The organism is Serratia sp. 2723, from assembly GCF_050434425.1.
Lineage (GTDB): Bacteria > Pseudomonadota > Gammaproteobacteria > Enterobacterales > Enterobacteriaceae > Chania.
Genome location: NZ_JBNDIN010000012.1, coordinates 1 through 57039 on the forward strand (window position 1 = coordinate 1; position 57039 = coordinate 57039).

Annotated in this window: 57 protein-coding genes and 1 pseudogene (1 of these 58 only partly in view); 24 read left to right on the forward strand and 34 right to left on the reverse strand. The window is 54.8% G+C overall.

What is annotated here, in order from left to right; translation table 11 throughout:
• Positions 1–167 precede the first annotated feature (167 nt).
• Positions 168–1400, reverse strand: a complete 1233-nt coding sequence (pepT, locus tag ABIE29_RS17220) for a peptidase T (RefSeq protein WP_429619889.1) — start codon at positions 1398–1400, stop codon at positions 168–170.
• Between the two features lie 333 nt (positions 1401–1733).
• Between pepT and potA the strand changes: the two genes are divergently transcribed.
• The 4 genes from potA (at position 1734) to potD (ending at position 5622) form a co-directional block, all read left to right on the forward strand.
• Positions 1734–2840 carry a spermidine/putrescine ABC transporter ATP-binding protein PotA gene (potA, locus tag ABIE29_RS17225; protein ID WP_429619890.1) on the forward strand — a complete coding sequence of 369 codons (1107 nt, stop codon included), beginning with the start codon at positions 1734–1736 and terminating at the stop codon, positions 2838–2840.
• Positions 2824–3684, forward strand: coding sequence for a spermidine/putrescine ABC transporter permease PotB (gene potB, locus ABIE29_RS17230; protein WP_429619891.1), 861 nt, complete (start codon positions 2824–2826; stop codon positions 3682–3684). Before potA ends, potB begins: the two co-directional genes overlap by 17 nt.
• Positions 3681–4457, forward strand: coding sequence for a spermidine/putrescine ABC transporter permease PotC (potC, locus tag ABIE29_RS17235; RefSeq protein WP_429619892.1), 777 nt, complete (start codon positions 3681–3683; stop codon positions 4455–4457). Before potB ends, potC begins: the two co-directional genes overlap by 4 nt.
• Positions 4458–4575: 118 nt before the next feature.
• Positions 4576–5622: a spermidine/putrescine ABC transporter substrate-binding protein PotD gene (gene potD, locus ABIE29_RS17240; RefSeq protein WP_429619893.1), complete on the forward strand. Its 1047-nt coding sequence runs from the start codon at positions 4576–4578 to the stop codon at positions 5620–5622.
• Between the two features lie 60 nt (positions 5623–5682).
• Here the strand turns inward: potD and cobB are convergent, their stop codons facing one another.
• From cobB to lolC, 5 genes are read right to left on the reverse strand one after another with little or no spacing between them, the layout of a single operon-like run.
• Positions 5683–6522, reverse strand: coding sequence for a Sir2 family NAD+-dependent deacetylase (gene cobB, locus ABIE29_RS17245; protein ID WP_429619894.1), 840 nt, complete (start codon positions 6520–6522; stop codon positions 5683–5685).
• Between the two features lie 9 nt (positions 6523–6531).
• Positions 6532–7449 carry an N-acetylglucosamine kinase gene (gene nagK / locus ABIE29_RS17250; RefSeq protein WP_429619895.1) on the reverse strand — a complete coding sequence of 306 codons (918 nt, stop codon included), beginning with the start codon at positions 7447–7449 and terminating at the stop codon, positions 6532–6534.
• Positions 7450–7501: 52 nt separating this feature from the next.
• Positions 7502–8749 carry a lipoprotein-releasing ABC transporter permease subunit LolE gene (gene lolE, locus ABIE29_RS17255; RefSeq protein ID WP_429619896.1) on the reverse strand — a complete coding sequence of 416 codons (1248 nt, stop codon included), beginning with the start codon at positions 8747–8749 and terminating at the stop codon, positions 7502–7504.
• Positions 8749–9453 carry a lipoprotein-releasing ABC transporter ATP-binding protein LolD gene (gene lolD, locus ABIE29_RS17260; protein WP_429619897.1) on the reverse strand — a complete coding sequence of 235 codons (705 nt, stop codon included), beginning with the start codon at positions 9451–9453 and terminating at the stop codon, positions 8749–8751. The genes lolE and lolD overlap by 1 nt, the downstream gene beginning before the upstream one ends.
• Positions 9446–10648 (reverse strand): lipoprotein-releasing ABC transporter permease subunit LolC, encoded by a 1203-nt coding sequence (gene lolC, locus ABIE29_RS17265; RefSeq protein ID WP_429619898.1) that lies wholly within the window; start codon positions 10646–10648, stop codon positions 9446–9448. Before lolC ends, lolD begins: the two co-directional genes overlap by 8 nt.
• A 243-nt stretch (positions 10649–10891) precedes the next feature.
• On the opposite strand from lolC, the gene ABIE29_RS17270 reads away from it, so the two are divergent.
• Both ABIE29_RS17270 and mfd read left to right on the forward strand, forming a co-directional pair.
• Positions 10892–11872, forward strand: coding sequence for a threo-3-hydroxy-L-aspartate ammonia-lyase (locus ABIE29_RS17270; RefSeq protein ID WP_429619899.1), 981 nt, complete (start codon positions 10892–10894; stop codon positions 11870–11872).
• Positions 11873–12220: 348 nt separating this feature from the next.
• Positions 12221–15697, forward strand: coding sequence for a transcription-repair coupling factor (gene mfd / locus ABIE29_RS17275; protein ID WP_429619900.1), 3477 nt, complete (start codon positions 12221–12223; stop codon positions 15695–15697).
• A gap of 112 nt (positions 15698–15809) precedes the next feature.
• On the opposite strand, the gene ABIE29_RS17280 is transcribed toward mfd, so the two are convergent.
• The 9 genes from ABIE29_RS17280 to ABIE29_RS17320 form a co-directional block, all read right to left on the reverse strand.
• The gene (locus tag ABIE29_RS17280; RefSeq protein ID WP_173409428.1) at positions 15810–16346 is read right to left on the reverse strand and encodes a glycine zipper 2TM domain-containing protein; all 537 of its coding nucleotides are present in this window, start codon (positions 16344–16346) and stop codon (positions 15810–15812) included.
• Positions 16347–16639: 293 nt separating this feature from the next.
• The gene (locus ABIE29_RS17285) at positions 16640–17944 is read right to left on the reverse strand and encodes an NAD(P)/FAD-dependent oxidoreductase (RefSeq protein WP_429619901.1); all 1305 of its coding nucleotides are present in this window, start codon (positions 17942–17944) and stop codon (positions 16640–16642) included.
• Positions 17945–18276: 332 nt separating this feature from the next.
• Entirely contained in the window at positions 18277–18819 is a 543-nt protein-coding gene (gene ycfP, locus ABIE29_RS17290) for an alpha/beta hydrolase YcfP (RefSeq protein WP_429619902.1), read from the reverse strand.
• Between the two features lie 76 nt (positions 18820–18895).
• The gene (nagZ, locus tag ABIE29_RS17295; RefSeq protein WP_429619903.1) at positions 18896–19915 is read right to left on the reverse strand and encodes a beta-N-acetylhexosaminidase; all 1020 of its coding nucleotides are present in this window, start codon (positions 19913–19915) and stop codon (positions 18896–18898) included.
• A 37-nt stretch (positions 19916–19952) separates the two neighbouring features.
• Positions 19953–20816: a phosphotransferase gene (locus ABIE29_RS17300; RefSeq protein ID WP_429619904.1), complete on the reverse strand. Its 864-nt coding sequence runs from the start codon at positions 20814–20816 to the stop codon at positions 19953–19955.
• Complete coding sequence (gene lpoB / locus ABIE29_RS17305; RefSeq protein WP_429619905.1) at positions 20797–21384, reverse strand: penicillin-binding protein activator LpoB; 588 nt, start codon at positions 21382–21384, stop codon at positions 20797–20799. Before lpoB ends, ABIE29_RS17300 begins: the two co-directional genes overlap by 20 nt.
• A gap of 25 nt (positions 21385–21409) precedes the next feature.
• Positions 21410–21799 (reverse strand): YcfL family protein, encoded by a 390-nt coding sequence (locus tag ABIE29_RS17310; protein WP_021178294.1) that lies wholly within the window; start codon positions 21797–21799, stop codon positions 21410–21412.
• 12 nt (positions 21800–21811) lie between these two features.
• Complete coding sequence (hinT, locus tag ABIE29_RS17315; RefSeq protein ID WP_025123822.1) at positions 21812–22162, reverse strand: purine nucleoside phosphoramidase; 351 nt, start codon at positions 22160–22162, stop codon at positions 21812–21814.
• A 131-nt stretch (positions 22163–22293) separates the two neighbouring features.
• The gene (locus ABIE29_RS17320) at positions 22294–22602 is read right to left on the reverse strand and encodes a winged helix-turn-helix transcriptional regulator (RefSeq protein WP_429620011.1); all 309 of its coding nucleotides are present in this window, start codon (positions 22600–22602) and stop codon (positions 22294–22296) included.
• Between the two features lie 167 nt (positions 22603–22769).
• On the opposite strand from ABIE29_RS17320, the gene ABIE29_RS17325 reads away from it, so the two are divergent.
• The gene (locus tag ABIE29_RS17325; RefSeq protein ID WP_429619906.1) at positions 22770–23525 is read left to right on the forward strand and encodes an SDR family oxidoreductase; all 756 of its coding nucleotides are present in this window, start codon (positions 22770–22772) and stop codon (positions 23523–23525) included.
• 163 nt (positions 23526–23688) lie between these two features.
• Positions 23689–23841, forward strand: coding sequence for a Hok/Gef family protein (locus ABIE29_RS17330; RefSeq protein ID WP_429619907.1), 153 nt, complete (start codon positions 23689–23691; stop codon positions 23839–23841).
• A 138-nt stretch (positions 23842–23979) separates the two neighbouring features.
• Here ABIE29_RS17330 and ptsG read toward each other — a convergent pair whose 3' ends face one another.
• The 14 genes from ptsG to yceD form a co-directional block, all read right to left on the reverse strand.
• Complete coding sequence (gene ptsG / locus ABIE29_RS17335; protein WP_429619908.1) at positions 23980–25413, reverse strand: PTS glucose transporter subunit IIBC; 1434 nt, start codon at positions 25411–25413, stop codon at positions 23980–23982.
• Positions 25414–25752: 339 nt separating this feature from the next.
• Entirely contained in the window at positions 25753–26529 is a 777-nt protein-coding gene (locus ABIE29_RS17340; RefSeq protein ID WP_429619909.1) for a metal-dependent hydrolase, read from the reverse strand.
• A gap of 14 nt (positions 26530–26543) precedes the next feature.
• The gene (gene holB / locus ABIE29_RS17345) at positions 26544–27551 is read right to left on the reverse strand and encodes a DNA polymerase III subunit delta' (RefSeq protein ID WP_429619910.1); all 1008 of its coding nucleotides are present in this window, start codon (positions 27549–27551) and stop codon (positions 26544–26546) included.
• Entirely contained in the window at positions 27551–28189 is a 639-nt protein-coding gene (gene tmk / locus ABIE29_RS17350; RefSeq protein ID WP_429619911.1) for a dTMP kinase, read from the reverse strand. Before tmk ends, holB begins: the two co-directional genes overlap by 1 nt.
• Positions 28179–29204, reverse strand: a complete 1026-nt coding sequence (mltG, locus tag ABIE29_RS17355) for an endolytic transglycosylase MltG (protein WP_429619912.1) — start codon at positions 29202–29204, stop codon at positions 28179–28181. The genes tmk and mltG overlap by 11 nt, the downstream gene beginning before the upstream one ends.
• A 13-nt stretch (positions 29205–29217) precedes the next feature.
• Positions 29218–30015, reverse strand: coding sequence for an aminodeoxychorismate lyase (pabC, locus tag ABIE29_RS17360; protein WP_429619913.1), 798 nt, complete (start codon positions 30013–30015; stop codon positions 29218–29220).
• A 124-nt stretch (positions 30016–30139) separates the two neighbouring features.
• Positions 30140–31381 (reverse strand): beta-ketoacyl-ACP synthase II, encoded by a 1242-nt coding sequence (gene fabF, locus ABIE29_RS17365; protein ID WP_429619914.1) that lies wholly within the window; start codon positions 31379–31381, stop codon positions 30140–30142.
• Positions 31382–31462: 81 nt separating this feature from the next.
• Complete coding sequence (gene acpP / locus ABIE29_RS17370; RefSeq protein ID WP_004719003.1) at positions 31463–31699, reverse strand: acyl carrier protein; 237 nt, start codon at positions 31697–31699, stop codon at positions 31463–31465.
• A 154-nt stretch (positions 31700–31853) separates the two neighbouring features.
• Positions 31854–32588, reverse strand: coding sequence for a 3-oxoacyl-ACP reductase FabG (fabG, locus tag ABIE29_RS17375; protein WP_429619915.1), 735 nt, complete (start codon positions 32586–32588; stop codon positions 31854–31856).
• A gap of 12 nt (positions 32589–32600) precedes the next feature.
• Positions 32601–33530 carry an ACP S-malonyltransferase gene (fabD, locus tag ABIE29_RS17380; protein ID WP_429619916.1) on the reverse strand — a complete coding sequence of 310 codons (930 nt, stop codon included), beginning with the start codon at positions 33528–33530 and terminating at the stop codon, positions 32601–32603.
• 18 nt (positions 33531–33548) lie between these two features.
• Positions 33549–34502: a beta-ketoacyl-ACP synthase III gene (locus ABIE29_RS17385; RefSeq protein WP_429619917.1), complete on the reverse strand. Its 954-nt coding sequence runs from the start codon at positions 34500–34502 to the stop codon at positions 33549–33551.
• A 6-nt stretch (positions 34503–34508) separates the two neighbouring features.
• Complete coding sequence (gene plsX / locus ABIE29_RS17390) at positions 34509–35543, reverse strand: phosphate acyltransferase PlsX (protein WP_429619918.1); 1035 nt, start codon at positions 35541–35543, stop codon at positions 34509–34511.
• A 12-nt stretch (positions 35544–35555) separates the two neighbouring features.
• Positions 35556–35723, reverse strand: coding sequence for a 50S ribosomal protein L32 (gene rpmF, locus ABIE29_RS17395; RefSeq protein ID WP_004943042.1), 168 nt, complete (start codon positions 35721–35723; stop codon positions 35556–35558).
• Positions 35724–35739: 16 nt separating this feature from the next.
• Entirely contained in the window at positions 35740–36261 is a 522-nt protein-coding gene (gene yceD / locus ABIE29_RS17400; protein WP_025123531.1) for a 23S rRNA accumulation protein YceD, read from the reverse strand.
• 141 nt (positions 36262–36402) lie between these two features.
• Between yceD and ABIE29_RS17405 the strand changes: the two genes are divergently transcribed.
• A complete protein-coding gene (locus ABIE29_RS17405; protein ID WP_429619919.1) occupies positions 36403–36984 on the forward strand; it encodes a Maf family protein in 582 nt (193 codons plus the stop codon).
• Positions 36985–37063: 79 nt separating this feature from the next.
• Here ABIE29_RS17405 and rluC read toward each other — a convergent pair whose 3' ends face one another.
• Entirely contained in the window at positions 37064–38032 is a 969-nt protein-coding gene (gene rluC / locus ABIE29_RS17410) for a 23S rRNA pseudouridine(955/2504/2580) synthase RluC (RefSeq protein WP_429619920.1), read from the reverse strand.
• A gap of 553 nt (positions 38033–38585) precedes the next feature.
• Here rluC and rne point away from each other — a divergent pair.
• The 7 genes from rne to ABIE29_RS17445 all read left to right on the forward strand — a co-directional run bounded on the left by rne (position 38586) and on the right by ABIE29_RS17445 (position 46525).
• Positions 38586–41894: a ribonuclease E gene (rne, locus tag ABIE29_RS17415; protein ID WP_429619921.1), complete on the forward strand. Its 3309-nt coding sequence runs from the start codon at positions 38586–38588 to the stop codon at positions 41892–41894.
• A gap of 250 nt (positions 41895–42144) precedes the next feature.
• Positions 42145–43194, forward strand: coding sequence for a dihydroorotase (pyrC, locus tag ABIE29_RS17420; RefSeq protein WP_429619922.1), 1050 nt, complete (start codon positions 42145–42147; stop codon positions 43192–43194).
• A gap of 74 nt (positions 43195–43268) precedes the next feature.
• The gene (gene dinI, locus ABIE29_RS17425; RefSeq protein WP_021178315.1) at positions 43269–43508 is read left to right on the forward strand and encodes a DNA damage-inducible protein I; all 240 of its coding nucleotides are present in this window, start codon (positions 43269–43271) and stop codon (positions 43506–43508) included.
• A 135-nt stretch (positions 43509–43643) separates the two neighbouring features.
• Positions 43644–43934 carry a hypothetical protein gene (locus ABIE29_RS17430; protein ID WP_429620012.1) on the forward strand — a complete coding sequence of 97 codons (291 nt, stop codon included), beginning with the start codon at positions 43644–43646 and terminating at the stop codon, positions 43932–43934.
• A 225-nt stretch (positions 43935–44159) separates the two neighbouring features.
• Positions 44160–44414 carry a biofilm formation regulator BssS gene (gene bssS, locus ABIE29_RS17435; protein WP_024485935.1) on the forward strand — a complete coding sequence of 85 codons (255 nt, stop codon included), beginning with the start codon at positions 44160–44162 and terminating at the stop codon, positions 44412–44414.
• 145 nt (positions 44415–44559) lie between these two features.
• Complete coding sequence (solA, locus tag ABIE29_RS17440; protein ID WP_429619923.1) at positions 44560–45672, forward strand: N-methyl-L-tryptophan oxidase; 1113 nt, start codon at positions 44560–44562, stop codon at positions 45670–45672.
• Positions 45673–45886: 214 nt separating this feature from the next.
• The gene (locus ABIE29_RS17445) at positions 45887–46525 is read left to right on the forward strand and encodes a response regulator transcription factor (RefSeq protein ID WP_429619924.1); all 639 of its coding nucleotides are present in this window, start codon (positions 45887–45889) and stop codon (positions 46523–46525) included.
• 3 nt (positions 46526–46528) lie between these two features.
• Here the strand turns inward: ABIE29_RS17445 and ABIE29_RS17450 are convergent, their stop codons facing one another.
• Positions 46529–47587 carry an AI-2E family transporter gene (locus tag ABIE29_RS17450; RefSeq protein ID WP_429619925.1) on the reverse strand — a complete coding sequence of 353 codons (1059 nt, stop codon included), beginning with the start codon at positions 47585–47587 and terminating at the stop codon, positions 46529–46531.
• 428 nt (positions 47588–48015) lie between these two features.
• Between ABIE29_RS17450 and ABIE29_RS17455 the strand changes: the two genes are divergently transcribed.
• Both ABIE29_RS17455 and ABIE29_RS17460 read left to right on the forward strand, forming a co-directional pair.
• Positions 48016–48570, forward strand: a complete 555-nt coding sequence (locus tag ABIE29_RS17455) for a cytochrome b (protein WP_429619926.1) — start codon at positions 48016–48018, stop codon at positions 48568–48570.
• Positions 48571–48596: 26 nt separating this feature from the next.
• Positions 48597–49175, forward strand: coding sequence for a YceI family protein (locus ABIE29_RS17460; RefSeq protein ID WP_429619927.1), 579 nt, complete (start codon positions 48597–48599; stop codon positions 49173–49175).
• A 71-nt stretch (positions 49176–49246) separates the two neighbouring features.
• Here ABIE29_RS17460 and ABIE29_RS17465 read toward each other — a convergent pair whose 3' ends face one another.
• Positions 49247–50299, reverse strand: coding sequence for a rhodanese-related sulfurtransferase (locus tag ABIE29_RS17465; RefSeq protein ID WP_024528532.1), 1053 nt, complete (start codon positions 50297–50299; stop codon positions 49247–49249).
• Positions 50300–50507: 208 nt separating this feature from the next.
• Between ABIE29_RS17465 and ABIE29_RS17470 the strand changes: the two genes are divergently transcribed.
• Entirely contained in the window at positions 50508–51605 is a 1098-nt protein-coding gene (locus tag ABIE29_RS17470) for an NADH:flavin oxidoreductase/NADH oxidase (RefSeq protein ID WP_429619928.1), read from the forward strand.
• A 19-nt stretch (positions 51606–51624) separates the two neighbouring features.
• On the opposite strand, the gene ABIE29_RS17475 is transcribed toward ABIE29_RS17470, so the two are convergent.
• The gene (locus tag ABIE29_RS17475) at positions 51625–51786 is read right to left on the reverse strand and encodes a histidine kinase (RefSeq protein WP_429619929.1); all 162 of its coding nucleotides are present in this window, start codon (positions 51784–51786) and stop codon (positions 51625–51627) included.
• A gap of 325 nt (positions 51787–52111) precedes the next feature.
• Between ABIE29_RS17475 and ABIE29_RS17480 the strand changes: the two genes are divergently transcribed.
• The 5 genes and pseudogenes from ABIE29_RS17480 to ABIE29_RS17500 all read left to right on the forward strand — a co-directional run bounded on the left by ABIE29_RS17480 (position 52112) and on the right by ABIE29_RS17500 (position 56774).
• Complete coding sequence (locus ABIE29_RS17480; protein WP_429619930.1) at positions 52112–53032, forward strand: Kdo(2)-lipid IV(A) acyltransferase; 921 nt, start codon at positions 52112–52114, stop codon at positions 53030–53032.
• Positions 53033–53091: 59 nt separating this feature from the next.
• Positions 53092–53376, forward strand: a complete 285-nt coding sequence (locus tag ABIE29_RS17485) for a YciI family protein (protein WP_429619931.1) — start codon at positions 53092–53094, stop codon at positions 53374–53376.
• A gap of 41 nt (positions 53377–53417) precedes the next feature.
• Positions 53418–53604: pseudogene (locus tag ABIE29_RS17490) on the forward strand (multidrug transporter subunit MdtG); the annotation flags it as partial.
• Positions 53605–54081: 477 nt separating this feature from the next.
• Complete coding sequence (locus ABIE29_RS17495) at positions 54082–55635, forward strand: peptide MFS transporter (RefSeq protein WP_429619932.1); 1554 nt, start codon at positions 54082–54084, stop codon at positions 55633–55635.
• Between the two features lie 338 nt (positions 55636–55973).
• Positions 55974–56774 (forward strand): AraC family transcriptional regulator, encoded by an 801-nt coding sequence (locus ABIE29_RS17500; protein WP_429619933.1) that lies wholly within the window; start codon positions 55974–55976, stop codon positions 56772–56774.
• Here ABIE29_RS17500 and leuA read toward each other — a convergent pair.
• On the reverse strand, positions 56746–57039 hold the 3' end of the coding sequence (gene leuA, locus ABIE29_RS17505) for a 2-isopropylmalate synthase (protein WP_429619934.1). Its footprint extends 1374 nt past the window's final position; 294 of the gene's 1668 nt are visible here — the last part of the coding sequence; its start codon lies off the right edge, out of view; the stop codon is at positions 56746–56748. The two genes, ABIE29_RS17500 and leuA, sit on opposite strands and share 29 nt — an antisense overlap.

Sequence of the window (57039 nt, forward strand, 5' to 3'; positions counted from 1 at the left end):
CCTCGCCCTTTGGGAGAAGGAGCTGGTATGGCGCTGTAGTCTGGTACAGTAATTAATCTGTAACGCCGTTGAGGTCTAGGCTTAGTGCCAAAGCCCAGTGGTAGCACATTCGGTCCCCTCGCCCTTTGGGAGAGGGTTAGGGTGAGGGGCCTTTGTTAACGCAAAAACTACCGTTTAGCACGCTCGGCGCTCAGAGTGGCAATGCGCATAATCACCGCCACCGCCTGCTCCATCCCTTCCAGCGTAATAAACTCATGCTTGCCATGGAAGTTATAGCCGCCGGTAAACAGGTTTGGACAAGGCAGCCCCTTGAATGACAACTGTGCGCCATCGGTGCCACCGCGGATCGGCTTCATCACCGGCTCGATATCGCAGTCCCGCATCGCCTGCTGTGCCAGTTCGATCACATGGGGATGCTCGGCCACCTGCTCCCGCATGTTGTAGTAATTATCCTCGATCGCCACCTCAATATAGCAATCCCGTGGTAACCCACGGCCAACCTTTTGCGCGACTTCAATCATCTTGCGCTTGCGTGCCTCAAAGCCTTCACGCTCAAAATCCCGCAAGATGTAGTGCATCTCGGCACGTTCGACATTCCCCTTGATGCTGTTGAGATGGTAAAAGCCCTGATAACCCTCGGTATGCTCCGGTGTTTCCTCGGCCGGTAACTCCTGTTGGAAACGGGTTGCCAGCGTCAGCGCGTTCACCATCACCCCTTTGGCACTGCCAGGATGTACGTTATTACCGACGATTTTGACCGTCACCGCCGCCGCATTGAAGTTTTCACACTCTAATTCGCCCACCCCGCCACCATCGACGGTATAGGCCCACTCGGCATCGAACGCGGCAACGTCAAAGAAATGCGCCCCTTTTCCCACTTCTTCATCCGGCGTGAACGCCACGCGGATATCGCCATGAGGAATTTTTTGCTGCTTTAGCCGCACCATCGCGGTCAAGATCTCGGCAATCCCGGCTTTATCATCGGCCCCCAACAGCGTTTTGCCATCGGTGGTGATCAGCGTTTGCCCCAGCATCTGATGCAAGATCGGGAACATCACCGGCGATAACACTTCATCTCCGATGCCCAAGGCAATGTCGCCGCCGCGATAGTTTTCCACTACCTGCGGTGTCACATGCTTACCCGAAAAATCGGGTGAGGTATCAAGGTGAGAAATAAAGCCAATGGCCGGCACTGGCCAGCTCACATTGCCAGGCAACGTACCCATCACGCAGCCATGTTCGCTTAGCGATACCCCTTCAAACCCCAGCCCAATCATTTCCTGTTGCAACGCACGCGCCAGCTTCAGTTGCCCTTCGGTACTAGGCACATGTTTGACGTTCGCTTTAGCCTGTGTGTCAAATGAGACGTAGTTAAAAAAGCGATCTAGTAGTTTATCCATGGTTCCGCCCTCAGAATATCGCGTTTCATTATGCGGAACCGATCCGGATCAAATATTGAGACAGGTCATTAATAATCAGATTTAACGCAAATCATTAAAACATGTGATGGTTTAATGGGGTAACTACCAACGATAATTTCGGCCAATCAGCATGACTTATGGGCTGTTTGGCTTTCAATTAGCGGATTCAGCGTCTATCATGCGCGCTCTTAAATTTTTGATCGGCGCCGCTGGCTTTGAGCTTCAGTACCTGACGGGTCACTCCCGTAAGCTCGCGCAGTCTTTTCCAGCGGCGGTTCTATCTGCACCACTGTACGGGATAGAGACACTAAAATGACTGAACAATCCTCTCTGGTTACACTGAACGCCCTGAGTAAAAGCTTTGACGGTAAAGAGATCATCCGCGATCTCAACCTTGAGATTAACGATGGCGAATTCCTGACCCTGCTTGGCCCTTCTGGCTGCGGGAAAACCACCGTGTTGCGGCTGATTGCCGGGTTGGAAAATGCCGACCACGGGCAGATCGTGCTCGACGGGCAAGATATCACCGCCATTCCGGCCGAGCATCGGCACGTTAACACCGTGTTTCAAAGCTATGCCCTGTTCCCCCATATGACCGTGTTTGAAAATGTCGCCTTTGGCCTGCGCATGCAGAAAACCCCAGAGGCGGAGTTAACGCCACGCGTGGAGGAAGCCCTGCGCATGGTGCAATTGGACGAGTTCGCTCAGCGCCGCCCGCATCAGTTGTCTGGTGGGCAACAGCAACGGGTCGCGATTGCCCGGGCAGTGGTGAATAAACCTAAACTGTTACTGCTCGACGAGTCGCTTTCGGCGCTGGATTACAAGCTGCGCAAGCAGATGCAGAACGAGTTGAAGGCGCTACAGCGCCAGTTGGGTATCACCTTTGTGTTTGTCACGCACGATCAGGAAGAGGCGCTGACCATGTCCGATCGGATTGTGGTGATGCGCGACGGGCGAATTGAACAGGACGGTACCCCACGGGAAATCTACGAAGAGCCCAAAAACCTGTTTGTAGCCAGCTTTATCGGTGAGATCAATATCTTTGATGCAGTGGTACTCCATCGCATCGATCCGCAGCGGGTGCGCGCTCGTGTAGAAGGCCGTGAGTGTGATATCTACGCCGAACTCCCGGTCGAGCCAGGGCAATCCCTGAAGGTTCTGCTGCGCCCGGAAGATCTGCGCGTCGAAGAGGTGAACGACAGCGAGCAGATTGATGGCCTGATCGGCTACGTGCGCGAACGCAACTATAAAGGCATGACGCTAGAATCGGTGGTTGAACTGGAAAACGGTAAGATGGTGATGGTCAGCGAGTTCTTCAATGAAGACGATCCTGACTTTGACCACTCGTTAAACCAGAAGATGGCGATAACCTGGGTTGCAAGCTGGGAGGTAGTGCTGGCCGATGAAGAAATCGCGTAATTTGCTGCAAAACCTGGTGATCAGCGGTACCGTTGGCTGGCTGGTGCTGTTTGTTTTTCTGCCTAACCTGATGATCATCGGCACCAGTTTCCTCACCCGTGACGACGCCAATCTGGTGCAGATGGTGTTCACTCTGGATAATTACACCCGGCTGTTTGACCCCCTGTATGGCCAAGTGATGCTGCACTCGCTGAACATGGCGGCGATCGCCACCTTGTGCTGCCTGCTGCTGGGTTATCCTTTTGCCTTTATTCTGGCCCGCCTGCCTCAAAGAGTGCGCCCGCTGCTGCTGTTCCTGCTGATTGTGCCCTTCTGGACCAACTCGCTGATCCGTATCTATGGCCTGAAGCTGTTTCTCAGCACTCGCGGCTATCTGAACGAGTTCCTGCTGTGGGCCGGGATCATCGATACGCCGTTACGCATTATGTATACCTCTGGCGCAGTGGTGCTGGGGCTGGTCTACATCTTGCTGCCGTTTATGGTGATGCCGCTCTACTCCAGCCTGGAAAAGCTGGATAAATCCTGTCTGGAAGCGGCCCGCGATCTCGGTGCCAGCAAGCTGCAAACCTTTATCCGCATCATCATTCCGCTGACTATGCCAGGCATTATCGCTGGTTGCCTATTGGTACTACTGCCCGCTATGGGGCTGTTCTACGTGGCCGACCTGATGGGTGGAGCCAAAAACCTGCTGATCGGTAACGTCATCAAGAGCCAGTTCCTCAATATCCGTGACTGGCCGTTTGGTGCCGCCACCAGCATTTGCCTGACGCTGGTGATGGGGCTGATGCTGTGGATCTATTACCGGGCCGCCAAGCTACTGAACAAAAAGGGGGAGCTGGAATGATCGGACGCCTGTTGCGCGGTGGCTTTATGAGCCTGATTTATGCCTATCTCTATATTCCCATCGTGATCCTGATCGTTAACTCATTCAACACCTCGCGGTTTGGCATCAACTGGCGAGGTTTTACCACCCATTGGTACAGCATGTTGATGAACAACGACAGCCTGTTGCAGGCCGCTGGGCACTCTTTGACCATGGCGGTGCTTTCCGCCAGCTTTGCGACCATGATCGGCTCGTTGGCGGCGGTGGCGTTGTACCGCTACCGTTTTCGCGGAAAACCCTTCGTCGGTGGCATGTTGTTTGTGGTGATGATGTCGCCGGATATCGTCATGGCCATCTCGCTGCTGGTACTGTTTATGCTACTGGGGGTCTCGTTGGGCTTCTGGTCACTGTTATTTTCGCATATCACCTTCTGCCTGCCCTTTGTGGTGGTCACCGTCTATGCGCGCCTTAAGGGCTTTGACGTCAAGATGCTGGAGGCAGCACGCGATCTGGGTGCCAGCGAAATGGTGATCCTGCGCAAAATCATCCTGCCGCTGGCGATGCCCGCCGTTGCCGCCAGTTGGCTGCTGAGCTTCACGCTGTCGATGGATGATGTCGTGGTTTCATCGTTCGTGACCGGGCCAAGCTACGAGATTTTGCCATTGAAGATCTATTCGATGGTGAAGGTTGGCGTTTCGCCTGAGGTCAACGCTCTGGCGACCATTCTGCTGGTGTTATCGCTAGCGCTGGTGCTGACCAGCCAACTGCTGTTGCGCGATCGGCAAAATCACTGATTTGCCAACGGGATAAGCGTCTTTACCCCACTGGGCACGCCACCTATAATGGCCGCTCTCTGGGGTAAGGCGCATCGCGCAATACTGTAAAAACACGCACTGCTAAAGGATCCGTACCATGAAAAAGTGGTCACATCTGCTCGCAGCCGGGATGATGGCACTGAGCCTTGGCTCGGCAAACGCCGCGGACGACGGCAAAACGCTCTATTTCTACAACTGGACCGAGTATGTCCCGCCGGGGCTGCTGGAACAGTTCACCAAAGAAACCGGTATCAAGGTGATTTATTCCACCTATGAATCCAACGAAAGCATGTACGCCAAGCTGAAAACCTACCGGGATGGCGCGTACGATCTGGTGGTGCCCTCCACCTATTTCATCGCCAAGATGAGCAAGGAAGGGATGCTGCAAAAAATCGACAAAAGCAAACTCAGCCACTTTAGCGATCTCGATCCTAACCTGTTGCACAAGCCGTTCGATCCCAACAACGATTACTCCATTCCCTATATCTGGGGCGCAACCGCCATTGGCGTCAATACGGATGCCATTGATGCCAGCACCGTAACCGCCTGGGCCGATCTGTGGAAGCCGGAATACAAAGGCCGAGTGCTGCTCACCGATGATGCGCGCGAAGTGTTCCAGGTAGCACTGCGCAAGCTGGGTTATTCGGGCAATACCACCGATCCTAAACAGATCGAGGCGGCCTATAACGAGCTGAAGAAGCTGATGCCAAACGTGCTGGCGTTTAACTCCGATAACCCGGGTAATCCGTATATGGAAGGCGAAGTCGATCTGGGCATGGTGTGGAATGGTTCGGCTTATGTGGCACGCCAGGCCGGTACCCCGCTGGAGATCGTCTGGCCGAAAGAAGGCGGTATTTTCTGGATGGATAGCCTGGCCATTCCGGCTAACGCCAAAAATGTTGAGGGAGCGTTGAAGCTGATCGACTTCCTGCTACGCCCGGAGATCGCGGTACAGGTGGCGGAAACCATCGGCTACCCTACCCCCAATCTGGCTGCGAGAAAGCTGTTGCCGAAAGAGATCGCCAACGACAAGTCGCTGTATCCGGATGATGCGGTGATTGAGAACGGTGAGTGGCAAAACGATGTGGGCGATACCAGCACGCTGTATGAGACCTACTTCCAGCAGCTAAAAGCTGGACGCTGACCTAGATTAAGGTGTGGAGAACATATTGAATTTCCCCACACCTTTTAACCCGACGCTCGATTAAGGCTTATCCGCCCGCTCGACCTTACCCATCACGAACTTGTGCACAAAACGTGGCACCACTTCGCTGGCCGGGCCGTAATGCTTCTCTTCGAACTGGCTTTCTACCAGGCTCGGCTCCAGGTTCAGTTCCATGGTATAAGCTCCGCCCAACCGAGCCTCGTGAACAAAGCCTGCCGCCGGGTAAACATTGCCGGAGGTACCAATGGCGATAAAGAAATCGGCCTTGGCCAACGCGGCGTAAATCTCATCCATCCCCAACGGCATTTCACCAAACCACACCACGTGAGGCCGCAAAGGTGCAGGGAACTGGCAGCAGTGGCAACGCTCATCCACGCTCAGGTCGCCCAACCATTCCACCACCTGTCCAGAACTGGTGCAGCGCACTTTCAGCAGTTCGCCGTGCATATGCAGCACTTGTTTGCTACCGGCCCGCTCGTGCAGGTTATCGATATTCTGCGTGACCAGCAGGAAATTCTCCTCCCCCAGCCACTCCTCCAAATCGGCCAGCGCACGATGAGCCGCATTAGGACCGATATCCGACTGCTGTAGCTGCCGGCGGCGCGCATTATAAAACTCCTGCACCAAGGCAGGATCGCGCTGGTACCCCTCCAGGGTGGCGACATCTTCCACCTTGTGCTCTTCCCACAGCCCATCGGCAGCGCGGAAAGTACGGATGCCGGACTCGGCAGAGATCCCAGCCCCCGTCAGCACCACGACAAACGGCTTTTTCAGCTCTGCCGCCGCCATGGTATCGCGTTGGAATATCCGCGAGCGAAAACGCTGATGCCGTACATGCTTGCTCTTGCGAAACTGACACAACCGATGGCGAGTGTGCATGAACTCTCCTTATTTATGACTTTCCACCAAATTGAGGAACGCTGCCCCACGAACACCGCCAGCATCGCCATAGCGCGCCTTCTCGATGCGTGGCAGTTTGGCTACCCGTAACAAATGGGCGGGCAAACGCTGGGGCAACGCCTGATAAATTGCGGCAAAATTCGATAAGCCGCCGCCAATCACCACCAGGTGGGGGTCGATGATGGTCAGCAGGTTGCCCAGACAAATGGCCAGGACATCCAGAAAACGTTCTACGTGCGCCACGGCCTGTGGCTCACCGGCCTGATAATGCGCAATGATTTGCTGCGCTGGCAACTGTTGTTGATAAAAATGCGCGTACATCCACTCAAATCCGCGGCCCGAGATGTAATTCTCGATGCAACCGTCATGGCCGCAGCCACAGGGAACGCGAGGAATATCACGCCCGAGCACCTCCAGCGCATCCACAGGCAAGCGGAAATGGCCAAACTCTCCGGTGATAAAGTTACGCCCAGAGACCACTTTACCATTAACGATCAATCCACCGCCAACTCCGGTACCCAGGATGATGCCCAGCACCGTCGGGTAATGGCGAAACTCTTCGTCCCAAGCTTCCGAGAGCGTGAAGCAGTTGGCGTCGTTATCGACCTTGACCTCGCGGCCAATCAGCGCGCTCAGATCGCGCGGTAGCGGCTGCCCCATCGCGGCCGGGACGTTGGCAGTAAACAAGGTGCCATCTTCATTTGGCAGCCCGGGAATACCTATGCCCACCAGCCCTTGCGTACCACAGACGGCATCGGCCTCATGGGTGAGATCGCGTAATACCGCCAGCAGTTGCCGGTAGTCGTCACGCGGCGTCGGCACCCGCTTTTGCCAGATACGTTGCAGATTGACGTCGAACACCCCAAGTTCAATCTTGGTGCCGCCCATGTCGAAACCGTAGTACATAACTCGCCCTCAGGGTAAAAAAATGGGGCCCGCTACTGGCCCCAGGTTTTTATTACTGCCCGCTCAATACGCGGGCCGGATCGATGCGGCTGGCACGTCTGGCCGGATACCAACTGGCCAGCAGGCTAAGCACGATTGCCGTACCCAGTACGATCGCCACGTCAAGCCAGTGCAGCTCGGACGGCAGGAAGTCGATAAAGTAGATGTCGCCAGACAGGAAAGAGTGGCCCATCAGCTTTTCGATGCCCTTGATAATATTGGTCAACTGTAGCGAGGCGATCACCCCAACCACCACGCCGCTGAGGCTACCCACCAGCCCGGCCAGCAGGCCATACCAGACAAAGATGGCGCGGATAAAGCCGTCTTTGGCCCCAAGCGTACGCAGCACGGCAATGTCGCCGCTCTTGTCCTTCACCGCCATCACCAGGGTGGAAACGATGTTGAAACAGGCTACGCCGATCACCAGCACCATCGCCAGATACATGATGGCGCGGATCATCTGAATGTCGCGATACATAAAGCCGTAGGTGCCAATCCAGCTCTTGATATAGACGGTGGCCTCGGCGACTTCTCCGGCATCACGCACCAGCTTGTTGGCAGCGAACACGTCGTTGACCTTGATGGCAATACCAGTGACACTGTCACTCATATCCAGATATTGCTGAGCATCCAGCAACGGCACCATGGCCAGGCTGTGATCGAGCTGGCCGCTGAGTTGCAGAATGCCGGTGACATGCAGGCGGATCCGCTTAGGCTGCAACAGTTTCATCTCAGGATCGCTGTTGGGGATCATCACCGTGACGTAAGAGCCCTGCTTCACGCCCAGCGCTTCAGCCACGCCCTTGCCCAGGATCACCTGCTGCTCGCCGCTTTTGAAATTGGCCCAGGCATCGCCCTGCACATATTTTGGCAGCGCGCTAAGCTGGTTCTCCTGGGCAGGATCGACCCCTTTCACCTGCACGGCGCGTAACTGGGCACCATTTTCCATCAGCCCGGTAAAGTTGATATAGGGCGCTGCCGCCAGAATGCCCGGCACCTTTTCGACCCGTTGCAGGATCTCCGGCCAGCCGGTGAACGGTTGTTTGACCGGTTCGATCTCGCCGTGCGGCACCACCGCCAGAATACGGTTCTGCAGCTCACGTTCGAAGCCGTTCATCGCGCTCAGCCCGACGATCAGCACCGCCACACCCAGCGCGATGCCGATGGTGGAGATCACCGAGATCAACGAAACCATGCCGCCGCGCCGCCGGCCACGGCTGAAGCGCAGCGCCATCAGCAATGAAAGTGGCGAAACGCTCATTACTCGGCCCCCATCAGGGTCAGTTGCGCCTGTAGATGGCCGTCTGCCATTTCCAACTGGCGGCTCAGACGTTTAGCGAGTTGCAGATCGTGGGTGACCACCAAAAATGCGGTGCCCTGGCGTACGTTCAATTCGCCCAGCAGATCGAAGATGCTGTCTGCGGTGCGTTTATCCAGGTTGCCGGTAGGCTCATCCGCCAACACCAGCGAAGGGTTATTCACCAACGCACGGGCAATCGCCACGCGCTGACGTTCACCGCCGGAAAGCTCGGACGGGCGATGTTTGCTACGTTTTTCCAAGCCCACGGCCGCCAGCATCTCCAGCGCTTTTTCCTTCGCCAACGCCGGTTTCATGCCGCCGATCAACAGCGGCATTGCAGCGTTCTCCAGCGCGGTGAAATCGGGCAGCAGATGATGGAACTGATAGATAAAGCCGAGCTGGCGGTTGCGCAGTTCGGCTTTGGCGGTGGAAGAAAGCTTGTTCAACGACTGCCCTTTGTAGATCACCTCACCGGAGGTGGGCGAATCCAGCCCCCCCAGCAGGTGCAGCAAAGTACTTTTACCGGAACCCGAGCTGCCGACGATCGCCATCATCTCGCCCGGTTGCATGGCAAAACTGACATTGCGCAGCACGTCGGTATGCAGGTTGCCTTCCTGATAGGTTTTACACAGGTGCTCACACTGCAATAAAGGATGGTTACTCATAACGTAAAGCCTCAGCGGGTTGTACGGCGGCAGCGCGCCATGAAGGGTAAAGCGTGGATAACAGCGAGACCGCCATCGCCACTACGGCAATGATCGTCACCTGGATAGGGTCAACCGCCACCGGCAGAGAAGCCCCGTCGATCAACGCGCCAAGGATCGGCATCAGGTTATTGAGATTGGTGGCTAACAGTACGCCTAACAACGTTCCCAGCAACGAGCCAATAATCCCGGCGCTGGCCCCCTGCACCATAAACACCAGCATGACCTGCCGCCGCGTCAGGCCCAGGGTTTGCAGAATGGCCACTTCGCCCTGCTTCTCCATCACCAACAGGCCCAGCGAGGTAATGATATTGAATGCCGCCACCGCCACGATCAGGCTAAGCAGCAGCCCCATCATGTTTTTCTCCATGCGCACCGCCTGGAACAGCTCGCCCTTACGATCGCGCCAGTCTTTCCACTGGGTACCTTCCGGCAGCGTTTGCTGGCTAAGGGTGTCCACCGCCAACGGCTGTTGCAGGAACAGACGCCAGCCGGTGATATTGCCCGCCGGGTAGCGCATCAAGCGTGAAGCATCTTGCTGGTTCGCCAGCAACTGATAGCCATCCACTTCGCTATTGGCGTGGAAGGTGCCAATCACGGTGAACAGACGTTGGCTCGGGATGCGCCCCATCGGGGTGAACTGGCTGGCGCTCGGCACCATCAGACGTAGCTGATCGCCACGCTTGACGCCCAACTGCCCGGCAAGCTGTTCGCCGATAATCAGGTTGTACTCGCCCGGTTGCAGCTGTTGCTGTTGAACGTTGACCAGATAAGGCGTCAGCGGATCGGGCTGTTGTGGGTCAACCCCCAACATGACGCCAACGGCCACGCTACGAGCGCTTTGCAGCACTACATCGCCGGTAGTCAGTGGGGAGACTCGGGTGACACCATGCAGGTTTTGCACGGCAGAGGCTGGCAGTTGCTCAGGGTTGATAGAACCCTGTTTGCTGGTGATCAGCCCCTGCGGCATGAGCCCCAGGATGTTGTTTTCGAGATCTTTCTCGAAGCCATTCATCACTGAAAGCACCGTCACCAACGCCATCACCCCCAGCGTAATGCCAATGGTGGATAGCCAGGAAACAAACCGCCCAAAGCGGTCTGAGGCTCGCCCGCGCATGTAACGCAGGCCAATAAATAACGCGACAGGTTGATACATGAAATCCGTTTTGTTGCCGTAGCTTAAGCAAAGTGATCAAGGATAATAAAGGCTCTACCTGGTTTATGGAACCACCCGGCCAGTTTTATTCATCATGTTTGCACGGGTTTACAGAAAATGCCGGATTTTGACCTTCCTGATGGCACGGTTGTTTCCGCTGACAGCCCTTAACCGTTTGACAATCCGTATACAACAGGCAAATTAATAGGCTGAACGAATCAATGCCAACCATATGAGGTAGCCATGACCGTTACGCCCCACTGCATCTCCGCCGTCGATATTGCCAAAGCGGCCGAAATCCTGCAAAACCACGCGATCCGCACGCCGGTAATGACTTCCCGCCAGGCGGATGACATCGCCGGTGCCCAACTATTTTTCAAGTGCGAGAACTTCCAGCGCATTGGGGCCTTTAAATTCCGCGGGGCCTATAACGCCATCAGCCAGTTGACCCCGGCCCAGCGTCAGGCCGGAGTGATAGCCTTCTCATCCGGTAACCATGCGCAGGCCATGGCGTTGGCGGCCCGTGAGCTTGGGGTGAATGTCACCATCGTGATGCCAGATGACGCCCCCGCCGCCAAGCTGGCGGCAACCCGCGGCTACGGAGCTAACGTGGTTCTCTACCAGCGGCAAACCGAAGACCGGGAAGCCATCACCCAACGGTTAGCGGCGCAACAGGGCTTAACGGTGATCCCACCTTACGATTATCCGCAGGTAATGGCAGGCCAAGGCACCGCAGCCAAAGAGCTGATCGAAGAAGTTGGCCCGTTGGATATTCTGCTGGTTTGTACCGGTGGCGGCGGGCTGCTCTCTGGATGCGCTATTGCGGCACACCACTGGTCGCCCGGTTGCCGGGTATTTGGCGTCGAACCCGAAGCGGGCAACGATGTGCAACAGGCATTCCGCAGCGGTGAAAAAGTGTGGATCCCTGTGCCAAAAACCATTGCCGACGGCGCACAGACCCAGCAGGTAGGCAATCTCACCTTCCCGATCATTCAACACTATGTGGAAGATATTCTGACGGTGACCGACCAACAGCTATGCCGGCAAATGCGTTTCTTTATGGAGCGGATGAAGATGGTGGTCGAACCGACCGGTTGCCTGGCAGCCGCTGCGGCGATGAACCAGCTCATCGAGCTGCGGGGCAAAAAAGTCGGGGTGATCGTCAGCGGTGGCAACGTGGACGTCGATAAACTCGGCCAGTATCTCGCCATGGCGCAGAATTGATTAAATTACCGCCAACAGGACGCTTGCCCGCGCTTTTACCTGTGTCAGTTTATACGCCGCTGGGCTAGTATAACCAAGGTAAAAGGTGATGGGCTTGAACCACTTGATGACCCCCTCACCCTAACCCTCTCCCAAAGGGAGAGGGAACCGAATGTGCCACAGCCATACTCCGTACCTAACCGCAACACCGTTCCAGCTCCCTCTCCTTGGGTAGAGGGTTGGGGTGAGGGGGAACGGGTTAGCTTTAGCCAGACGCCAGGTAAACAGGATTTTGTGGTATTCACGCGTCAAACACCACGGTGAACACCACAAAAACTGTTATTCAATTCATTGATTAAAGATAACTGAATGAGCATTTCTGATAATAGCCGCAGCTCCGCATCCTCCTACCGTTACTCTCTTCCTGACCGCGCGGGTGATTTACGCCAGTTGGGGCAGCTCACCGGTTCTGCCTGTGCCGTTGAATGCGCAGAAATCGCCGAGCGCCATCCCGGCCCGGTGATGCTCATCGCCCCGGATATGCAAAATGCGTTGCGGTTGCGTGACGAAATCCAGCAGTTTACCGATCAGATGGTGACCACCCTTTCCGACTGGGAAACGCTGCCGTACGACAGCTTCTCGCCCCATCAGGAAATCATCTCGGCGCGGCTTTCCAGCCTGTATCATCTGCCGACCATGGCACGCGGCATCATCATTTTGCCGGTGAATACGTTGATGCAACGCGTCTGCCCGCATGAGTTCCTGCATGGCCATGCGTTGGTGATGAAAAAGGGCCAACGGCTGTCGCGGGATCTGCTGCGGGCACAGTTGGAACAGGCCGGTTACCGCAGCGTCGATCAGGTGATGGAACATGGCGAATTTGCTACACGCGGTGCGCTGCTGGATCTGTATCCCATGGGCAGCGAAGAGCCTTATCGTATCGACTTTTTCGACGACGAGATCGACAGCCTGCGCACCTTTGACGTGGATAACCAACGCACGTTGAGCGAAGTGGAAGCCATCAATCTGCTGCCTGCGCACGAGTTCCCGACCGATAAGGCCGCCATTGAGCTGTTCCGCAGCCAGTGGCGTGAACAGTTTGAAGTGCGTCGCGACGCCGAACATATTTATCAGCAAGTGAGTAAAGGCACCTGGCCTGCCGGTATCGAATACTGGCAACCGCTGTTCTTTAGCCAGCCGCTGCCTTCCTTGTTCAGTTATCTGCCAGCCAATACGCTGCTCGTCAACACCGGCAACCTGGAAGGCGCTGCCGAGCGTTTCTGGCTTGATGTCAATCAACGCTATGAGAACCGGCGGATCGATCCGATGCGGCCGCTGCTGGCCCCGGATACCCTATGGCTGCGGGTCGATGCACTGTTTGCCGAGCTGAAAGCCTGGCCGCGGATAGCGTTGAAAACCGAGGAGTTACCCGCCAAAGCCGGTTGCACCAACCTGGGCTATCAAACCCTGCCGGATCTGGCCGTCCAGGCCCAGCAGAAGGCTCCACTGGATAATCTGCGACGCTTTATTGAAAGCTTCACCGGTGGCGTGGTCTTCTCGGTAGAAAGTGAAGGCCGCCGCGAGACCCTGCAAGATCTGCTTGGCCGCATCAAGCTGAGTACCAGCCTGATCCATCATCTGGATGAGGTCGAAGTATCGGGCCGCTACATGATGGTCGGAGCCTCTGAGCGTGGCTTCCTGGATACACTGCGTGACCGGGCGTTGATTTGTGAAAGCGATCTGCTCGGTGAGCGCGTCAGCCGCCGTCGGCAGGATAATCGCCGCACCATCAATACCGATACCCTGATCCGCAACCTGGCAGAACTGCACCCAGGGCAGCCGGTGGTGCATCTGGAACACGGCGTTGGCCGCTACGTTGGCCTGACGACGCTGGAAGCCGGGGGTATCAAAGCGGAATATCTGATCCTCTCCTACGCCGGTGAGGACAAGCTGTACGTACCGGTCTCTTCCCTGCACCTGATCAGCCGCTATGCCGGTGGAGCCGACGAAAACGCCCCGCTGCACCGTCTTGGCGGGGATGTCTGGTCGAGAGCCAGGCAGAAAGCCGCCGAACGCGTGCGTGACGTGGCCGCCGAGCTGTTGGACATCTACGCCCAACGAGCCGCCAAGAGCGGCTTTGCGTTCAAACATAATCGTGACCAGTATCAGCTGTTCTGCCAGACCTTCCCGTTTGAGACCACGCCGGATCAGGAACAGGCCATCAACGCGGTGCTGAGCGATATGTGCCAGCCGCTGGCGATGGATCGTCTGGTGTGCGGCGACGTTGGCTTCGGTAAAACCGAAGTGGCGATGCGTGCTGCGTTCCTGGCCGTCGAAAACGGTAAACAGGTCGCGGTACTGGTGCCGACGACCCTGCTGGCGCAGCAGCACTTTGATAACTTCCGCGATCGCTTTGCCACCTGGCCAATCCGCATCGAAATGATGTCGCGTTTTCGCAGCGCCAAAGAGCAACAGCAGATCCTGGAAGAGGCAGCCGAAGGCAAAGTCGATATCCTCATCGGTACCCATAAGCTATTGCAGAGCGATCTGCGCTGGAAAGATCTGGGGCTGTTGGTTGTCGATGAAGAACACCGCTTCGGTGTGCGCCACAAAGAGCGCATCAAGGCAATGCGGGCCGACGTGGATATCCTGACGCTGACCGCCACGCCAATCCCGCGCACCCTGAATATGGCCATGAGCGGCATGCGCGATCTGTCGATCATTGCTACCCCTCCGGCCCGCCGTCTGGCGGTGAAAACCTTTGTCCGTGAGTACGACAGCCTGGTAGTGCGCGAGGCCATCCTGCGTGAGGTACTGCGCGGCGGCCAAGTGTATTACCTGTACAACGACGTAGAGAATATCGATAAGGCCGCTGAACGCCTGGCAGAGCTGGTGCCGGAAGCGCGGATTGCCATTGGCCACGGCCAGATGCGGGAGCGCGATCTGGAGCGGGTGATGAACGATTTCCACCACCAGCGTTTCAACGTGCTGGTCTGTACCACCATTATCGAAACCGGTATCGATATCCCCAGCGCCAATACCATCATTATCGAACGGGCCGACCGCTTTGGCTTGGCACAGTTGCATCAGCTGCGTGGCCGCGTCGGGCGTTCTCACCATCAAGCCTATGCTTATCTGTTAACGCCAAACCCGAAGGTCATGAGCACCGACGCACACAAGCGGTTGGAGGCGATTGCCACGCTGGAAGATTTGGGGGCCGGGTTCGCACTCGCGACCCACGATTTGGAAATCCGTGGTGCTGGCGAGCTGCTGGGGGAAGACCAGAGCGGCCAGATGACCACCGTGGGCTTCTCGCTGTATATGGAACTGTTGGAAAGCGCCGTCGACGCCCTGAAGAACGGGCGTGAGCCTTCGCTGGAAGATCTCACCAGCAATCAGACGGAAGTCGAACTGCGTATGCCAGCGCTGCTGCCCGATGACTTTATCCCGGACGTGAATACCCGTTTATCTTTCTACAAACGCATTGCCAGTGCTAAAAATGAGGGTGAACTGGAGGAGCTGAAGGTTGAGCTGATCGATCGCTTTGGCCTGCTGCCGGATGCGGCGCGTAACCTGCTGCAAAGCGCGGCGATGCGTCAACAGGCGCAGATACTGGGGATCAAGCGTATCGAAGGCAACGAGCGCGGGGGCTTTATCGAGTTTGGTGAGAAGAACCAGGTCGATCCGGGCTATCTGATTGGCTTGCTGCAAAGCAAACCGCAGGTTTACCGCCTGGATGGGCCGACCAAGCTGAAGTTTATGTTGGATCTTAGCGACCGCGCCGAACGCCTGAAGTTTATCGGCGAGCTGCTGGCAGCGTGCAGAGAGCATACTTTGGCGATTTGAGACCACACCGTTCCAGCTCTCTTTTAAGGGGAGAGCAATTCCCTAATGACGACACCAGAACGGCTCCCTCTCCCTGTGGGAGAGGGTTGGGCTGAGGGGTAAACTGCGAAGATCAGACCTTGGTCAGTATCAACTGACCGCTTTTATCCAGCGGGATCTGGGTGCCTGGATCGTGATCCATGCGGATTTTGCCCTGCTGGTCGCCAATCTTGTAAGTCACGTCATAGCCCAGCATTTTCTGCGATTTGTCATACACCGTTTTGCAGCGCTGCTGCGTGCTGGTGGTAGTGTCGTTGTCTTGCAAGGCACCCTGCACCTGGTGACCGGCATACCCACCACCCAGTGCACCTACCACGGTCGCCACATCACGACCCCGGCCACCGCCAAACTGGTGACCAATCACGCCCCCGGCAACCGCCCCCAACACGGAGCCAGCGATGCGGTTTTCATCCTGAACCGGTGCACGATGGGTCACCGTGACGTTCCGACACTCCTGGCGAGGAGTTTTGATGGTTTCTTTGATCGGTGTTGCGGCGAGAACCTGCGCATATTGTGGGCCGGGAGTAAATACGTCCAGACCGGCTACGGCAGCAATTCCCAGAGCGGCTGCTATACCAATCCCAACACCGGCTAACATTGATTTGTTCACAGGAAATCCTCCTGAATGTGTTACCACGCATTATGCTCCGGGCAAGCTCGCCGTGATCACAGGCGATCCCCCGGTTTACGGCGTGCGTGACGCGCCGTCTGTAAACTCCCTAAAGTCTGCACAAGGACGTTCACCCTCGCAATAAGACTCAATGAGCAAAATGCACTGAAAGTGGGCCAAAACCAATGAATTGAGAAAAATCCTAGCTATACCTACCCCTTTCTCACGGCAATAAAAAACCCACGCGGCAAGCCGGCGTGGGTTTTCATCAACCGCACGAGCGGGTTAACACATCAGTGCATCTTCAAGCGCGGACGGATCACGCGGTTGATCCCACCCACCAACATCATCAGGCCGGTTTTGGTATAGCCATGCAGCGCTACCTGGTGCATACGGTACAGCGAAATGTACACCACGCGGGCGATACGCCCTTCGACCATCATTGAACCACGCATCAGGTTACCCATCAGGCTACCTACGGTGCTGAAGCGGGAAAGCGAGACCAGGGAACCATGATCCTTATAAACATAAGGCTTCATCGGCTTATCGTGCATCATCGCCAGAATGTTGCCATAGCAACGTGATGCCATCTGGTGGGCAGACTGTGCCCGTGGCGGCACAAAACCGCCGCCTTCACGCGGGCAGGACGCGCAGTCACCGATGGCAAAGATGTTGGCATCGCGGGTAGTTTGCAGCGTTGGCTCAACCACCAGTTGATTGATACGGTTGGTTTCCAGCCCGGCAATCTCTTTCATAAAGTCTGGGGCCTTGATGCCCGCTGCCCACACCATCAGATCGGCATTGATAAACTCGCCGCCTTTGGTGTTCAGGCCATGCTCATCGGCACTGGTCACCATGGTATTGGTTAATACGCGTACGCCAAGCTTGTTCAGCTCCTGGTGCGCCGCTGCGGAAATACGCGGCGGCAGCGCTGGCAGAATACGCTCACCGGCTTCAACCAGGGTGACCTTCAAGGCACTGTTATCCAGCCCTTCAAAGCCGTAACTGTGCAGCTGTTTGACCGCATTATGCAGTTCTGCCGACAGCTCAACGCCAGTAGCCCCACCGCCCACGATGGCGATATTCACGCTCTCTTTCTCTTGCGGATTGGCAGAGAACTTGAGGAACAGGTTCAACATCTCGTTATGGAAACGGTGCGCCTGATTCGGGTTATCCAGGAAGATACAGTTGTCTCTCACCCCTGGGGTGCCAAAATCGTTCGAGGTGCTGCCGAGCGCCATCACCAGAATGTCGTAACTCAACTCACGGGCAGGAACCAGTTGGCAGCCCTGCTCATCGCAGATCTGCGTTAACTGCAGCGTTTTCTTTTCACGGTCAATGTTGACCAATGAACCCAATTGGAAGTTGAAGAAGTGATTCCGCGCATGTGCCAGGTAGTTCAACGCATCCACACCGTCATCCAGGGAGCCGGTAGCCACTTCATGCAGCAACGGCTTCCACAGATGGCTGTGGTTGCGATCCACCAGCGTGATCTCCGCTTTGTGCTTACGACCCAGTTTATGGCCCAGGCTGGTTGCCAGCTCAAGACCACCGGCACCACCGCCGACAATAACGATTTTTTTCTTTGGCGTTGTCAAAATGACCCCCTGAATGTGAACCAATTGTTGCCTAAGGGTAAACAAATAATATCCTTAGAATACATAGGGTTCACTTAAGTTAAACCTGCAATCTGGGGCCAGAATAACACGAGAGGTTATTTGGTCATACCAAAATTGATGTACGTCAAAGTTTTTTGGTTAAAGGCTGGACGCAGGGATTTTTTGAGGATTGTGATTCAAATAGTTAGCGTGAGATCACAGTTTTACATTTTGCTGCCCACCGGCGAAAACGGGCACGATAAAAACAAAAAAGCCGCAATTGCTGCCCTTGGGGAACAGCGTTCACGGCTCAATAATGCGTTATAAAACTGTTACGCCAGCGTCTTGAATGCCTTGATGCGCTGAAGGTGTGGCGAGATGTTTTTAAACTTGTGACTCTGCTGTTCATCCCAGACGATTTCATAATACTTGTGCAGCAACTCGGCACTACGCTGGCTGTCCAACACTTCGTCCTGGCGAGAAAGCACCACCAGGCAGCGATCGCGGTTCTTCTCACGGAAATCTTCCACGCATTTGGTGGCGATATCACGATACTCTTCCGGCCGGTCGATCTTGCCGTGCATATGTTCTTCCGGGTACAGGTTCGGGTTGAAGATCACCTGACGGATGCCGCACAAAAAACCGATACGTTCAGCCCAAAAGCCCCCAAGCCCCACACCGCAGATCAGCGGATGATCATCCCCTTCCTGCTGAACTGCCTTATCCACCTCTTTCAATAAATGCTGCATATCATGGCGCGGATGCAAAGTGCTGTAGCTGATAAAGCGCACGTCCGGATCGATGAACTGTAACTGCATAATCTTTTCATGATTGCCGGGACTGGTGGAATCGAAGCCATGCAAATAAATAATCATGTGGTTCCTCGCAACAAGCTGGGGGCCGCTGGCAGCCCCCATTATTAACGCCGCCTTCTTGCGGCGCCCTGGCCGTTCACCCCGCTGAGCGTTGCTTATGCTCTTCCCAGCGTTCATGCAGTTGACTCAGCGCATGATGCGCCTTTTGCCAACGGTCGGAATCGCGCAGTTCCTGACGGGTGAACTGACCACGATGATATAACCGCTGCAGTTTCTCTACTTTGACCGGGGACAGGTTATCTAACACGCTGACCGCCCCTGCCCGGTTATTACAAACCAGGATCATATCGCAACCGGCATCCAGAGCCGCCTGACCACGCTCGGCATAGCTGCCCATGATCGCCGCCCCTTCCATCGACAGATCGTCAGAGAAGATCACGCCCTCAAAGCCCAGCTCCTGCCGCAAGATTTGCTGCAGCCAATAAGGCGAGCCGCTAGCCGGGCGCGGGTCTGCTTCAGTATAGATGACATGGGCCGGCATGATGGCATCCAGCAATCCGCGTTGGATCAGCTCACGGAAGATTGTCATATCATGTTCGCGGATTTGGTCCAGTGGCCGTGGATCGCGCGGAGTTTCTTTATGCGAGTCCGCCGTGACCGCACCATGCCCTGGGAAATGCTTGCCGGTGGTTTTCATTCCGGCGCTGTGCATCCCCTGGATAAAGCATTCGGCCATCACTAACGCCTGCTGCGGATCGCTATGGAAAGAACGTTCGCCAATCGCCGCGCTGGCGTGGCCGATGTCCAATACCGGAGCAAAGCTGATATCGATATCCTGGGCAATCATTTCCGAGGCCATCAGCCACCCGGCTTCCTGAGCCAGACGCCCGCCTTCCTGCGCATCGTTAAGCGCCGCAAAGGACTGCGCCGCCGGTAAGCGGGTAAAACCTTCGCGGAAGCGCTGCACGCGCCCACCTTCCTGATCCACTGCCACCACCAGCCGTGAATGCGAAGCTGCACGGATCTGGCGAACCAGCTCACGCAACTGCTGAGGATCGGCAAAGTTGCGGGTAAACAGGATCAAGCCCCCTACCAGCGGGTGTTTTAAAATTTCGCGTTCTTCTGCGTCCAGCTCATAGCCGACGACATCTAGCATTACTGGGCCCACGGCCACCTCACATCAGTATTCATGATTAATTTGACGATGATAAACAAAAACGCCGGTATAACGCTGCGCCCCAACGCAAAAATTCCGCATCCCGACACTGCTGCCAGCGCACTTCACACCACATCAGCATCAGGTAATCCACCCACGGCAACCAACGCTGAACCTGTAAGGCCAACTGCGGCAAATCGGCATATCCGTGGGGTTGGTATTGCTCTAAAAAGCGTTGTTGCACAGCCGGGGAAAATTGATTGAAGCGAAACATCGCGGCCAGCTCCAGGGCGATATCGCCATCGGCGGCATACTCCCAGTCGATCAGCCTGAGCTGCCCGGCCTGTCGCAGCAGATTACCGGCATGAATATCCATGTGCAGCGGTGCCAACTGCAACGGTCGCGGCATGATGCCGTTGATGAAATAGCGCTGCCAACGCAGCCAGGCGGGCGTGATCCGCCGGCGATCGATCTGCTGCCAATAGCGGGTAAATTGCTGTTGCAGATCCAGCCGGTAACCACTCAACCCACGGTTATGCAACCGGGCGGTCAGCTTTGCCAGCTCGCCGTTGGCCACTAAGGAAGCAAACGCCGTTTCGTCAACGCTCTCCCCGGCAAGCCATTCGACGATCAGCCAGTCTGAGGTCTGTAACCACACCTTTGGACCCATGCCCATTCCAGAGCGCTTCAGCACTTGCCCTTCCCGCCGACGGTTAACGCCGAGCAGGCGTTTTTCCGGCGTCTGCGGACGGGCCAGCAGTTGCACATCGCCACTGTCGATCCGCCAGCTCTCGCCGCTTAATCCCTGTACCAGGCTAAAATGACAACCGGCGGTATTTACCGCCGGCAGCCTGTTACTCAAGAGTCGCCGCAGCTGGGATTCAGTATTTGACGTCGCCATTGCCTGACCAGACAATCTCACCGGTTTGTACCAGCATCAGCTGCATTTCCATCGCCGGTGACTTCACATCGCCACTGACGTCGCTATACAACACGTACTGCGCGTTAACGATACGCGCCAGACCAATCGCCTTGCTACGCGATCCGAGGCTGTCTTCCGCCGACAGGCCCAGCGTCTGTTTGGCGCTCGCCAACTGCGCTTCCGGCACGACGGCAAAGGTTTTGTTGGATGCCAAAGCCTGGTGCAGCGCCGAGGTGGCGTTGCCGATGCTCAATGAGCCATTGGTATTGTTCTTCACGCTGTCCAACAGCAATACGCTGCCAGACGTTACGCCATCGGCCTTCAGCATCTGATTGACCAACGGCTGTACGCTGCCCAGCCAGTCAAGCTGCTGGATCTTCGGCGGCTGTGGCACCGGTTCAGTGGTCGGTGGCAACGGTTCAGGTTCAGGCTGAGGCTCTGGTTGCGGCTGTGGCTCGACCGTCACCGGTGCCGTAGGCTCTGGCGGACGTGATGGACAACCGGTTAACACCAACGCGGCCAGCGCCACCCATAGGAACTTTTTCATTACCTTCTCCAACGTAACCCAAAACTTATAAGTATAAATACAGACGTACACGCTTGGCATCAAGGTTGCCATTCAACGAATAAATCTCGGCGTCTGAATTGGCGGCAACGGTGACCGTGCGCGGCTGTTCAAAAGGCAGGATATCCAGCCCCTGTTTGTCATACCAGTAGAAACGATAGTGGAGGGTCACCGGCGTCGTCTGGGTGTTGCTGAGCACCGAACTGGCCCGCAGGCGTCCAGACGCGTCGGCAATAGACGGGTTATCCGCCAGAATACCCGCCGTCAGCACCGGCGAATCCATCACCACCGTTTGCCGTTCATTGACCGAGATGCCCTTAGGGCTGCTACAACCCATCAGTATCGCGGCGGGGAGCACCAGCGCCATCAAGTAACGCGTCGTGTGGATATAGCGCATGGTCTTCCTCGGTTAACGTGGCAGCAACGGGCCCAGAACGCGCCCACCGACTAAATGCATATGAATATGATAGACCTCCTGCCCACCGTGACGATTGCAATTGATGATCAGGCGGTAGCCGTCTTCGGCAATCCCTTCCTGCTCGGCAATTTTGGCCGCTACGGTGATCATACGGCCTAATGCGGCCTCATGTTCTACGGTCACGTCGTTCACCGTTGGGATCAGTACGTTCGGTACGATCAGGATATGGGTCGGTGCCTGTGGGGAAATATCACGAAATGCGGTGACCAGTTCGTCCTGGTAGACCACATCGGCAGGGATTTCACGGCGAATAATTTTACTGAAAATCGTTTCTTCGGCCATCTGGAACTCCTTGTTCAGCGAAAATATTGGTTTACGCAGTATGCGTGACAAATTCTACTGCTATCAACCCGATTGCGCACTTTCCGTATCGAGTGATGGAGAATCACTCAACCTTACGAGTATACCAGCGGTTATTGGCTACCAATCAACTGCGGCGCATGGCCACGCATCCAATCGGCCAACGAGTCTAACGTGGGGCGCAACGTTTTACCCAGAGGCGTTATCTGGTATTCCACCCGTGGTGGCACCTGTGGAAACACCTGGCGAGTGACAAGGCCGCATTGTTCAAACAGGCGGAGCTGACGCGTCAGCTCTTTTTGCGCGATTGGGGCCACCGCGCGCTGTAATTCGCTAAAGCGTATTGGACCGTCGATCACCATCAGGCGATACAGGATCGGGATCGCCCATTTTCCCGAAACCAAATTGACGAAGCTCACCATCGGGCACGGTTCTCCCGCAGGCGGTAACGGGAAATTTTTTTCGACCTGCCCTTTCATTGTTGACGCCATTGCATCCCACCTTGTCTTTTAGTATCCAAATGGTACCTACTATGCAAAAGGTACTAACAGACCAATAATGACGTAACTGACCAACGAGAGGAAGAGTTATGTCACGATTAACAGGTAAATACGCGTTGATTACCGGGGGAACCAGCGGCATCGGGCTGGAGACGGCCCGGCAGTTTATTGCCGAAGGAGCCACCGTGGCGATCACCGGGCGCAGCGCTAGCGGGTTAACAGCGGCTGGCGAAACGCTAGGGGATGTCGTGCTATTGCACAGTGACGCAGGGGATATCGGCCAGCAGCCGATTTTAGCCGCGCAGTTGGCTAAAAGCTGGCCCCGGTTGGATATCCTGTATATCAACGCCGGTGATGTCACCCACCTGCCGTTACAGGAATGGGATGAACAACGCTATGACCAACTCATGAACACCAATCTCAAAGGCCCTCTGTTTTTGATCCAGGCCCTGTTACCGTTGCTGGGCAACCCTGCCTCGGTGATCCTGTGTGGTTCCGTCAGCGCGCATATTGGCCTGGCGCAAAGTAGCGTCTATGCCGCCAGTAAAGCCGGAATTTTGTCTTTGGCGCGTTCGCTTTCTGCCGAGCTGCACCCGCGCGGTATTCGCGTCAACGGCCTCAGCCCTGGCCCAACGGCAACTCCGGCACTGGGCAAGCTGGGTTTACCGGCACAGGCTGAACAGGCATTGCGCGAAGAGATCCACGCGCTGGTGCCGATTGGCCGCATGGGGACCGCGCTGGAACTGGCCAAAGCCGCCGTATTCCTCGCGTCTGACGAATCCAGCTATATGGTGGGGAGTGAACTGTTAATCGACGGTGGCGTGGGGAATTTAGCACGAAGTTAAAAGGCTGTGTGTGGGTGCTCTGGATCTTTTTGTCCTGAGCATTAGCAAGGGATAGAAATAGAAAAGCCCCGAATCGATGTAAATCAACCCGAGGCCACTCTTATGCCCAAACACGATAAAGATAGCCTCTTACCCGCTGAAAGGCAAGGACAAGGAGGCTATCATGCCGCAAAAGTTAGTAGTAATGGCCCTGGTTATTCTCTGTATCACCGTACTGGTGTTCACCTGGATGACCAGGAAAAGACTCTGTGAGATCCGCATTTGTAGCGGAGAAACGGAGGTTGCGGCCATGATGGCTTACGGATCCGCAAGGTAAGGCAACCCAACGGCGGGGCTTGCCCCCGCCTGTTGGTTGTTTGAGCAGAGATCCATGAGCACCCCTCCCCATGTTATTAATCAACCCATAAAAAAAGGGAGGCCAAAGCCTCCCCATTAACTAACTCCCCTACCTGAATCAGTGGTTACGGATGTATTCATCCATATCGGTTTTCAGGTTGTCGGATTTGGTACCAAAGATCGCCTGAACGCCTGAGCCAGCCACAACCACACCGGCAGCACCCAGTTTCTTCAGACCAGCCTGGTCAACCTTGGATACGTCGGCCACGCTAACGCGCAGACGGGTAATACAGGCATCCAGGTTGGTGATGTTCTCTTTACCGCCGAATGCCTGAACCAGTGCAGCAGACATTTCAGAACCGCCCTGAGCCACCTGCTCGGAAGAGTTGTCTTCACGGCCAGGGGTTTTCAGATCCAGCTTGGCAATCAGCACGCGGAAGATGGTGTAGTACACCAGACCGTAGATGATACCGACGATTGGGAACAGCCAGATTTTGCTACTGTTGCCGCTCAGTACGATGAAGTCGATCAGACCGTGCGAGAAGCTGGTACCGTCACGCATACCCAACAGAATACAGATTGGGAACGCCAGACCGGCCAGGATCGCATGGATTACGTACAGGATCGGCGCAACGAACATGAAGGCAAACTCGATCGGCTCGGTAATACCGGTCAGGAACGAGGTCAGCGCAGCGGAGATCATGATACCGCCGACTTTGGCACGATTTTCCGGCTTGGCAGAGTGCCAGATGGCAATCGCAGCGGCAGGCAGGCCGTACATTTTGAACAGGAAGCCACCAGACAGCATACCCGCAGTTGGGTCACCCGCCATATAGCGAGGGATGTCACCGTGGAACACTTGACCGGCCGCATTGGTGTATTCACCGATCTGCATCTGGAACGGTACGTTCCAGATGTGGTGCAGGCCAAACGGCACCAGAGAACGCTCAACAAAACCGTAGATACCAAACGCAACCACTGGGTTCTGATAAGCCGCCCATTGTGAGAAGGTCTGGATAGCCGTACCGATTGGCGGCCAGATGAAGGAAAGGATCACGCCCAGAATGATAGCGGCCAGACCAGAGATGATTGGCACAAAACGCTTACCGGCAAAGAAGCCCAGGTATTCTGGCAACTGAATGCGGAAGAAGCGGTTAAACATGTAGGCAGCAATGGCACCGGAGATAATCCCCCCGAGCACACCGGTGTCCGCCAGATGTTTGGCCGCAATCTCTTCGGCTGGCAAATGCAGTACCAGCGGCGCAACCACGGCCATGGTTTTCACCATGATGCCGTAAGCCACTACCGCAGCCAATGCAGAAACGCCGTCGTTGTTAGTGAAGCCCAGGGCAACACCGATGGCGAAGATCAACGGCATATTGGCGAATACGGAACCGCCGGCTTCCGCCATCACGTGAGAGACTACCAGCGGTAGCCAGCTAAAGTTGGCGGAACCGACGCCCAGCAGGATACCTGCGATAGGCAATACGGAAACCGGCAGCATCAGCGATTTACCTACTTTTTGCAGGTTGGCAAATGCGTTCTTGAACATAGTTGAGTGTGCTCCTGAGTAATAGTGCTTTGCTACTTCTCGCGAATTTTCGCGTTGCAGAGGGGGGAGAGAAAACCCCTGCATTTTCAGGGTGTCTGAGCACCCCTTTAATTTTTACGCAGAGTAAAATAAATACCCTGAACAATGTTTGATGACAGTCACGTTTCGATGAATCTGACCGGCCATTTTTCAAAAATCGTCTGCTTTTTGTGAAGAAAGCTGAAAATTTGCCCGGCTTCTCCCCTGAAACGGGTGGGAACATTACCCGTTTCAAAGATTAATTACGAGCTTAAAAAGAATTAGATTATCGCCAGCAGTTTGCTAAGCCTAGACGAAGGATCAGAGTTCGATGTGAAACAAACGTGAAAAGTTGGCGGTGGTCGCTTGCGCCAGATTTTCCAGGCTGACACCCTTCAATACGGCCAGGTATTCTGCAACATCGCGCACATAGGCAGGCTGGTTTTCTTTGCCGCGATGAGGCACCGGTGCCAGGTATGGTGAATCGGTTTCCACCAGTATGCGATCCAATGGCACATAGCGGGCTACCTCACGCAGCGGCTCGGCGTTACGGAAAGTGACAATGCCGGAGAACGAGATATAGAACCCCAGATCGAGCAAGGCTTTCGCCGTTGGCAAATCTTCGGTGAAGCAATGCAGCACGCCGCCGCAATCCTGTGCGTTCTCTTCGCGCAGAATGGCCAGCGTGTCGTCACGTGCATCACGCGTATGCACAATCACCGGCTTGTTGAGATCCCGGCCAATACGAATATGTTGGCGGAACGACTCTTGCTGCAACGGGATATTGTCTTGCTGATAGAAGTAATCCAGCCCGGTTTCCCCCAGGGCAACCACCTGCTCTGCCGCTGCCAGACTGCGCAGTTCGGCATAATCGTAGCCCCCCTCCAGATTCAGCGGATGAACGCCACAGGAGAAGGCAACATCGTTACGTTGACCGATCAGTTGGGTCATTGCCTGGTAACCCGGTAGTGTGGTGGCAACCGCCAGCACAAAACCTACATCCTGCGCTTTGGCTTTGACCAGGGCATCGTCCACGCTGTGGTGCAAGTTGGCGAAGTCCAGGCTGTCGAGGTGGCAGTGTGAATCTACTAATAACATGATAATTAACTCTTTTACAACGAATGAGGGGGTGAGAAACCGGTAGCGCCGAGCATCTGCTCCCAACCGAGTAACTGTTCTGTCAGCAACAGCTCGCGATTAACGCCAACCACGCTGAGTAACTGATGGCGGCAGTTAAGCCACTGCTGCATGATTTGCTGGAGCGAAACGCTGCTCAAACGGCTGGCCAACTGCTGGACCAGTGGCAGTTGATCCTGGTTCAGAGCATAGCTCGCGGCACCCTGCTGGTATTTCATCGCATCCATCAACAACGCGCATAGCCAGTGTAACCGATCCGCCACGTCGTCATGGTTCAGTGCCGGCAACAGGGCCAACATATCGCACTGCGGCAGAGCGGCGTTCAAAGCGTTGCACAGTGCGGCCCGCTGTTGCCAACGATCCGGTTGCAGCAACTGTTCGGCAGCGAGAGGAGCGCCATCATGTAAACGTAATGCGGTCAGACGATCGATCGGATTGCCCACGCCCTGGCGGTTCAGCCATTGCAGGCTAAGCTGCTCATCCGGGCTGGCCAGATGCCAGTAAAAACAGCGGCTACGCAGCGTCGCCAACAGACTTGATGGCTCACGGCAACCTAGCAGGAAGTAGGTATTGGCCGGAGGTTCTTCCAGGGTTTTCAGCAAAGCGTTGGCGGCGGCCTCGGTCAACAGTTCTGCCTGCGACAGCCACACCACCTTGGCTCCCCCCTGCTGGGCATGGGAATAGAGAACCTCAATCACTTGGCGGATCGGTTCGATACCCAGGCTGCTTTTGCCCTTTTCCGGGGCCAGTACATGGTAGTCCGGATGGTTGCCTGCCAGCATCAACCGGCAGCTGTGACACTCACCGCAGCTCTTTTCACCATTGCGTTTTTGGCAGATCAGCCAACGGCTCAGGGCATAGAGTAGCTCAGCATCGCCGTTGCCCACCGCCGCATGCAGCAGTAATGCGTGATGGCCACGCCCAGCCGCATACTGCCCCACCAGATGACGATAGGGAGCGTTAAGCCACGGGTACCAGTTCATTACGCCCCTTCCTGCTGTTGCAGCCACTCTACAACCACCTGGCGAATATCGGCGGTGACCTGTTCCAGCGTTTGTGCCGCATCTATGGTAACAATGCTCGCATCCTGCGCCGCCAGTTCAAGATAGCGCGCGCGGGTACGTTCAAAGAACGGCAGCGCTTCTTGCTCAATACGATCCAACGCTCCGCGCGCACGCGCCCTTTGCAGGCCCACCGACGGCGGTAAGTCCAGATACAGGGTCAGGTCAGGGCGGAAGTCACCCAGAACCGTATCACGCAGCGAACTCATCAAGTGTGGGTCGATTCCCCTCCCCCCGCCCTGATAGGCTTGCGCGGAAAGATCGTGACGATCGCCAACCACCCAGGCTCCCCGCGCCAACGCCGGTTGGATCACGGTTTCCACCAGTTGCACCCGCGCGGCATATATCATCAGCAATTCCGCCTTGATGGTCGGCAAATCGCCGTCTGCGCCGCATTTAAACAGCTCGCGCAGCTTCTCCGCCAGTGGCGTGCCGCCCGGTTCACGGGTAAACACAATGTCGTTTATACCCTGCTCGTTGAGCACGCTGACCACGGTATTGCGCGCGGTGGTTTTACCCGCGCCTTCCAACCCTTCAATCACTACAAAGTTACTTTTCATTCTTTTCCTTTTGTACCTGCCGATAGACACGCACCGCCGCATTATGGCTGGCCAGGTTGGTGGTGAACGTATGGCCACCCTTACCGTCGGCAACAAAGTACAAATAATCGGTTTTAGCCGGATTGGCCGCGGCCTCCAGCGAAGCACGGCTCGGCATGGCGATCGGCGTTGGCGGCAGGCCACTGATCACATAGGTGTTGTAGGGCGTTGCCGTCTCCAGATCCTTACGGGTGATGTTACCGGTGTAACTGTCGCCCATGCCGTAGATCACCGTAGGATCGGTTTGCAGACGCATGCCCAAACGCAGGCGATTGATAAACACCGAAGCGACCTTGGTTCGTTCCTCCGCTACCGCAGTCTCCTTCTCAACGATCGAGGCCATCGTCAGCAGCTCTGTCGGCGTTTTGTATGGCAAGCTGGTATCTCGCGTATGCCAAACGTCCTGCAATGTCTTGTACATGCGTAACTGTGAGCGCTTTAACAATGCCTGATCGGTGGTTCCTGCCGTATAGAGATAGGTATCTGGATACAAACGGCCTTCCAGTACGCCACCTTCTGGTATTCCCAGTAACACCGCGATTTCCGCCTCGCTTTTGCCTGCCAGAGTATGTTTGACGTATTTGGACTCTTGCAGCACCTGCAGCCAATCTTTCAGACGCGAACCCTCGATAAAGCGTGCGCTGAACTGGGCTTCTTTGCCGCTCGCCAACAGTTTCAGCATCTGACGCACCGTCATCCCCGGGGTTAAACGGTAGGTGCCAGCCTTGAATTCGGCCAGTTCCGGCTCCAGGCGCAGCAACCAGGGGAACCAGCGGCCATTGTGGATCAGCTTGTCGCGTACCAGCAGCCCTTCCAGCGCCACACGGCCAGTGCCTGCGGGCAATTTGAAGTAGGTTTCCTGCCCGATCGCCAGCGGAGTATCGGCAAAACGTTCAATCCGCTGATGCCCCCAATACAGCGCAGCCAACGCCAGGAGCAGCAGCAGTAAAACTATCTTGAGCTTTTTTCTCTTCATCAGTCAGCCATCATTAACAGTGTGGTCGCAAAAAATCATACAGTTGGCGAGAAGGATAGCGCCATGATTGTGCCCTATTCACCGGCAGCAACGGCATCAGCGCGTTGCATATCAACACTTCCTCCGCGTCGGCCAGCGTCTCTAGCGGTTCACTGACGTAATGCAGTAGATACTCGCTCCCCGCCAGAAGTTCAATCACGCGGCGGCGCATCACACCGGCAACACCGGCCTGATCCAGATTTGGCGTAAAGACGCTTTTTCCTTTGCGCCAGAACAAATTAGCCGCACAGCATTCCACCAGCATACCCGCAGTGTCAAGCACCAGCGCCTCATCGGCATCGGCCTGGTCAAGATGTGCGCGGATCAACACCTGCTCCAGGCGGTTAAGGTGTTTCAAGCCTGCCAGCAGCGGATTACGTGCCAGCGCAACCGGGCTGAGCGCCAGACTGATCCCTTCTTCACGCCATGACAGGTAATGCGTAGGATAGGTGTTGCGTGAAACGATCCTTGTAGGGGTAACGCAGCCGTGTGGGCTGTAACCTCGTCCGCCGCTGCCTCTGGTCAGTATCGCTTTGACCACGCCAAGGGAGAGAGAGCCTGCCGCATGACGCATCTCAAGTTCCAATGCAGCCCAGTCCACCGCTGGCAGTAGCAACCTCTGCGCCGCCTGCTGCATGCGATCAAGATGCCAGGGGAAGAGATCGATGTTGCCATCCACTACCCTGGCAGTGGTAAAGCAGCCATCACCAAATTGCAAACCGCGATCGCTGGCTACCAGGGCGTCATGTCGTTGTCCGTTGATCCAGTACATGCGTTTCCTCACAGTGGTTTCACTACAACAGCATAACAGGCGAATATTACGATAAACGGCCTGGCACCATAAAAAAAGCCCGGTCAAAATGCACCGGGCCTTTATCAGCTTGAGTTGGCTAGAACTAAACCCGACGGAAAATCAGCGAGCCATTAGTGCCACCGAAGCCGAAGGAGTTACACAGCGTGAACTCCATATCTTTGGTCTGGCGCGCTTCGTGCGGTACGAAGTCCAGATCGCAACCTTCATCCGGATTATCCAGATTGATGGTTGGTGGAACCGCCTGATCGCGCAGTGCCAACACGGTAAAGATCGACTCAATCGCCCCAGCGGCACCCAGCAGGTGGCCGGTCATCGATTTGGTGGAGCTGACCATCACCCGCTTGGCATCGCTGCCAAATACGGACTTCACCGCCTGGGTTTCGGCTTTATCACCGGCCGGCGTCGAGGTGCCATGCGCATTGACATAGCCAATCTGTGACGTTGTCACACCTGCATCACGCAGCGCATTTTCCATCGCCAAGGCGGCACCGGCACCGTTTTCCGGTGGCGATGTCATGTGGTAGGCATCGCTGCTCATACCAAACCCGACAATTTCGGCGTAAATTTTCGCACCGCGTTTTTTTGCGTGTTCGTACTCTTCCAGCACCATCATCCCCGCACCATCGCCCAGGACAAAACCATCACGGTCTTTATCCCAGGGACGGCTTGCAGCCTGTGGGTTGTCATTGCGGGTTGAGAGCGCACGAGCCGCCCCAAAGCCGCCGACACCCAGAGGGGTACTGGCTTTTTCTGCGCCACCGGCCAGCATCACATCGGCATCATTGTAAGCAATGATACGCGCAGCATGGCCAATGTTATGGACACCTGACGTACAGGCGGTAGCGATGGAAATACTTGGGCCACGCATGCCGAACATAATGGTCAGGTGACCGGCAATCATGTTTACAATGGTCGAAGGCACAAAAAATGGACTGATTTTCCGTGGACCACCGTGAACCAGTGAACTATGGTTTTCTTCAATCAACCCCAAGCCGCCGATACCGGAGCCGATAGCGGCACCAATACGATTGGCGTTCGCCTCGTTGATATCCAGCCCCGCATCCTGCATGGCTTGCATGCCGGCGACGATGCCGTATTGAATGAAGGCATCCATCTTGCGCGCATCTTTGCGCGAGATGAACTCTTCACAGTTAAAATTCTTTACCAAGCCCGCAAAGCGCGTTGCATAGGCAGTAGTATCGAAATGGTCGATCAGGCTGATGCCACTCTGACCGGCAAGAAGAGCTTTCCATGTGGACTCTACCGTATTGCCGACAGGAGACAACATGCCCAGTCCGGTCACAACTACTCGACGCTTAGACACGTTTGTCCTCCAAGGAGGGAAAATATGACGCTAGGGATAGAAAAAACTTAGGCGGTCGAGTGACCGCCTAGATATGTTCGCTTACTGCTGGCTAGCGTTGATGAAATCAATAGCTGCTTGCACAGTAGTGATTTTCTCAGCTTCTTCGTCTGGAATTTCGGTGTCGAATTCTTCTTCCAGAGCCATTACCAGCTCAACGGTGTCAAGAGAATCAGCGCCCAGATCTTCAACGAAAGAAGCGTTGTTCAATACTTCTTCCTGCTTAACACCCAGTTGCTCAACAATGATTTTCTTAACGCGTTCTTCGATAGTGCTCATACTCTTAAATTTCCTATCAAAACTCGCTTTCGCGATGGTTTTCGTAGTGTATAAAATGTTGAAAAAGATGCAACTAAATCCCGGCTGGTCAAACCACGATTTTACGCTATTTTGCGGTTTTTACCTCAAATAACGCAAATAGTTTTCGCATTTTTTAAATCATATACATGCCGCCATTGACATGTAACGTTTCACCGGTGATGTAGCCGGCCTCGTCAGAGGCTAAAAATGCAACAGCGCTGGCGATTTCTTTAGCTTCCCCAAGCCGGCTAGCCGGAACCTGAGTCAAAATGCCTGCGCGTTGATCTTCTGTCAACGCCCGTGTCATGTCCGTCTCAATAAAGCCAGGAGCCACGACGTTGACCGTAATGCCACGTGAAGCGATCTCACGTGCCAAAGACTTACTAAAACCAATCAGACCGGCTTTAGCCGCCGCGTAGTTAGCCTGCCCTGCATTCCCCATGGTGCCAACAACGGAACCGATAGAGATGATACGGCCAAACCGCTTTTTCATCATAGCTCGCATTACCGCTTTTGACAGACGGAATACGGAAGTCAGATTAGTGTCCAGGATATCCTGCCACTCATCATCCTTCATTCGCATCAGCAGGTTATCACGCGTAATCCCGGCATTATTCACTAAAATGTCGATTTCGCCAAATTCCGCACGAATCGAGGTCAAAACGTTGTCGATAGATTGAGCATCAACCACGTTCAGCATATAGCCTTTGCCGTTCTCACCCAGATAGCTGCTGATGGCTTCAGCACCGCTCTCGCTGGTAGCAGTGCCGATAACCTTGGCGCCACGTGCAACAAACAACTCTGCAATAGCCCGGCCAATACCGCGGCTTGCGCCGGTGACCAGGACAATTTTCCCTTCGAAGCTCATGGTTATCCTCTTTTACTGTTCCAACGCCGCAGACAGGCTGGCAGTATCGTTAACCGCTGCCGCCGTCAAGGTGTCGACAATGCGTTTGGTCAGGCCGGTCAGCACTTTGCCTGGGCCCACTTCCAACAGCAGAGTCACACCCTCTGCCGCCATAAATTCTACGCTTTCCGTCCAGCGCACCGGGCTGTACAGCTGGCGAACCAACGCACTGCGGATAGCTTCTGGCGCGGTCTCTGCGCGTACATCAACGTTATTGACTACCGGTACTGACGGCGCGTTGAAGGTGATGTCCTGCAGCGCGACAGCCAGCTTATCGGCAGCCGGTTTCATCAGTGCGCAGTGCGAAGGCACGCTCACCGGCAACGGCAGCGCACGTTTGGCACCTGCTGCCTTGCAAGCCACGCCTGCACGCTCAACCGCTTCTTTGTTGCCCGCGATAACGACCTGCCCCGGAGAGTTGAAGTTCACCGGTGAAACGATCTGGCCTTGAGCAGACTCCTCACAGGCTTTGGCAATCGAGGCATTATCCAGACCGATGATGGCGTACATGGCACCAGTACCTTCTGGTACCGCTTCCTGCATCAGTTTGCCGCGCAGCTCTACCAAACGGATAGCCGCAGCGAAATCCAGCACACCGGCACACACCAGCGCCGAGTATTCACCCAGGCTGTGGCCTGCCATCATCACCGGCATGTTACCGCCCTGCTGCTGCCAGACACGGAAGATGGCAACGGAGGCCGCCAACAACGCTGGCTGTGTCTGCCAGGTTTTATTCAGCTCTTCTGCCGGGCCAGCCTGCACCAACTGCCACAGATCGTAACCCAAAGCCGCAGAAGCTTCGCTAAAAGTTTGTTCCACAATGGGAAACTGTGCGGCCAAATCGGCCAGCATGCCAACGGTTTGTGAACCCTGGCCTGGAAAAACAAAAGCAGTTTGCGTCATTTTTTTGTTCCTGTTGAATCAAAAACGAACCAGCGCCGAGCCCCAGGTAAAGCCGCCGCCAAATGCTTCCAGCAACACCAGCTGACCACGCTGGATGCGCCCGTCGCGTACGGCTTCGTCGAGCGCTGAAGGTACCGAGGCGGCAGAGGTGTTACCGTGACGATCGAGCGTCACCACCACTTTATCCATCCCCATACCCAGTTTTTTTGCCGTTGCGCTGATGATGCGCAGGTTGGCCTGGTGCGGAACCAGCCAATCCAGTTCGCTGCGGTCAAGATCGTTGGCCTTCAGCGTTTCATCAACGATATGTGCCAGTTCGGTGACTGCCACTTTAAACACTTCGTTACCCGCCATGGTGACGTAGGCAGGCTGATCCGGGTTCTGACGATCTTTATTCGGCAACGCCAGCAGATTGCCGTAGCGACCATCGGCATGCAGATGGGTAGAGATAATGCCCGGCTCCTCGGAAGCCCCCAGCACTACCGCGCCCGCACCGTCACCAAACAGGATGATGGTGCCGCGATCCTCAGGATCGAGCGTGCGCGATAGCATATCCGAGCCGATCACCAGCGCATGTTTTACCGCGCCATTTTTCACGTACTGATCGGCCACGCTCAAGGCATAGGTAAAGCCAGCACAGGCCGCCGCGATATCAAACGCCGCGCAGTCCTGAATACCCAGCATCTGCTGCACCTGGCAGGCAGAACTTGGGAACGCATGGCTCGAGGTGGTGGTTGCCACCACGATCAGGCCGATATCTTCTTTAGCCACACCTGACATTTCCAGCGCCTGAGACGCAGCATGGAAGCTCATGGTTGCCACGGTTTCATCGGCGGCAGCGATACGACGTTCACGAATACCGGTGCGAGTCACGATCCACTCGTCAGACGTATCCACCATTTTTTCTAAGTCAGCGTTGGTGCGCACTTGTACGGGTAAGTAACTCCCCGTACCGAGAATCTTTGTATACATGAACGATCAGTCACTCTTGGGTAATACAGCTTCAAGGCGCGCAGCAATCCTGTCCGGAACTTGCCGCTGCACCGCCTGTACAGCCTGTTCGATTGCCACCGCGAACGCGTTTTGGTTCGCGGCGCCGTGGCTCTTAATCACGGTACCCCGCAATCCTAACAGACATGCACCATTATACTGGTCGGGGTTCAGATGGCCAAAACGCCTTGCCACCCTTTTTTGTAACCAACGACCCAACAATTTTAACCACCACGCCCGCTTCCCCCCTTCGGAGGATGACTTAAGTAGTGACAAGAACAGTCTTATCACACCTTCCATGGTTTTCAGAGTGACATTGCCGACAAAGCCGTCGCAGACCATCACATCGGTTTTGCCGGTGAGCAGGTCGTTGCCTTCCAGATAACCAATATAGTTGATTGCCTGAGTTTTTTTAAGCACGGCGGAGGCTTCGCGGATATTATCCAGGCCTTTAGTTTCTTCTTCGCCGATATTGAGCAGCGCCACACGTGGCTGCGCGATACCCAATACCTCTTCCGCCATCACTGATCCCATGACCGCGAACTGTACCAGCATCGTGCTATCGCACTCTACGTTGGCCCCCAGATCCAGCACCACGGTTTTACCGCGCTGTTGGTTAGGTATCACGGTCATCAACGCCGGGCGTTCAATGCCGTCCAACGGTTTGATCAGCAGCTTGGCCAGCCCCATCAACGCCCCGGTATTTCCTGCACTGACACAAGCCTGCGCCTCACCGCTTTTAATCAACTCCAGCGCAATACGCATAGAGGTACCCCGGCTGGCCCGGATCGCTTGTGAAGGCTTGGCGTCACCGGCAATAACCGATTCGGCAGGTACGACTTGCAAGCGTTCCAGCACAGACGGATCGGCTTTGGCAAGTAACGGGGAGATGACGTCGGGATCGCCGACTAACAGGAGATGAAGCTGTAAATTAGAGGCCAGTGCCTGCAATGAAGCAGGCACTGTGACGCAGGGACCGAAATCCCCGCCCATTGCATCTAACGCCAGGGTTAGACGAGTCAAAGTATCGCTGACTTAGCCGATAACCTTGCGACCGCGGTAGAAACCGTCGGCAGTGATGTGGTGACGACGATGAGTTTCACCGGAAGTCGCATCTACAGACAAGGTGGTGGTGGTCAGGGCATCGTGTGAACGACGCATGCCACGTTTGGAACGGGTTGGTTTATTTTGTTGTACGGCCATGGACCTTACTCCTCGATTACTTACGCTTTAAACTGGCTAATACGGCAAATGGATTTGGTTTCTCCGCCTCAGGAGGCAGTTTGCCAAACACCATGTCCGCTTCGGACACTTCACAGTGTTCAGATTCATGTACCGGAACGACAGGCAGTGAAAGAATAATTTCGTCTTCAATCATTGCCAACAGATCGACTTCGCCAAACTCGTCAACTTCGATCGGTTCGTACGCTTCCGGTAATGCCTCAGCCTGCTCATCATTGACGACCGGGCTAAAACAATATGTTGTGTGGACCTGATGTGCAAACGGGACACCACAGCGTTGGCACATCAGCGTTACCGCGACGTCCGCCTGCCCTGTTATCACCGCGAGGCGCTGGTTATCAATATCAAACGACAACTGCACTTCGACATCACTGTCCACACTGACCACGGAGTCGGCAACACGTGTAACCAGCTCAGGCGCATAGGAACCAACATAGTCCAGGCGTTTCTGAGCGGTACGTACCGCATCAATGGTCAAGGGTAATTTTACCTTTTGCATAGGGCGCGCATATTAACTTTGTAACGACATAGAGTCAAAGAAAAAGGCCGTAAAACGGCACCTTTCACCAATATTCGCTTCCAGAGCGGCCGACAGTTTAAGATGACCGCCCTATTTACGCTATGGTTTGTGGAAAAAATTATGCAAAGACTCTTACTTGCCTCAACGTCGGTCTACCGCCAGCAACTGTTGGAGAAGCTGCACCTGCCCTTTATTTGTGCGGCGCCGCAAACCGATGAAACACCGCGGCCCGGGGAAAGTGCCGAAGCTCTGGTGCTGCGCCTGGCGGCGGCCAAGGCTCAGGCGCTGGCTATGGCCTACCCGGATCATCTGATTATCGGTTCCGACCAGGTCTGCGTGATCGCCGGTGAAATCACCGGTAAGCCCCACAGCGAAGAGAATGCCCGCCAGCAGCTACGCAAGGCCAGCGGCAAGCAGGTGACCTTCTATACCGGTTTGGCACTCTACAATAGCCGTAGCCAACGCCTACAGGTGATATGTGAACCTTTCCACGTTCATTTCCGTACGTTGAGCGAAGTGGAAATCGAAACCTACGTGCGCCTCGAGCAGCCGCTCTTTTGTGCGGGCAGCTTTAAGAGTGAAGGTTTGGGGATTGCACTGTTTGAAAGGCTGGAGGGCCGCGACCCCAATACGTTGATTGGCCTGCCGCTGATCGCATTGCTGGAAATGTTGCGGGCTGAAGGGATCAACCCGCTGGTATAAGTGGGCGCAGTATGCGGCGCCCCTACGATCGAATATGTTCGGCCCTGACAAATTCCACAACTGCTCACTATGTCGGGGTTTATTTTTTTGCTGCGGCAGTCCGTTGCCGCAATACCTGCAGGCAATGACGTAGTTCGTCATCCATCGGCGCTTCGATGCGCATCGTTTCGCCGGTGGCAGGATGCTCAAAACGCAGCGCCGCTGCATGCAGGAACAGGCGCTTCAGGCCGGTGCCCGCCAATTGGCGATCGAACTCCCGGTCACCATAACGGTCATCAAAGGCGATCGGATGCCCGGCATGTAGGGTATGCACGCGGATTTGATGGGTACGCCCGGTGATCGGACTGGCCTTCACCAGCGTGGCATGTTCAAAGCGCTCTTCGATCTTGAAGCGGGTCTCCGAAGGTTTGCCTTCACTGTTGACGCGGACAATGCGCTCCCCGCTCTGCAAAATATTCTTCAGCAACGGTGCCTGCACCGTTTTGCAGTGCGACTGCCACTCGCCGCGCACCAACGCCATATAATCCTTCTGCATCCCCTTGAGGCGCAGCTGCTCGTGCAGCGAACGCAGCGCCGAACGCTTCTTGGCCACCATCAATACGCCGGAGGTATCGCGATCCAAACGGTGCACCAGCTCCAGAAAACGCGCTTCCGGCCGTAATGCCCGTAATCCTTCGATCACGCCAAAACTCAGGCCGCTACCGCCGTGCACCGCCGTCCCCGAAGGCTTGTTCAGCAGCAGCAGGTGATCGTCCTCATAAAGGATGCAATCCGCCAGGGCAGCAACTTTATCCAGCTTGGCGGAAACCGGCGCATCTTCACGCTCGGCGACCCGCACCGGAGGAATGCGCACCACGTCGCCCGCTGCCAGTTTATATTCAGCCTTGATGCGGCCTTTATTGACCCGCACCTCGCCTTTGCGCACGATGCGATAAATCATGCTCTTCGGCACGCCTTTCAGGCGGGCAAGCAAAAAATTGTCGATTCTCTGACCGGCTTCGTCGTCAGAAATCGTCACTAATTGTACTGCGGGAATGTTCGTTTTCATGGGGCGGGATTCTAAATAGAGCGAGTCAATAGCGCCACCTCTTTTTATGTGCTTAACTGTCTCTCAGACCGTGAAAGAAACGCCAGCGAACAATAAGGCAGCAAGCAAGGTTGATCGTTTGCGGTTTCGATCATAGTTAAGGAAAAGTCACCTTGCTATAAAGGTGCTTGCAATGGAATAATGCTGTAACTTTCCGTGCCGATCCCCTTGAAACGGGGAGAATTGCGGAATTATACGGTTTGTCTGGTTGCACAAAAACGCAGCAATGGCGTAAGACGTAATGTGAAATCAAACAATTAGCGGGCTGCGGGTTGCAGCTTGGCCGGCAAATGGAATCAGATCTGTCAACATAAATCAGAGGCTATTCCCTGAGTCAAAAGCGCTGTATTTCACAAAGAAATACAGGCTTACCGAGATAATGCGCCCCTATGCAGGCGACAACCGTGAGGTTGACGGCTCTGCGAGAAGACACGGGGTTTTCGGTTTAAACCTGGCCATGAGGTTATTTTGCCCGCAGCTTTGTCGATAATGTAAAAAAAACGAGTAAGTTAAGATGAAAAGAATGTTGATTAACGCAACTCAGCAGGAAGAGTTGCGTGTTGCCCTTGTAGATGGACAGCGGCTGTACGATCTGGATATTGAAAGCCCTGGCCATGAGCAGAAAAAAGCGAATATTTACAAAGGCAAAATCACTCGTATTGAACCTAGTCTCGAAGCCGCTTTTGTAGATTACGGCGCTGAACGACATGGTTTTCTCCCCCTGAAAGAAATCGCTCGCGAATACTTCCCAAGCAATTACTCTTCCCATGGTCGCCCAAACATCAAAGATGTGCTGCGTGAAGGCCAGGAAGTCATCGTGCAGGTTGATAAAGAAGAACGGGGCAATAAAGGCGCCGCCTTGACCACCTTCATCAGCCTGGCCGGTAGCTATCTGGTTCTGATGCCGAATAATCCGCGTGCCGGTGGTATTTCCCGCCGCATCGAAGGTGATGACCGTACCGAACTGAAAGAAGCACTCTCCTCGCTGCAATTGCCAGACGGCATGGGGCTGATTGTCCGCACCGCTGGCGTTGGCAAATCAGCCGACGCTCTGCAATGGGATCTGTCATTCCGCCTCAAGCATTGGGAAGCGATTAAAAAAGCCGCCGAAGGCCGCCCTGCTCCATTCCTGATCCACCAGGAAAGCAACGTTATCGTGCGAGCATTCCGCGACTACCTGCGCCCGGACATCGGTGAAATCCTGATCGACAACCCGAAGGTACTCGATCTGGCCAAAGAGCACATCGCTGCCCTGGGCCGCCCGGATTTCAGCAGCAAGATCAAATTGTACAGTGGCGAAATCCCGCTGTTCAGTCATTACCAGATCGAGTCGCAGATCGAATCCGCGTTCCAACGTGAAGTGCGTCTGCCTTCCGGTGGTTCCATCGTGATCGACACCACCGAAGCCTTGACCGCTATCGACATCAACTCCGCGCGTGCAACCCGCGGTGGCGACATCGAAGAAACCGCATTCAATACCAACCTGGAAGCCGCAGATGAAATTGCTCGCCAATTGCGCCTGCGCGACCTGGGTGGTCTGATCGTTATCGACTTTATCGATATGACCCCGGTTCGCCACCAGCGTGAAGTGGAAAACCGTCTGCGCGATGCCGTCCGCCAGGATCGTGCCCGCATTCAGATTGGCCGTATCTCTCGCTTCGGCCTGCTGGAAATGTCCCGTCAGCGTCTCAGTCCGTCACTGGGTGAATCCAGCCACCACGTGTGCCCGCGCTGTACCGGCACCGGCACCATCCGTGATAACGAATCGCTGGCGCTGTCTATTCTGCGCCTGATCGAAGAAGAAGCGCTGAAAGAGAACACCAAAGAAGTTCACGCCATCGTACCGGTTCAGGTTGCTTCCTACCTGCTGAACGAAAAACGTGATTCTGTCAGCGCGATCGAGAAGCGTCAGGGTGGCGTGAAAGCGGTCATCGTGCCAAACGATCAGATGCAGACTCCGCATTACTCCGTGCTGCGCGTACGTAAGGGTGAAGAGACACCAACCCTGAGCTACCTGCTGCCGAAGCTGCATGAAGAAGAAATGGCCCAGCCGCAGGATGATGCGCCAGTCGAGCGCAAACGCGAGCAACCGGCGCTGGCATCCTTCTCTCTGTCACAGGATGCTCCACCGCAGGAAGAAGAGTCTGTGGTTAGCAAGCCTGCCGTTGCCGCCAAACCGGCAGTTGCACCAGCCGCTGCTGCTGAAGCCAAACCTGGCCTGTTGAGCCGTCTGTTCGGTGGCCTGAAGTCACTGTTCGCCGGTGAAGAAACGCCAGTGGTTGAAGTTAAACCGGTCGCAGCCGAGAAAACGGAAGACAGCGACAACCGCCGTCAGGATCGTCGTGGCCAACGCCGCCAGGGTTCTGGCCGTAAAGGTGAACGTGGCGAGCGTAAAGATCGTGGCGAAGGGCGTGACAACCGTGACCGTGATAACCGTGAGCCACGTGAAAATCGCGAGCCGCGTGAACCACGTGAAAACCGTGACGACCAGCGCCGCAACAACCGCCGTAACGCACAACAGCAGACCGCGCCAGCGGTTGCCAATACCGAAGTGCAGACTGAAGAATCGGCCAAGGTACAGCGTGAAGATCAGCAACAGCGTCGTGATCAGCGTGCCGAGCGTCAACGCCGTCGTCAGGAAGAAAAACGCCAGGCACCGCAAGATGTCAAAGTGCCGGAAACTGCGGAAGTCGTCCTTGCCAGCAATAGCCATGACGAAGATGAAGACCGTCATCAGCAGCCTACGCAACGTCGTCAACGCCGTCCGCTCACGCAGAAAGTTCGCGTCCTGTCGGCGGAAGAAGAACTGCATCGCGCCGCTGAAGAGCTGTTAGCGCCTAAAGCGCCGGTCGCCAAGGTTGAAGAAAACCAGGCTCCGGTATTGGCTGAAAGCGTTAAGCTGTTGCCACAGACCATTGCGGACCAGTCCGAAGATGACGCGCAAACCGACAACCGGGGTAACGGTGAAAACGGCATGCCGCGTCGCTCTCGTCGTTCTCCACGCCATCTGCGCGTCAGTGGTCAGCGTCGTCGTCGCTATCGTGACGAGCGTTATCCGAACCTGTCGCCAATGCCGTTGGCCGGGGCGTTTGCCTCACCAGAGATGGCTTCAGGCAAAGTTTGGGTCAGCTATCCTGTGGCACAAGCAGCCGTCTACGTTGAACACGAAGAAGCTCAAGCTCCAGTGGCGGTAGAAACCGCAGCCGTGGCTGCTGCACCAGTGGCTGTTGAAGCTGCTCCTGTTCAGCCTGTAGTCAACGAAGCGCCAAGCGTAGTTGAAACCGCTCCGGCAGTGGCTGAATCTGTGGCAACACCGGTAGTTGAAGCCCCGGAAGAAACTGCACCTGTTGAAGCCGTAGCCGCTGCCGAACCAGCCGCTGTTGTGGTAGATGAAACCGTTGTCAGTGAAACCACTGCGGATGAGACGGTTGCTGATGTCATGGTGCAAGCTGAACCAGTTATCGCCGAACACGTGGTACCAGAGCCTGTAGTTGAAGAAACTGTAGTGGAAGCCGTTGTGGCCGCCCCTGCAGAAGCTGCTGTAACCGCAGAGCCGGAAGTCGTGTCAGCACAGCCGGAGGCTGCTCCAGCTCCTGTGCAGGCGGCCCCAGTAGCTGCACAACCGCAACCGACGCTCTACAAGCATATCGCTACCGCCCCGATGACCAAAGCGCCTGCGCCGGATTATCAGCCGGAAGCTGCGAAGACCAGCGAGTGGCAGCGCCCTTCCTTCAACTTTGATGGGAAAGGTTCTGCTGGCGGCCATGCAGCGGCTAATCAGGCCACTGCTCCGGCGACCAAACCGCAGCCGGTTAACGACTAAGTTAATCCCTGCCATACAAAACCCGCCATCCAGGCGGGTTTTTTCTTACCACTGAACACTCAGACCATCCTTTTCAGTTGCTTAATGTCCAATGCCGTAAGTTGCTCTGATCGCGTAAGCCAACTGATTTCAACTTGTCATTAACTAACAGATGCATCCAAAACGTTTTCCGCTTATCCTTTCACCCCGGCGTGAATAACCCAAAATTATTCGCTTTTATTAAGATTTTTGACCGCCGGAGCTCTGCACCATGACCGCACAACCCCAAGCCCTGAAAATCCGCCGCCCTGACGACTGGCATATCCATTTGCGTGACGACGACATGCTGAAAACGGTTCTGCCCTATACCAGTCAGGTGTTTGGCCGGGCGATTGTGATGCCGAATCTGGCCCCACCGATCACCACCGTTGCCGCAGCGCGAAGTTATCGTGAGCGTATTCTGGCAGCCCTCCCCGCAGAACATAACTTCACGCCGTTGATGACCTGCTACTTGACGGATTCACTGGCTGCGGCGGAGCTGGTCAACGGTTTTGCGCAAGGGGTGTTCACCGCCGCCAAGCTCTATCCTGCCAATGCCACCACCAACTCCAGTCACGGCGTGAGCGATGTGACCGGGATCTATCCTCTGCTTGAGCAAATGCAGAAGATCGGTATGCCGCTGCTGATCCATGGCGAAGTCACCGATGCCAGCGTGGATATCTTCGATCGCGAGGCTCGCTTTATCGACCAGGTAATGGAGCCGGTGCGTCGCCAGTTCCCGGAATTAAAAATCGTCTTCGAACATATCACCACCCGGGAAGCGGCTCAGTACGTGCAGGAAGGCAATCGTTTCCTTGGTGCCACCATTACGCCACAGCACCTGATGTTTAACCGCAACCACATGCTGGTAGGCGGGATCCGGCCACACCTGTTCTGCCTGCCGATCCTCAAGCGCAACATTCATCAGGAAGCGCTACGCAGCGCGGTTGCCAGCGGTTGTGAGCGCTTCTTCCTTGGTACCGACTCGGCACCTCATGCCAAACACCGTAAAGAGACCAGCTGTGGCTGTGCAGGGGTATTTAACGCCCCGAACGCGATGCCCGCCTACGCCACCGTATTTGAACAATTAGGCGCGCTGGAGCATCTGGAAGCCTTCAGCTCGCTGAATGGTCCCCGTTTCTACGGCTTGCCGGTTAACCAGGACTTTATCACGCTGCAACGCCAGCCGGTGACCCAGCCAGAGGAGATCGCTTTGGGTAATGAAGCCGTGGTGCCCTTCCTAGCCGGTGAGACCATCAACTGGTCAGTGACCGACTGCTAAATATTTTATTTCTGCACTTGCCTCCGGCGTTAGTTGACTGTATAAATATCCAGTAGACAGTTCCGGGGGCAATTATGCGTGTTGAAGTCACTATAGATAAAACCAAACCACTGCCGCCGGGGGCTATCGAAGCCCTGACCGGCGAATTCAGTAAACGGGTCAATCGCCAGTTTCCTGACACTACCGTACAGATCCGTTATGCCGGTGCCAATGGCCTTTCCGTCATGGGCGGTGCCAAAACAGATAAAGACCTGATCGAGGAGATACTCCAGGAAACCTGGGAAAGTGCCGACGATTGGTTCAGTGCAGAATAATTCTGCAATGTAGTTGTTGCCGGGGGTCGCTCTCCGGCTTTTTTGTTTCTGCCGTATCGCCGTTTTGTCTGGAAGAAACAGCACTTGTGGTCTGTAATGATTAGACGACTTATGGTGCAGCTAAAGGTGAAAACAATGGTTCCGGATAAAGACAAACCCAAAGACAAACCCGAAGAAGCGATGACCTTTGGCGAGTTGCTGGCCTTGATCGCCGATCAAAAACGGCGGCTGAGCGTGCTCGAAGTCGCTTTCTCTTATTTGTCTTTTGGCTTGAATGACAAAGCCAACCAGTTGCTGATCCACAGCCTGAAACTGGAAGCACAAAATCAGAACCGCGATCCTGAAATGCAAAAGCATTTCGCCCATCTGGCGGCCGAATTGGAAAGCCATGCGCACGTGCAACCTGCCTCTGCAGCCGAAGAGTAATATTGCCCGGGCGCAGCATAGCGACTCCTACCGTTTGCCAGCAGCGCCAATTAGTTACTCCGCTAGCCGATTAATTGCGCAAACAAATATTTATTTGCAATAAACCGCAGGAAAACCCCCCACGCCAGATCCTGAATGCGTATACTGTAAAAGCTCACCATGAAGGTGAGACACATTGATCCTCGTTAGTAACTCCAGCTAGTCACTACTTGATAAGGGGTCTTTATGGACAGAAATGATGAAGTAATACAGACACATCCGCTTGTTGGCTGGGATATCAGTACCGTCGATGTTTATGATGCCATGATGATTCGCCTTCATTACCTGTCTTCACTAGACCAAACAGCCGAAGAAGCGCAAGTGGATCGGACTCTTTGGCTAACCACAGACGTTGCTCGCCAATTGATCAATATTTTAGAGGCTGGCATCGCCAAGATAGAATCTACGGATTATTTAGACCTTGATCGAAGAAAACATTAACCCATTCACCCTCAACCACTAAGGCGTCGGCAATTAACCGGCGCCTTTTCTTTTGTACCATCCCGCATTGGTTCCTGGTGCATTACCGCCGCCAAACTCTTATCATATCCGCCATCAGCGACACATCAAAGAAAGGACATGGCACGTGGAATATGACTTGATCATCGTGGGCAGCGGCTCGGTTGGGGCTGCTGCAGGCTATTATGCGACAACCGCAGGCCTTAAGGTCTTAATGATCGACAGCGCTTTCCCCCCGCATCGTCAGGGCAGTCACCACGGCGATACCCGCATCATCCGCCATGCCTACGGCGAGGGCGAAAAATATGTGCCTTTTCTGCTGCGTGCCCAGGCGCTGTGGAACGGATTAGAGCAGAAAAGCGGCGACAAGCTGTTTCACCCTTGCGGCGTGCTCACCCTGGGGCCACAGGAGAGTGAATTTGTCACCACGGCACAGCGCAGTGCCAAAAACTTTAACCTTAATACCCAGTTACTGAGCGCCGAACAGATCCAACAACGCTGGCAAGAGTTCACTGCGCCAGCGGGTTATGTCGGCCTGTTCGAACCGGATGCAGGAATACTGCGTGCGGAACCGATCGTTGCCAGCTACATCAGATTGGCCAGAGAAGCGGGCTGTGCCCAACTGTTTAATTGCCCGGTAACCGCCATCGAGCCAATCGAGCAAGGAGTTGAGGTCATTACTCCAGAGGGGCGCTACCAAGGACGTAAAACCGTGGTCTGCGCGGGAACCTGGGTCAAAAATCTGTTACCACAGCTTCCAGTTTCACCGGTACGCAAGGTGTTTTCCTGGTATCAGGCCGATGGCCGTTACAGCGAAAACAACCGTTTTCCGGCTTTCACCGTTGAAGCACAAGACGGCTGCCACTACTACGGTTTCCCATCCGAAAATGACGGCTTAAAGGTCGGTAAACACGATGGAGGACAACCTATGGAGACAGCAGATCAGCGTAAGCCGTTCGGTTCCCTGGCCAGCGACGGTACCGAAGTATTCGGTTTTCTGCGCCACTTCCTGCCGGGGCTTGGCGTCTGTCTGCACGGTGAAGCCTGTAGCTATGATATGAGCCCGGATGAAGACTTTATCATCGACACCCTGCCAGACTGCCAACGGTTGATGGTGATCACCGGCCTGAGTGGCCACGGCTTTAAGTTTGCCAGCGTACTGGGTGAAATCGCCGCGCTGTTTGCGCAGGATAAGCCTTCTCCCCTAGACATCACCCCATTCAGCCTACGGCGTTTCTGAGCGTTTAATCCCCTGTTCGTACTACTCTGACCAACGGCAGGGGAAAAATTCAGCGAAAAAACACCCAACACACTGATATTATTATAAAATATTTTATAGACGGAAATATCGTCCTATAGACACTGGATTTCCGAATTGATCCCACAACCGGGTAAAGCCTATTTTACATAATTAGGCTTTAAGCCCGTTTTGTATATTCAACAAGGACGTCACCATGAAACTACTCGTTGTGGACGAATGCTGTTTCACTCGTGTTGGGATCGCCAACTATTTTACTGACAACGTGTTTGCGTCTGTAAAGTGCTGCCCAGACATCGACACCGCGCTCTCTCTACTGGCCAGTTTCAAACCAAACCATATTTTGGTGAATCTGACCAACTACTGCCGCTGCACGACAGATAATCAGCTGCTTTCAGCGTTTATCACGGCAGCCTGGCGTGCAACTGTACATATTTATCTGGATGTTCCTTATCCCTACAGTGAAATCCCGCTGCGCATCGCCAGCAATACTTTTTTATTCAACAAAGCCGTGCTACCCATTGCGCTAAAAACGCTAAGTAAAAACCCAAGTGTGTTAATGAAGGATCAAGAAGCTCATTCGCTTTTCAGCCCGCAAGAATTGACGGTATTGCGCTATTGGATGTCCGAAATGCCGAATTATCGCATCGCCAGGAAATTACAGATCAGCGCCCATACGGTGTATGTGCATAAACGTCATATCACCGAGAAAATCAACGTACGTAACCGGCTGGAATTTTATTCACTGTATAACATACTGCGCTATTTCTATCCGCCAGAACCTACTTTTAAACCAGTGGTTTCGGCTTCGTTAGAACTGCAGGCCGCCGTTTAAGCCTCACTTCGGCGTGATTTCGTTTATTTGACGCCCATCACCGAGGAGCATGGCCACCTTGCGCCCTCCATCCATGGTTTCCAACGTGATGCGCGCAATAATGGTCAAGGGGACCGAAAGCAGCATCCCCACTGGCCCCATCAGCCAGCCCCAGAAGATCAGGGAAAGGAACACTACCAGCGTAGAAAGCCCTAGCCCTCGGCCCATGATCCGCGGTTCCAGCATATTACCGATGATCAGGTTGATCAGAATATAGCCCGCAGCCACCACAGCCGCATCGGCAAAGCCGTTAAACAGCAAAGCCTGGATCAATGGTGGAATAGCAGCAATGAACGAGCCGATATTGGGCACATAGTTGAACATGAACGCCATCATGCCCCAGATAAAGGCAAAGCGAACGCCAACCCAGCTCAGAAAGCCCCAGACGATCAGGCCAGTTGCCAGGCTGATGGCGGTCTTGATCACCAGATAGTGCGTAACCCCCTGCAAGGCCCGGTGGATAGTGGCCATTCCTTCGGTGGGATTATCCAGCGCCTGCTGCAGCTTAAAGGGCAATACTTTCACCTCAAACAACATAAAGACCACCGTCATCAATAACAGGAAGATGCTGGTCATCGCCCCGGAAAGTTGTCCCAGCAGGCGGGTCACCAAGTTCATGGTGGCACCAGGATCGACATATTTGACCACCGCATCTGCCGAGAAGGTAATATCCAGATTGAAGCGTTGCGCCTGGTCTTGCAGTTCACTCAGTTTCTCCAGCATCATGCCCCGATACTGCGGCAAGGAGCGAGCAAACTCATTTAATGAAGCCCCCAGCATGCCGACCAAGGTCAGCAACAGCACGACGATGGCAATCACCAACAGCGTCACCCCCAACCCTCTGGGCACCCGAAACCGTTCCAGTAGCAACACCAACGGGTTTAACACGATGGCCAAGAACACCGCCAGCAGGAATGGCACCACAATATCTGCCGCCGCCTTTATGCCAGCCAGGATCACCACCAGCATGGCCAGCATCATGATCAAGCGTAGCTTGCGGTCATTAAACTCGGGTATGCCCATGAAATTTCCTTGTGTGATACAGGCCCACCTGAGCCTTTGATAAATACATGTTAGCAAACTATTCCTTGCTGTCGCAGGCATATTGCCCACAAGCTGCTGAAGGAATTAAATTAATCCCGGTTGGCTGGTCGAGTGAATAATAGCCGCTAGTCGTTATTCAGTTATTTTCCAGTTTTCTTCTCGATATTTACGAAACATGACAAAAGCTGACAATAAGGAATAAAATCGATAAATTTCAAGTTGCCTGAGCTTTGCCAATATAGCCCAAAAAACGCCCTTTTCAACGATTCCTTTGACCAACTTTCCGCAACTCAAACAAATCTACTGATTAATATTTTTATGAAGTAACATAGTTAAATTTATTATTGATTTATGTTTCCTAAAGTTTAAGTATTGCTGCCGGTAAATGCGTTTTGTAAGGAAAACTGATGCTCTGGAAAAATACCGCCGACCGCTTTGGTCACGTTTCTGTGCTGATCCACTGGCTGGTGGCGCTGGCCGTTTACGGCATGTTCGCCCTCGGATTATGGATGGTGACGCTGGGTTACTACGACGTTTGGTATCACCAGGCGCCGGAGATCCACAAAAGTATTGGCACGCTGCTGTTTATCGTCATGGTGGTACGAGTGGTTTGGCGCTTTATCTCGCCGCCGCCCAAGCCTCTGGCCAGTTATAGCCGTCTTACTCATATCAGTGCCGTGCTCGCCCATATCGCACTTTATACCGTGCTGTTCGCCATCCTGATCAGCGGTTACCTGATCTCTACCGCCGATGGTCAGGCAATCAGCGTGTTTGGCTGGTTTGACGTACCGGCCACCGTGACCGGTTTGCCACAGCAAGCCGATACCGCCGGGACTATCCATCTTTATCTGGCTTGGGCCGTCGTCGTACTTTCGGTACTGCACGCCCTGGCTGCGCTTAAACATCACTTTATTGATGGTGATGTTACTTTGAAACGGATGCTGGGTCGCAGCACCGATTAACCTTTTGGATTTATGGAGATATTGCTATGTTGAAGAAAACCGTTTTAGGCTTGGCCGCGGGCGCTCTGCTGTTAAACGCCGGTTCCGCTCTGGCTGCCAATTATAAAATTGACAAACAAGGCCAGCACGCCTTTATCGAATTCCGCATCCAGCACCTGGGTTACAGCTGGATTTACGGCACTTTCAAAGATTTTGACGGTGGCTTTACCTTCGATGAAAAAGACCCGGCTAACGATAAAGTCAACGTAACCATCAACACCGCCAGCGTAGACACCAACCACGCCGAGCGAGATAAACACCTGCGTAGCGCCGAGTTCTTGAACGTCGAAAAGAACAAGCAGGCCACCTTTACCTCTACCGAAGTGAAAAAAGACGGTGAAGGGTATGCCGTAGTCGGCAACCTGACGTTGAACGGCGTGACCAAGCCGGTCACGCTGGCAGCCAAACTGGTCGGCGAAGGTAAGGATCCTTGGGGCGGTTACCGCGCCGGTTTCGAAGCCAACGGTAAAATCAAGCTGAAAGACTTTGGCATCACCACCGACCTCGGCCCGGCTTCTCAGGAAGTTGAGCTGATCATCTCGGTCGAAGGCGTTCGCGAGAAGTAATACATGCTTTATACAACAAGGGCGCTGAATTTCAGCGCCCTTGTTTCTATTTCTATCCTACGAGCAACACCCTACTCTTTCGGTTCTGGGATATGCATGGTAGTTTGCAACAACCCTTTGGACTTATTGAAGATTTTCACGCCATTCTCGCGGCCAGCCCGGCGGGCTCGCTGTTCCTCACGCGGTAATTTCAGCTCTTCACGGCAGGTCTCGCTGCAACAGCCAGCAAACTTCTCGGCACAGCTTGGGCACTGGATAAACAGCAGATGACAGCCGTCGTTCAGGCAGTTGGTATGAGTATCGCATGGCGCACCGCACTGATGGCAGTTGGCGATCACGTCTTCTGAGATACGTTCCCCCATGCGCTCGTCAAACACAAAGTTTTTGCCGATGAACTTCAGAGGCAGCCCTTGCGCCTTCGCCTGGCGGGCATATTCGATAATACCGCCTTCCACGTGATAGACGTTTTTGAAGCCATTATGCAGCATATAGGCGCTGGCTTTCTCACAACGGATCCCACCGGTACAGTACATGACAATATTTTTGTCTTTCTGCTCCTGTAGCATCTCCACCGCCATCGGTAGCTGATCGCGGAAGGTGTCGGAAGGCACTTCGATCGCCTTCTCAAAGTGCCCGACCTCATACTCATAATGGTTACGCATATCAACGAACACCGTATTCGGATCGTCAATCATCTGGTTAACGCGATCGGCCTGCAGATACTCACCCACATTGGCAGGGTTGAAGGTCTCATCTTCAATCCCGTCGGCAACAATACGTTCACGCACTTTCAGGCGCAGTACCCAGAAGGATTTGCCATCGTCTTCCAGCGCAATATTCAGGCGTACCTGATCCAGAGCCGGGTGCGAAGCAAACAGCACGGTTTTGAACGCGTCAAAGTGACTCTGCGGCACGCTGATCTGCGCATTGATGCCCTCTTTAGCCACGTAGATACGGCCAAACACCTTCAGTTTATCGAACTGAATATACAGGCTATCGCGAAATGCCTTGGGATCGTCAATGGTGAAATATTTATAAAAAGAAACTGTGGTGCGTGGCTCGGTTTCGGCCAGCATACGCGCCTTCAGTTCCTCATTAGAAATTCGGTTATGTAACACTGGCATGGTGTACTTTCCTGTCTTTCGGGAGGTGACTGATTGAGTACCCACGGGCCGTTAGCCCGCGTGCGGCGCACATCATACCCGAAAATAGACCGCAACACAGCATTAACCCAGCGGCAATGATTTCCGCACAAAGCTTGACGTTATTGGCAAATACCGATAAGCCTAGTGCAAGTCGTAGCAACGAATTTTGACGGACCATGAGGAAATTATGAGCCAGCTGTTTACTCCGATCACCCTGGGGCTACTGCGGTTACCTAACCGTATCATTATCGCCCCCATGTGCCAGTACTCCGCCGACAACGGCAAAGCCACCGAATGGCATACGATGCACCTCGGCCATCTGTCCCTTTCCGGAGCGGGTTTGCTGATTGTGGAAGCCACTGCGGTTTCACCGGAAGGGCGTATTTCTCCGGGGGATCTTGGCCTGTGGGACGACGCTACCGAACAGGCACTTGCCGACGTGGTCCAGGCGGTAAAAAAACACGCCACCATGCCTTTGGGGATCCAACTGGGGCATGCTGGCCGCAAAGCTTCTTGCGCCCTTCCCTGGCAAGGCGGTGCACAGTTGGCCAAAAGCGAGGGTGGCTGGCAAACGCTCTCTGCCTCTGCCCAGCCCTTTAACCCTCTGGATGAGGCTCCACAGGCCATGAGCCTGGAGCAAATTGAGCAGTTGAAGGCACAGTTTGTCGCAGCGGCACGGCGCGCCGACCGTCTCGGCTTCGATCTGCTCGAACTACACGGGGCGCATGGCTACCTGCTGCACCAATTCCTCTCGCCACTGGCCAATCAGCGTACCGATCACTACGGCGGATGCCTGCAAAACCGTATGCGGTTGTTGCTGGAGATTTTCAGCGAGGTACGGGCGGTATTCCCGGCCAACAAAGCGCTTGGCGTGCGGATCTCCGCCAGTGACTGGGTCGAAGGAGGCTGGGACGAACAACAATCTGTTGAACTGACCAGCGCTTTAAAGGAATTGGGCTGCGATTACATTCATATTTCCAGCGGCGGCCTGTCGCCGCAGCAAAAAATCCCGGTGGGGCCGAACTACCAGGTGCCGTTTGCCGAAACCATCAAACATAAAGTGGGGATGCCAACCATCGCCGTAGGGTTGATCACCGAACCAGAGCAAGCAGAAGCGATCGTCGCCACCGGTCAGGCCGATATGGTCGCGCTAGCGCGCGGTATTCTCTATAACCCCCGCTGGCCGTGGCACGCTGCCGCAAAACTGGGGGCCAAGGTACAGGCTCCGCCACAGTATTGGCGCTCAGAGCCACACCGGGTAAAAGGATTGTTCAAAGACCATTAACAGGACCTCAAGCGGGTGTTTAGCGCCCGCTTGACCATTCCGTCACCCCAGAAATAACCGCCCCAGCCAGCAGCCCAGTTCCCGCGACAGCCAGCAAAGGGCTGGACTGCAAATAGGCCCCAAGGCAACCGAGCAGCCCACCTATCACCAACAGCCCGGCACTTAACCATGACGCCAACATAGTTACCTCCTGAATCAATAAACAAATAAAATACTGCCTGACTAATAGGTCGCCCCTTACTACACTTGGCGAAAAAACCAGCGCCCACACCTGATTTAGGCTCAAAAAGGGTGTTTTAATGCGGTGAGTTTTCCTGTTACAAAAGAAAAATGTCACAATACACTATTATAAACGACAGAAAACCATCGCATAGACTGAGTCGTTCGAGCAACCCGCTGTCAGCAAAAAACGCTGATAGCGATCTGCAACATGACGTATGGCAATTCGATGTCTATGTATTTTATCTGTGATTACTGTTAAATGACTGCTTCTAAGCTGAGAACCCATGACGCAAGTTCCTTCTTTCAATCGATCTTTACTGCATCCGCGCTACTGGCTCACCTGGTTTGGCATCGCCATACTCTACCTGCTGGTCCTGCTGCCATACCCGATTATTTATCGTTTAGGGACCGGGTTGGGCCGCTTTTCAATGCGTTTCCTCAAACGCCGGCGAGCGATAACTCAGCGTAACCTGGAACTGTGCTTTCCAGATATGCCAAGGGCCGAACGTGATGCGTTGATCGCCAAAAACTTCGAATCCGTCGGGATGGGGCTGTTTGAAACCGGCATGGCCTGGTTCTGGCCCAACTGGCGCATTGAGCGCTGGTTCAGCGTCAGCGGCCTGGAGCACATTCAAAAGGCCCGGGATAATCATCAAGGGGTGCTGCTGATCGGCCTGCACTTCCTGACGCTGGAGTTGGGTGCTCGCATCTTTGGTATCCACAATCCGGGGATCGGCGTCTACCGTCCACACGATAACAAGCTGATGGACTGGCTACAGACCTGGGGCCGTATGCGCTCGAACAAATCCATGCTGGATCGTAAAGACGTCAAGGGGATGATCCGCGCCCTGAAACAGGGGGAGATAATCTGGTACGCACCGGATCATGACTATGGTCCACGCAGCAGCGTGTTTGCCCCGCTGTTTGCGGTGGAAAAAGCGGCGACGACCACCGGCAGCTATGTGCTGGTACGCATGGGAAAACCGGCGATCATTCCCTTTACGCCACGCCGTCTGCCAGAAGGCAAAGGGTACGAACTCATCATGCAGCCAGCGGTGGAAAACTTCCCGCTGGATGACGAAGTCAAGGCCGCGGCCTTTATGAACAAAGTGGTAGAAAAAGAGATCCTGATGGCGCCGGATCAATATATGTGGCTGCACCGCCGCTTCAAGACCCGCCCGGAAGGTGAGCCTTCTCTCTATTAATCACTACGGGCCAACATGGCCCGCATGATATTGTCACTTTCTCAGCAACAGGAGCTTCTATGTATATCGTCAGCCTGACCTACCACCGCCCGATTGAAGAAGTAGAAAGCCATCTTGAAGGGCATATCGCCTGGTTGAAGCACTATTTTCAAGCTGGCAGCTTTATTGCCTCTGGCCGTAAGAACCCACGTACCGGCGGCGTGATCCTGGTAAAAGACATGGAACGCCCCAAGCTGGATGCCATCCTGGCAGAAGATCCCTTCGTCGCCGTGGCCAATTATGAAGTGACAAACGTCGCTCTCACCACCACCAGCGCCGGATTCGAAGCCTTGGCCGGTGCCTGACCCCTCCGTTCCCGCGCTGTCCAGCGCGGGGATCATTGTCATTCTCCATTTACCAATCTTGCCGTGATATCGGCAACCTCAGCGGCCCAGTGCCCGACGCCGCCGTTTCTGCCAGCTATGGATCCCGCGCGGTATTTTGCATGACGTCGCTGGTGGTGCTATTTAACGCGTTCGGTGCCTGCACGGCGTCCGGCCAGGGTGCGCGAAGATATGCTGCAAGAAGAGTAATAGCGCTATTTATCACCAGTTGTTCTGATAAATATTACCCAAGCCCCGTTTCCCTTACTTTTATTATTGCCACACTCCCGTTGCAACACCACCCCAACCGCTAAGAATGGCATTATTAATACTTTGTTTTTAAACAACAAAATAACACATGGGGCAATAAATCACCTGTCAATGAAAATAACGCCATAACCAACATAAAAACCAATAAAGTAGATGTTTGTCGACTTTTCGTCTAAAAAATGGGATACAGGTACTAGACAAAGCCACCATTCAGTTATCAAATGGTTAAATAATATCACGCCAGAAGTAACATTCTGACCAAGTGAATAAAATGGCCTGCAGGGTTTTCAAGCTTAATAGGCGCTGCGGCCAAGGTTTTGTCAGGTAATCCGCATCAGCGGGATTTCCTCACTTATAGACACAGACATACCACAGTATCTGCTGCCAGCGCGCAGCACATTATATTGGGAAGACTTTATGCAATCCTCTGTTAATCAGAAAGAAAGCCGGACGTTCCTCGGCCATCCATATCCTCTCGGCTCGCTGTTCTTCACTGAAATGTGGGAGCGCTTCTCGTTTTATGGCATTCGACCGTTACTGATCCTGTTTATGGCCGCCACGGTTTATGACGGCGGGATGGGGTTGGCGCGCGAAAATGCCTCGGCGATCGTCGGTATCTTTGCTGGCAGTATGTACCTGGCGGCACTGCCGGGTGGCTGGTTAGCCGATAACTGGCTAGGCCAGCAAAAAGCCGTTTGGTACGGTTCAATCCTGATCGCTCTGGGCCACCTGTCGATTGCCCTGTCCGCTATTATGGGCAACGACCTGTTCTTCGTCGGCCTGATGTTTATCGTGCTCGGTTCCGGCCTGTTCAAAACCTGTATCTCGGTGATGGTCGGTACCCTGTATAAGAAAGGCGATGCGCGCCGTGACGGTGGCTTCTCGCTGTTCTATATGGGCATCAACATGGGCTCCTTCATCGCCCCGCTGATTTCCGGCTGGCTGATCCGCTCACACGGTTGGCACTGGGGCTTCGGCATCGGGGGTATCGGGATGTTGGTGGCCTTGGTGATTTTCCGGGTGTTCGCCGTACCGGCCATGAAGCGCTATGACAGCGAAGTGGGCCTGGACTCAACCTGGAATAGCCCGGTTGCCAAGAAAAATGGCGTGGGTGCCTGGCTGATTGCGCTGGCAGTGGGCGTTGCCGCGATCGTGATTATGATCTCACAAGGTATCATCGTGATTAACCCGGTCGCCGTTGCCAGCATGCTGGTTTACGTCATCGCCGCTTCGGTCACGCTGTATTTTATCTACCTGTTCTTCTTTGCCGGTCTGAGCCGCAAAGAGCGTGCCCGTCTGCTGGTCTGTTTTATCCTGCTGATTTCTGCTGCCTTCTTCTGGTCAGCCTTCGAACAGAAACCGACCTCGTTCAACCTGTTCGCTAACGATTACACCAACCGCATGATCGGCGACTTCGAGATCCCGGCGGTATGGTTCCAATCGATTAACGCACTGTTCATTATCCTGTTGGCGCCAATCTTCAGTTGGGCCTGGCCGGCTCTGGCTCGTAACAAAATCCGCCTGAGCAGCATCACCAAATTCGTGATTGGTATTCTGTTTGCCGCCGCAGGCTTTGGCCTGATGATGCTGGCCGCACAACAAGTGTTGGGCAATGGCGGCGCTGGCGTGTCACCGATGTGGCTGGTGGGCAGTATCCTGATGCTGACGCTGGGTGAGCTTTGCCTGAGCCCGATTGGCCTGGCAACCATGACGCTGCTGGCACCGGATAGAATGCGTGGCCAGATGATGGGCCTGTGGTTCTGTGCCAGCGCGCTGGGCAACCTGGCCGCGGGCTTGATCGGTGGCCACGTGAAAGCGGATCAGTTGGACATGCTGCCAACCCTGTTCGCCCGCTGCTCTATTGCGCTGGTGATCTGTGCCGCCGTGCTTATCCTGCTGATCGTCCCGATCCGCCGCATGCTGGAAAACACCCAGGGTAAAAGAGGTGACAAACCGGTCACGCACGCCTGATAGACACTGAGTATTCAGCCTTCCAAGCCAGCGTTTTGCGCTGGCTTTTTTTATGCCTGTCATGATGAAACAATGCCCCTCACCCTAACCCTCTCCCCCAGGAGAGGGAACCAAGCGGGCTACCACTTGGCTACGGCATTCATCCTCAACATCTCAACGCCTGGACCTGAGCACAACTCCGCACCGGCCCCCTCGCCCTTTGGCAAGGTTGGGGTGAAATAAGCAAACGTGCTGCAACTTGCCTACAGCATCCACCGTCTGCAGGAAATGCGCTTTGCGGTAGCGGCAAGACATGGCATGCTGCAACAGACACGTCATCAGTATCCAGAGGAGGAATAATGCTGTTTAACGTCGATTTTCTTCCTGAGAATCAGTCTATCGTGCCATTTTCAAAGGACTATCAGGATGGTGATAGCAAACCGGATCACTGCCACAACTGCGCCCAACTGATCCATAGCCTTAGCGGCGTGGTACAGGTGAATACACACGTGGGCAGTTGGGTAGTCCCCCCAGGCCGTGGCGTTTGGTTACCGGCCAAAGTGGAACATAATCTGCGTTTTAGCGGTAAGGTGGCGATACGCACGCTGTTCGTCGATCCCCTGGCCCGTGCAGATTTGCCTGCTCAGTGCCAAGTTGTGCAGATTTCTCCCTTATTGCGTGAACTGATTATCAGCGCGATGGATATTCAGCCCGGTTATCGACCCGGCGGACGCGAAGAGCGTATTATGGAACTGATCCTCGATGAGTTGCGTATGCTGCCTATCCTGCCTCTACACCTGCCCGAGCCACGCGATGGCGTCTTATTGACCCTGTGCCAGCACATTCAGCAATCTTTGGCACAGCCTTGGGAGTTGGAGCTGGCGGCGCAGCACATCAACGTCAGTGGCCGTACACTGTCCCGTCGCTTCCAACGTGAAACCGGCCTGCGCTTTAGTGACTGGGTACGTCGTGCCCGCCTGCTGGCGGCACTCAATGCCCTGGCTGCCGGAAAGTCGGTGCTGGAGGTGGCCTTGGATCTGGGCTATGACAGCCCCAGCGCGTTTAGCGCCATGTTCCGCCGCTTGCTTGGCGTTTCCCCCAGCACCTATTTTGCCCAGGCTCAGCCGGCTATCACGGTAAACAGCGGCCAGCCACGTTGAACAGTGCCTGGAGCGAGGCGCTGGCAGAGTCGGTATCGATCCCCACGCCGTAAATGGCCTCCCCCCTTGCAGGCGTACAACGGATATAGGTTACCGCCCGGCTATGGCTCTGATGACCCAGCGTGTGTTCATGGTAGTCGTCGATAGCCAGCACCAGGCCAAAGCGCTGACACAGGGCGTCCACCGCGCTGGACAACAGCCCGTTACCGCTGCCTTGCAGCTGCATTGGCTCCCCCGCCAGAGCTATCTGCGCCGTAAAGCTGTA

What these genes read in the sequence shown, in the direction of transcription:
- pepT (WP_429619889.1), bottom strand. Translation starts at nt 1,400, where the DNA reads ATGGATAAACTACTAGATCGCTTTTTTAACTACGTCTCATTTGACACA.
- potA (WP_429619890.1), top strand. Translation starts at nt 1,734, where the DNA reads ATGACTGAACAATCCTCTCTGGTTACACTGAACGCCCTGAGTAAAAGC.
- potB (WP_429619891.1), top strand. Translation starts at nt 2,824, where the DNA reads ATGAAGAAATCGCGTAATTTGCTGCAAAACCTGGTGATCAGCGGTACC.
- potC (WP_429619892.1), top strand. Translation starts at nt 3,681, where the DNA reads ATGATCGGACGCCTGTTGCGCGGTGGCTTTATGAGCCTGATTTATGCC.
- potD (WP_429619893.1), top strand. Translation starts at nt 4,576, where the DNA reads ATGAAAAAGTGGTCACATCTGCTCGCAGCCGGGATGATGGCACTGAGC.
- cobB (WP_429619894.1), bottom strand. Translation starts at nt 6,522, where the DNA reads ATGCACACTCGCCATCGGTTGTGTCAGTTTCGCAAGAGCAAGCATGTA.
- nagK (WP_429619895.1), bottom strand. Translation starts at nt 7,449, where the DNA reads ATGTACTACGGTTTCGACATGGGCGGCACCAAGATTGAACTTGGGGTG.
- lolE (WP_429619896.1), bottom strand. Translation starts at nt 8,749, where the DNA reads ATGAGCGTTTCGCCACTTTCATTGCTGATGGCGCTGCGCTTCAGCCGT.
- lolD (WP_429619897.1), bottom strand. Translation starts at nt 9,453, where the DNA reads ATGAGTAACCATCCTTTATTGCAGTGTGAGCACCTGTGTAAAACCTAT.
- lolC (WP_429619898.1), bottom strand. Translation starts at nt 10,648, where the DNA reads ATGTATCAACCTGTCGCGTTATTTATTGGCCTGCGTTACATGCGCGGG.
- ABIE29_RS17270 (WP_429619899.1), top strand. Translation starts at nt 10,892, where the DNA reads ATGACCGTTACGCCCCACTGCATCTCCGCCGTCGATATTGCCAAAGCG.
- mfd (WP_429619900.1), top strand. Translation starts at nt 12,221, where the DNA reads ATGAGCATTTCTGATAATAGCCGCAGCTCCGCATCCTCCTACCGTTAC.
- ycfP (WP_429619902.1), bottom strand. Translation starts at nt 18,819, where the DNA reads ATGATTATTTATTTGCATGGCTTCGATTCCACCAGTCCCGGCAATCAT.
- nagZ (WP_429619903.1), bottom strand. Translation starts at nt 19,915, where the DNA reads ATGCTAGATGTCGTCGGCTATGAGCTGGACGCAGAAGAACGCGAAATT.
- ABIE29_RS17300 (WP_429619904.1), bottom strand. Translation starts at nt 20,816, where the DNA reads ATGGCGACGTCAAATACTGAATCCCAGCTGCGGCGACTCTTGAGTAAC.
- lpoB (WP_429619905.1), bottom strand. Translation starts at nt 21,384, where the DNA reads ATGAAAAAGTTCCTATGGGTGGCGCTGGCCGCGTTGGTGTTAACCGGT.
- ABIE29_RS17310 (WP_021178294.1), bottom strand. Translation starts at nt 21,799, where the DNA reads ATGCGCTATATCCACACGACGCGTTACTTGATGGCGCTGGTGCTCCCC.
- hinT (WP_025123822.1), bottom strand. Translation starts at nt 22,162, where the DNA reads ATGGCCGAAGAAACGATTTTCAGTAAAATTATTCGCCGTGAAATCCCT.
- ABIE29_RS17320 (WP_429620011.1), bottom strand. Translation starts at nt 22,602, where the DNA reads ATGGTGAGCTTCGTCAATTTGGTTTCGGGAAAATGGGCGATCCCGATC.
- ABIE29_RS17325 (WP_429619906.1), top strand. Translation starts at nt 22,770, where the DNA reads ATGTCACGATTAACAGGTAAATACGCGTTGATTACCGGGGGAACCAGC.
- ABIE29_RS17330 (WP_429619907.1), top strand. Translation starts at nt 23,689, where the DNA reads ATGCCGCAAAAGTTAGTAGTAATGGCCCTGGTTATTCTCTGTATCACC.
- ptsG (WP_429619908.1), bottom strand. Translation starts at nt 25,413, where the DNA reads ATGTTCAAGAACGCATTTGCCAACCTGCAAAAAGTAGGTAAATCGCTG.
- ABIE29_RS17340 (WP_429619909.1), bottom strand. Translation starts at nt 26,529, where the DNA reads ATGTTATTAGTAGATTCACACTGCCACCTCGACAGCCTGGACTTCGCC.
- holB (WP_429619910.1), bottom strand. Translation starts at nt 27,551, where the DNA reads ATGAACTGGTACCCGTGGCTTAACGCTCCCTATCGTCATCTGGTGGGG.
- tmk (WP_429619911.1), bottom strand. Translation starts at nt 28,189, where the DNA reads ATGAAAAGTAACTTTGTAGTGATTGAAGGGTTGGAAGGCGCGGGTAAA.
- mltG (WP_429619912.1), bottom strand. Translation starts at nt 29,204, where the DNA reads ATGAAGAGAAAAAAGCTCAAGATAGTTTTACTGCTGCTGCTCCTGGCG.
- pabC (WP_429619913.1), bottom strand. Translation starts at nt 30,015, where the DNA reads ATGTACTGGATCAACGGACAACGACATGACGCCCTGGTAGCCAGCGAT.
- acpP (WP_004719003.1), bottom strand. Translation starts at nt 31,699, where the DNA reads ATGAGCACTATCGAAGAACGCGTTAAGAAAATCATTGTTGAGCAACTG.
- fabG (WP_429619915.1), bottom strand. Translation starts at nt 32,588, where the DNA reads ATGAGCTTCGAAGGGAAAATTGTCCTGGTCACCGGCGCAAGCCGCGGT.
- fabD (WP_429619916.1), bottom strand. Translation starts at nt 33,530, where the DNA reads ATGACGCAAACTGCTTTTGTTTTTCCAGGCCAGGGTTCACAAACCGTT.
- ABIE29_RS17385 (WP_429619917.1), bottom strand. Translation starts at nt 34,502, where the DNA reads ATGTATACAAAGATTCTCGGTACGGGGAGTTACTTACCCGTACAAGTG.
- rpmF (WP_004943042.1), bottom strand. Translation starts at nt 35,723, where the DNA reads ATGGCCGTACAACAAAATAAACCAACCCGTTCCAAACGTGGCATGCGT.
- yceD (WP_025123531.1), bottom strand. Translation starts at nt 36,261, where the DNA reads ATGCAAAAGGTAAAATTACCCTTGACCATTGATGCGGTACGTACCGCT.
- ABIE29_RS17405 (WP_429619919.1), top strand. Translation starts at nt 36,403, where the DNA reads ATGCAAAGACTCTTACTTGCCTCAACGTCGGTCTACCGCCAGCAACTG.
- rluC (WP_429619920.1), bottom strand. Translation starts at nt 38,032, where the DNA reads ATGAAAACGAACATTCCCGCAGTACAATTAGTGACGATTTCTGACGAC.
- rne (WP_429619921.1), top strand. Translation starts at nt 38,586, where the DNA reads ATGAAAAGAATGTTGATTAACGCAACTCAGCAGGAAGAGTTGCGTGTT.
- pyrC (WP_429619922.1), top strand. Translation starts at nt 42,145, where the DNA reads ATGACCGCACAACCCCAAGCCCTGAAAATCCGCCGCCCTGACGACTGG.
- dinI (WP_021178315.1), top strand. Translation starts at nt 43,269, where the DNA reads ATGCGTGTTGAAGTCACTATAGATAAAACCAAACCACTGCCGCCGGGG.
- ABIE29_RS17430 (WP_429620012.1), top strand. Translation starts at nt 43,644, where the DNA reads ATGGTTCCGGATAAAGACAAACCCAAAGACAAACCCGAAGAAGCGATG.
- bssS (WP_024485935.1), top strand. Translation starts at nt 44,160, where the DNA reads ATGGACAGAAATGATGAAGTAATACAGACACATCCGCTTGTTGGCTGG.
- ABIE29_RS17445 (WP_429619924.1), top strand. Translation starts at nt 45,887, where the DNA reads ATGAAACTACTCGTTGTGGACGAATGCTGTTTCACTCGTGTTGGGATC.
- ABIE29_RS17450 (WP_429619925.1), bottom strand. Translation starts at nt 47,587, where the DNA reads ATGGGCATACCCGAGTTTAATGACCGCAAGCTACGCTTGATCATGATG.
- ABIE29_RS17455 (WP_429619926.1), top strand. Translation starts at nt 48,016, where the DNA reads ATGCTCTGGAAAAATACCGCCGACCGCTTTGGTCACGTTTCTGTGCTG.
- ABIE29_RS17460 (WP_429619927.1), top strand. Translation starts at nt 48,597, where the DNA reads ATGTTGAAGAAAACCGTTTTAGGCTTGGCCGCGGGCGCTCTGCTGTTA.
- ABIE29_RS17465 (WP_024528532.1), bottom strand. Translation starts at nt 50,299, where the DNA reads ATGCCAGTGTTACATAACCGAATTTCTAATGAGGAACTGAAGGCGCGT.
- ABIE29_RS17470 (WP_429619928.1), top strand. Translation starts at nt 50,508, where the DNA reads ATGAGCCAGCTGTTTACTCCGATCACCCTGGGGCTACTGCGGTTACCT.
- ABIE29_RS17475 (WP_429619929.1), bottom strand. Translation starts at nt 51,786, where the DNA reads ATGTTGGCGTCATGGTTAAGTGCCGGGCTGTTGGTGATAGGTGGGCTG.
- ABIE29_RS17480 (WP_429619930.1), top strand. Translation starts at nt 52,112, where the DNA reads ATGACGCAAGTTCCTTCTTTCAATCGATCTTTACTGCATCCGCGCTAC.
- ABIE29_RS17485 (WP_429619931.1), top strand. Translation starts at nt 53,092, where the DNA reads ATGTATATCGTCAGCCTGACCTACCACCGCCCGATTGAAGAAGTAGAA.
- ABIE29_RS17495 (WP_429619932.1), top strand. Translation starts at nt 54,082, where the DNA reads ATGCAATCCTCTGTTAATCAGAAAGAAAGCCGGACGTTCCTCGGCCAT.
- ABIE29_RS17500 (WP_429619933.1), top strand. Translation starts at nt 55,974, where the DNA reads ATGCTGTTTAACGTCGATTTTCTTCCTGAGAATCAGTCTATCGTGCCA.